At 58.4% G+C, this 56,421-nt stretch carries 58 protein-coding genes (2 of these 58 cut by a window edge); 32 read left to right on the top strand and 26 right to left on the bottom strand.

Going from position 1 to position 56,421, the window contains the following annotated elements; genetic code table 11:
- Both ABIE63_RS06015 and ABIE63_RS06010 read right to left on the bottom strand, forming a co-directional pair.
- Positions 1-778, bottom strand: partial view of a carbon-nitrogen hydrolase family protein gene (locus tag ABIE63_RS06015; RefSeq protein ID WP_183415049.1) — the 5' portion only. It extends 143 nt beyond the left edge of the window; 778 of the gene's 921 nt are visible here — the first part of the coding sequence; its start codon is at positions 776-778; the stop codon falls past the left edge of the window.
- A 143-nt stretch (positions 779-921) separates the two neighbouring features.
- On the bottom strand, positions 922-1,917 hold the full coding sequence (locus tag ABIE63_RS06010) for a MurR/RpiR family transcriptional regulator (protein ID WP_183415048.1): 996 nt from the start codon (positions 1,915-1,917) through the stop codon (positions 922-924).
- 21 nt (positions 1,918-1,938) lie between these two features.
- Here ABIE63_RS06010 and ABIE63_RS06005 point away from each other — a divergent pair, with 21 nt between their 5' ends.
- A complete protein-coding gene (locus tag ABIE63_RS06005; protein WP_354503556.1) occupies positions 1,939-4,398 on the top strand; it encodes an FAD-dependent oxidoreductase in 2,460 nt (819 codons plus the stop codon).
- Between the two features lie 73 nt (positions 4,399-4,471).
- On the opposite strand, the gene ABIE63_RS06000 is transcribed toward ABIE63_RS06005, so the two are convergent.
- From ABIE63_RS06000 to ABIE63_RS05965, 8 genes are all read right to left on the bottom strand, one after another.
- Positions 4,472-5,836, bottom strand: a complete 1,365-nt coding sequence (locus ABIE63_RS06000) for an amidohydrolase family protein (protein WP_354503555.1) — start codon at positions 5,834-5,836, stop codon at positions 4,472-4,474.
- 51 nt (positions 5,837-5,887) lie between these two features.
- Positions 5,888-6,922, bottom strand: coding sequence for an ABC transporter ATP-binding protein (locus ABIE63_RS05995; protein ID WP_354503554.1), 1,035 nt, complete (start codon positions 6,920-6,922; stop codon positions 5,888-5,890).
- The gene (locus tag ABIE63_RS05990; RefSeq protein ID WP_354503553.1) at positions 6,919-7,956 is read right to left on the bottom strand and encodes an ABC transporter ATP-binding protein; all 1,038 of its coding nucleotides are present in this window, start codon (positions 7,954-7,956) and stop codon (positions 6,919-6,921) included. Before ABIE63_RS05990 ends, ABIE63_RS05995 begins: the two co-directional genes overlap by 4 nt.
- Positions 7,957-7,966: 10 nt before the next feature.
- On the bottom strand, positions 7,967-8,911 hold the full coding sequence (locus ABIE63_RS05985; protein ID WP_322091207.1) for an ABC transporter permease: 945 nt from the start codon (positions 8,909-8,911) through the stop codon (positions 7,967-7,969).
- A 12-nt stretch (positions 8,912-8,923) separates the two neighbouring features.
- Entirely contained in the window at positions 8,924-9,910 is a 987-nt protein-coding gene (locus ABIE63_RS05980; protein ID WP_354503552.1) for an ABC transporter permease, read from the bottom strand.
- 125 nt (positions 9,911-10,035) lie between these two features.
- A complete protein-coding gene (locus tag ABIE63_RS05975) occupies positions 10,036-11,628 on the bottom strand; it encodes an ABC transporter substrate-binding protein (RefSeq protein WP_354503551.1) in 1,593 nt (530 codons plus the stop codon).
- Between the two features lie 269 nt (positions 11,629-11,897).
- Complete coding sequence (locus tag ABIE63_RS05970) at positions 11,898-13,289, bottom strand: MmgE/PrpD family protein (protein ID WP_354503550.1); 1,392 nt, start codon at positions 13,287-13,289, stop codon at positions 11,898-11,900.
- The gene (locus tag ABIE63_RS05965) at positions 13,282-14,103 is read right to left on the bottom strand and encodes a nitrilase-related carbon-nitrogen hydrolase (protein WP_221205679.1); all 822 of its coding nucleotides are present in this window, start codon (positions 14,101-14,103) and stop codon (positions 13,282-13,284) included. Before ABIE63_RS05965 ends, ABIE63_RS05970 begins: the two co-directional genes overlap by 8 nt.
- Positions 14,104-14,449: 346 nt before the next feature.
- Between ABIE63_RS05965 and ABIE63_RS05960 the strand changes: the two genes are divergently transcribed.
- Positions 14,450-15,829 (top strand): PLP-dependent aminotransferase family protein, encoded by a 1,380-nt coding sequence (locus ABIE63_RS05960; protein WP_354503549.1) that lies wholly within the window; start codon positions 14,450-14,452, stop codon positions 15,827-15,829.
- Between the two features lie 79 nt (positions 15,830-15,908).
- On the opposite strand, the gene ABIE63_RS05955 is transcribed toward ABIE63_RS05960, so the two are convergent.
- A complete protein-coding gene (locus ABIE63_RS05955; protein WP_354503548.1) occupies positions 15,909-17,069 on the bottom strand; it encodes an NnrS family protein in 1,161 nt (386 codons plus the stop codon).
- A gap of 153 nt (positions 17,070-17,222) precedes the next feature.
- Here ABIE63_RS05955 and ABIE63_RS05950 point away from each other — a divergent pair, with 153 nt between their 5' ends.
- The 11 genes from ABIE63_RS05950 (at position 17,223) to merA (ending at position 26,414) form a co-directional block, all read left to right on the top strand.
- Positions 17,223-17,678, top strand: coding sequence for an Rrf2 family transcriptional regulator (locus ABIE63_RS05950; RefSeq protein WP_354503546.1), 456 nt, complete (start codon positions 17,223-17,225; stop codon positions 17,676-17,678).
- 93 nt (positions 17,679-17,771) lie between these two features.
- A complete protein-coding gene (ccoN, locus tag ABIE63_RS05945) occupies positions 17,772-19,430 on the top strand; it encodes a cytochrome-c oxidase, cbb3-type subunit I (RefSeq protein ID WP_354503545.1) in 1,659 nt (552 codons plus the stop codon).
- A 6-nt stretch (positions 19,431-19,436) separates the two neighbouring features.
- Positions 19,437-20,165, top strand: coding sequence for a cytochrome-c oxidase, cbb3-type subunit II (gene ccoO / locus ABIE63_RS05940; protein WP_183415036.1), 729 nt, complete (start codon positions 19,437-19,439; stop codon positions 20,163-20,165).
- 5 nt (positions 20,166-20,170) lie between these two features.
- Positions 20,171-20,344 (top strand): cbb3-type cytochrome c oxidase subunit 3, encoded by a 174-nt coding sequence (locus tag ABIE63_RS05935; RefSeq protein WP_183415035.1) that lies wholly within the window; start codon positions 20,171-20,173, stop codon positions 20,342-20,344.
- Positions 20,335-21,216 carry a cytochrome-c oxidase, cbb3-type subunit III gene (gene ccoP / locus ABIE63_RS05930; protein WP_354503544.1) on the top strand — a complete coding sequence of 294 codons (882 nt, stop codon included), beginning with the start codon at positions 20,335-20,337 and terminating at the stop codon, positions 21,214-21,216. The genes ABIE63_RS05935 and ccoP overlap by 10 nt, the downstream gene beginning before the upstream one ends.
- Complete coding sequence (locus tag ABIE63_RS05925; protein WP_354503543.1) at positions 21,213-21,437, top strand: hypothetical protein; 225 nt, start codon at positions 21,213-21,215, stop codon at positions 21,435-21,437. Before ccoP ends, ABIE63_RS05925 begins: the two co-directional genes overlap by 4 nt.
- Before the next feature lie 10 nt (positions 21,438-21,447).
- Positions 21,448-22,245, top strand: coding sequence for a DUF2189 domain-containing protein (locus ABIE63_RS05920; protein ID WP_354503542.1), 798 nt, complete (start codon positions 21,448-21,450; stop codon positions 22,243-22,245).
- Positions 22,242-24,518, top strand: a complete 2,277-nt coding sequence (locus ABIE63_RS05915) for a heavy metal translocating P-type ATPase (RefSeq protein WP_354503541.1) — start codon at positions 22,242-22,244, stop codon at positions 24,516-24,518. The genes ABIE63_RS05920 and ABIE63_RS05915 overlap by 4 nt, the downstream gene beginning before the upstream one ends.
- Entirely contained in the window at positions 24,518-24,667 is a 150-nt protein-coding gene (gene ccoS / locus ABIE63_RS05910; protein ID WP_183415189.1) for a cbb3-type cytochrome oxidase assembly protein CcoS, read from the top strand. Before ABIE63_RS05915 ends, ccoS begins: the two co-directional genes overlap by 1 nt.
- A 108-nt stretch (positions 24,668-24,775) precedes the next feature.
- Positions 24,776-25,018 carry a mercury resistance system transport protein MerF gene (gene merF / locus ABIE63_RS05905; RefSeq protein WP_354503540.1) on the top strand — a complete coding sequence of 81 codons (243 nt, stop codon included), beginning with the start codon at positions 24,776-24,778 and terminating at the stop codon, positions 25,016-25,018.
- A 4-nt stretch (positions 25,019-25,022) separates the two neighbouring features.
- Complete coding sequence (gene merA, locus ABIE63_RS05900) at positions 25,023-26,414, top strand: mercury(II) reductase (protein WP_354503539.1); 1,392 nt, start codon at positions 25,023-25,025, stop codon at positions 26,412-26,414.
- A 37-nt stretch (positions 26,415-26,451) separates the two neighbouring features.
- On the opposite strand, the gene ABIE63_RS05895 is transcribed toward merA, so the two are convergent.
- Together ABIE63_RS05895 and ABIE63_RS05890 are read right to left on the bottom strand one after the other, a co-directional pair.
- Positions 26,452-26,637, bottom strand: a complete 186-nt coding sequence (locus ABIE63_RS05895; RefSeq protein ID WP_183415029.1) for a hypothetical protein — start codon at positions 26,635-26,637, stop codon at positions 26,452-26,454.
- Positions 26,638-26,709: 72 nt separating this feature from the next.
- Positions 26,710-27,078: a hypothetical protein gene (locus ABIE63_RS05890; RefSeq protein WP_354503537.1), complete on the bottom strand. Its 369-nt coding sequence runs from the start codon at positions 27,076-27,078 to the stop codon at positions 26,710-26,712.
- A 128-nt stretch (positions 27,079-27,206) separates the two neighbouring features.
- Here ABIE63_RS05890 and panB point away from each other — a divergent pair, with 128 nt between their 5' ends.
- The 11 genes from panB (at position 27,207) to ABIE63_RS05835 (ending at position 35,964) form a co-directional block, all read left to right on the top strand.
- Positions 27,207-28,079 (top strand): 3-methyl-2-oxobutanoate hydroxymethyltransferase, encoded by an 873-nt coding sequence (gene panB / locus ABIE63_RS05885; RefSeq protein ID WP_354503536.1) that lies wholly within the window; start codon positions 27,207-27,209, stop codon positions 28,077-28,079.
- A complete protein-coding gene (locus tag ABIE63_RS05880) occupies positions 28,076-28,804 on the top strand; it encodes a GntR family transcriptional regulator (RefSeq protein ID WP_354503535.1) in 729 nt (242 codons plus the stop codon). Before panB ends, ABIE63_RS05880 begins: the two co-directional genes overlap by 4 nt.
- Before the next feature lie 164 nt (positions 28,805-28,968).
- Positions 28,969-29,256 (top strand): DUF6166 domain-containing protein, encoded by a 288-nt coding sequence (locus ABIE63_RS05875; protein ID WP_183415026.1) that lies wholly within the window; start codon positions 28,969-28,971, stop codon positions 29,254-29,256.
- Positions 29,257-29,325: 69 nt separating this feature from the next.
- Entirely contained in the window at positions 29,326-30,381 is a 1,056-nt protein-coding gene (dctP, locus tag ABIE63_RS05870; protein WP_183415025.1) for a TRAP transporter substrate-binding protein DctP, read from the top strand.
- Positions 30,382-30,473: 92 nt separating this feature from the next.
- Positions 30,474-30,992 carry a TRAP transporter small permease subunit gene (locus ABIE63_RS05865; protein ID WP_183415024.1) on the top strand — a complete coding sequence of 173 codons (519 nt, stop codon included), beginning with the start codon at positions 30,474-30,476 and terminating at the stop codon, positions 30,990-30,992.
- A gap of 3 nt (positions 30,993-30,995) precedes the next feature.
- Complete coding sequence (locus ABIE63_RS05860; protein ID WP_221205677.1) at positions 30,996-32,309, top strand: TRAP transporter large permease subunit; 1,314 nt, start codon at positions 30,996-30,998, stop codon at positions 32,307-32,309.
- 55 nt (positions 32,310-32,364) lie between these two features.
- Positions 32,365-33,264: a phytanoyl-CoA dioxygenase family protein gene (locus tag ABIE63_RS05855; protein ID WP_354503534.1), complete on the top strand. Its 900-nt coding sequence runs from the start codon at positions 32,365-32,367 to the stop codon at positions 33,262-33,264.
- A gap of 6 nt (positions 33,265-33,270) precedes the next feature.
- The gene (locus tag ABIE63_RS05850) at positions 33,271-33,852 is read left to right on the top strand and encodes a cysteine dioxygenase (protein WP_183415022.1); all 582 of its coding nucleotides are present in this window, start codon (positions 33,271-33,273) and stop codon (positions 33,850-33,852) included.
- Positions 33,853-33,961: 109 nt separating this feature from the next.
- A complete protein-coding gene (locus ABIE63_RS05845; protein WP_183415021.1) occupies positions 33,962-34,762 on the top strand; it encodes a sterol desaturase family protein in 801 nt (266 codons plus the stop codon).
- Positions 34,763-34,849: 87 nt separating this feature from the next.
- Complete coding sequence (locus ABIE63_RS05840; protein ID WP_354503532.1) at positions 34,850-35,410, top strand: hemerythrin domain-containing protein; 561 nt, start codon at positions 34,850-34,852, stop codon at positions 35,408-35,410.
- Positions 35,411-35,475: 65 nt separating this feature from the next.
- Positions 35,476-35,964: an N-acetyltransferase gene (locus tag ABIE63_RS05835; RefSeq protein ID WP_354503531.1), complete on the top strand. Its 489-nt coding sequence runs from the start codon at positions 35,476-35,478 to the stop codon at positions 35,962-35,964.
- Positions 35,965-35,966: 2 nt separating this feature from the next.
- Here ABIE63_RS05835 and ABIE63_RS05830 read toward each other — a convergent pair whose 3' ends face one another.
- Entirely contained in the window at positions 35,967-36,974 is a 1,008-nt protein-coding gene (locus ABIE63_RS05830) for a helix-turn-helix domain-containing protein (protein WP_354503530.1), read from the bottom strand.
- A 279-nt stretch (positions 36,975-37,253) separates the two neighbouring features.
- Here ABIE63_RS05830 and ABIE63_RS05825 point away from each other — a divergent pair, with 279 nt between their 5' ends.
- Entirely contained in the window at positions 37,254-37,601 is a 348-nt protein-coding gene (locus tag ABIE63_RS05825) for a DUF488 domain-containing protein (RefSeq protein WP_354503529.1), read from the top strand.
- A gap of 8 nt (positions 37,602-37,609) precedes the next feature.
- Here ABIE63_RS05825 and ABIE63_RS05820 read toward each other — a convergent pair whose 3' ends face one another.
- The 4 genes from ABIE63_RS05820 to ABIE63_RS05805 form a co-directional block, all read right to left on the bottom strand.
- Positions 37,610-38,314 carry an RNA polymerase sigma factor gene (locus ABIE63_RS05820; protein WP_354503528.1) on the bottom strand — a complete coding sequence of 235 codons (705 nt, stop codon included), beginning with the start codon at positions 38,312-38,314 and terminating at the stop codon, positions 37,610-37,612.
- Between the two features lie 88 nt (positions 38,315-38,402).
- Complete coding sequence (gene folE / locus ABIE63_RS05815) at positions 38,403-39,068, bottom strand: GTP cyclohydrolase I FolE (protein WP_354503527.1); 666 nt, start codon at positions 39,066-39,068, stop codon at positions 38,403-38,405.
- 109 nt (positions 39,069-39,177) lie between these two features.
- The gene (locus ABIE63_RS05810; RefSeq protein WP_354503526.1) at positions 39,178-39,921 is read right to left on the bottom strand and encodes an SDR family oxidoreductase; all 744 of its coding nucleotides are present in this window, start codon (positions 39,919-39,921) and stop codon (positions 39,178-39,180) included.
- A 127-nt stretch (positions 39,922-40,048) separates the two neighbouring features.
- A complete protein-coding gene (locus ABIE63_RS05805; RefSeq protein ID WP_354503525.1) occupies positions 40,049-40,966 on the bottom strand; it encodes an NAD(P)-dependent oxidoreductase in 918 nt (305 codons plus the stop codon).
- 112 nt (positions 40,967-41,078) lie between these two features.
- On the opposite strand from ABIE63_RS05805, the gene ABIE63_RS05800 reads away from it, so the two are divergent.
- The 4 genes from ABIE63_RS05800 to ABIE63_RS05785 are packed head-to-tail and all read left to right on the top strand — an operon-like array spanning position 41,079 to position 44,883.
- Positions 41,079-41,828 (top strand): glucose 1-dehydrogenase, encoded by a 750-nt coding sequence (locus ABIE63_RS05800; protein ID WP_354503524.1) that lies wholly within the window; start codon positions 41,079-41,081, stop codon positions 41,826-41,828.
- 58 nt (positions 41,829-41,886) lie between these two features.
- Positions 41,887-42,741, top strand: a complete 855-nt coding sequence (locus ABIE63_RS05795; protein WP_354503523.1) for a transketolase — start codon at positions 41,887-41,889, stop codon at positions 42,739-42,741.
- Between the two features lie 15 nt (positions 42,742-42,756).
- Positions 42,757-43,815: a transketolase C-terminal domain-containing protein gene (locus ABIE63_RS05790; protein ID WP_354503522.1), complete on the top strand. Its 1,059-nt coding sequence runs from the start codon at positions 42,757-42,759 to the stop codon at positions 43,813-43,815.
- Between the two features lie 15 nt (positions 43,816-43,830).
- Positions 43,831-44,883 carry a substrate-binding domain-containing protein gene (locus ABIE63_RS05785; protein ID WP_354503521.1) on the top strand — a complete coding sequence of 351 codons (1,053 nt, stop codon included), beginning with the start codon at positions 43,831-43,833 and terminating at the stop codon, positions 44,881-44,883.
- Between the two features lie 23 nt (positions 44,884-44,906).
- Here ABIE63_RS05785 and ABIE63_RS05780 read toward each other — a convergent pair whose 3' ends face one another.
- From ABIE63_RS05780 to ABIE63_RS05760, 5 genes are all read right to left on the bottom strand, one after another.
- Positions 44,907-45,803, bottom strand: a complete 897-nt coding sequence (locus ABIE63_RS05780; protein ID WP_354503520.1) for an NAD(P)-dependent oxidoreductase — start codon at positions 45,801-45,803, stop codon at positions 44,907-44,909.
- Positions 45,804-45,849: 46 nt separating this feature from the next.
- The gene (locus tag ABIE63_RS05775) at positions 45,850-46,776 is read right to left on the bottom strand and encodes a carbohydrate ABC transporter permease (protein WP_183415007.1); all 927 of its coding nucleotides are present in this window, start codon (positions 46,774-46,776) and stop codon (positions 45,850-45,852) included.
- Positions 46,769-47,752: a sugar ABC transporter permease gene (locus ABIE63_RS05770; RefSeq protein WP_354503518.1), complete on the bottom strand. Its 984-nt coding sequence runs from the start codon at positions 47,750-47,752 to the stop codon at positions 46,769-46,771. Before ABIE63_RS05770 ends, ABIE63_RS05775 begins: the two co-directional genes overlap by 8 nt.
- A gap of 127 nt (positions 47,753-47,879) precedes the next feature.
- Positions 47,880-49,193 (bottom strand): ABC transporter substrate-binding protein, encoded by a 1,314-nt coding sequence (locus ABIE63_RS05765; protein ID WP_183415005.1) that lies wholly within the window; start codon positions 49,191-49,193, stop codon positions 47,880-47,882.
- Positions 49,194-49,276: 83 nt separating this feature from the next.
- Entirely contained in the window at positions 49,277-50,353 is a 1,077-nt protein-coding gene (locus ABIE63_RS05760) for an ABC transporter ATP-binding protein (RefSeq protein ID WP_183415004.1), read from the bottom strand.
- Between the two features lie 194 nt (positions 50,354-50,547).
- On the opposite strand from ABIE63_RS05760, the gene ABIE63_RS05755 reads away from it, so the two are divergent.
- Both ABIE63_RS05755 and ABIE63_RS05750 read left to right on the top strand, forming a co-directional pair.
- On the top strand, positions 50,548-51,486 hold the full coding sequence (locus ABIE63_RS05755; RefSeq protein ID WP_354503517.1) for a 2-hydroxyacid dehydrogenase: 939 nt from the start codon (positions 50,548-50,550) through the stop codon (positions 51,484-51,486).
- Between the two features lie 19 nt (positions 51,487-51,505).
- Positions 51,506-52,420 carry an NAD(P)-dependent oxidoreductase gene (locus tag ABIE63_RS05750; RefSeq protein ID WP_354503515.1) on the top strand — a complete coding sequence of 305 codons (915 nt, stop codon included), beginning with the start codon at positions 51,506-51,508 and terminating at the stop codon, positions 52,418-52,420.
- Here the strand turns inward: ABIE63_RS05750 and denD are convergent.
- The 3 genes from denD to ABIE63_RS05735 all read right to left on the bottom strand — a co-directional run bounded on the left by denD (position 52,417) and on the right by ABIE63_RS05735 (position 56,084).
- Positions 52,417-53,382 carry a D-erythronate dehydrogenase gene (gene denD, locus ABIE63_RS05745; protein WP_354503514.1) on the bottom strand — a complete coding sequence of 322 codons (966 nt, stop codon included), beginning with the start codon at positions 53,380-53,382 and terminating at the stop codon, positions 52,417-52,419. The genes ABIE63_RS05750 and denD overlap by 4 nt on opposite strands.
- Positions 53,383-53,385: 3 nt before the next feature.
- Positions 53,386-54,234, bottom strand: a complete 849-nt coding sequence (locus tag ABIE63_RS05740; RefSeq protein ID WP_354503513.1) for a fumarylacetoacetate hydrolase family protein — start codon at positions 54,232-54,234, stop codon at positions 53,386-53,388.
- A gap of 68 nt (positions 54,235-54,302) precedes the next feature.
- The gene (locus ABIE63_RS05735) at positions 54,303-56,084 is read right to left on the bottom strand and encodes an IlvD/Edd family dehydratase (RefSeq protein WP_354503512.1); all 1,782 of its coding nucleotides are present in this window, start codon (positions 56,082-56,084) and stop codon (positions 54,303-54,305) included.
- Positions 56,085-56,227: 143 nt separating this feature from the next.
- Between ABIE63_RS05735 and ABIE63_RS05730 the strand changes: the two genes are divergently transcribed.
- Positions 56,228-56,421: the 5' end (the start) of an SDR family NAD(P)-dependent oxidoreductase gene (locus ABIE63_RS05730; RefSeq protein ID WP_183414998.1), read on the top strand. 559 nt of this gene lie beyond the right edge of the window; 194 of the gene's 753 nt are visible here — the first part of the coding sequence; it begins with the start codon at positions 56,228-56,230; its stop codon lies off the right edge, out of view.

The following is a 56,421-nucleotide window of genomic DNA, read 5'->3' as shown; positions in this document are numbered from 1 at the left end:
GCCCCTCAGCCAACAATTCGCCCATTGGGCTATAGACAATGCTATGTCCGTAGAAAATGCGCTCGCCCTCGGTTATCTCCGACCCACCCTTGTTCGGAGCCACCACGAAGACGCCATTCTGAACAGCCGTGGTACGCAATTCGAACCCCCAACTGTCGGCGCGATAATTGCCCCAGGCAGCGGTCGGTACGAAGATGATTTCCGCACCATGCAGCGCCAGAACACGCCAGCCCTCGGGGAAGGAGCGCTCGTAACAAATCAACGAGCCGATTCGGCCGTGATCGGTGTCAAAAACCGGCAGACCCGGGCCGCCCTTGAAGTAGTAGCGTTCGTTGAGGCCCGGTGAGTAGCTGTACTGATCGGGGATATGGCACTTACGATAGCACTTGACCTGACGGCCGTCCGGCAAAGTGCCAGGCACGAGCTCGCCGCGCGGATCAATCACTGCAAGGCTGTTGAAGTACTCTCCCTTTACGAATCCCTTTTCATAGAATGTGAAAAGGATGTAGCAGCCGATATCTTTGGCGACTTCGCGCATACGCGTCACACTCGGGCCATCGATCGGCTCGGCGAGGCCAAACCACTTGGGGTCGTTGTAGCCGCAAAAATACTGGGTGTTTGAAAGCTCAGTGAATACGATGAAGTGCGGTTTCCTATCCTTCACTGCTTCGTAAACGAGCTTGATGTTAGCCTCGACATTCTTTTCGGGAACCGGGTCGGCACCGCCGCACTGAACGACAAGTACCTCGACCTCACGCTTCTTATCAGTGGTCACCATTTCTCCTCTCCCGCGGATATCTGCGGCGCCTCAGAACCCCTCGGCGCATAAATCTGTATGAGCTCATCGCTCAAGGAGAGAATGATACAAATGTTTTCTCGAAGTCAAGTTATAGAATTTTTGTTTGTTTTTTGAGCCGTATATCAAGAGTCGAGGAAAGGCTCTTCTCGGTAGGCACCCATATCTTGGCGTCTACGGTGGAATGAATTAATCCTGTCGATAACCTTCGGGTCGCTCTCGCCGATTATGAAAGCCAGTAAGGTTTCCAGCAACGCCGATGGGGCTTGGGTTGAGGGAAAGAATTGCGGCGTGCGCGTTGGCGAAACAAAAACGTAATCAGCTTGAAAAGCGATTGGCGCGGCCTGGCTGTCTGTTATCGCCACGACGGTTGCTCCTTGTCGCTTGGCGAGTTGGACGGACTGAATCACCTCCGTCCGATAGGGATTGAAGGAAATCACTATCAACACATCCTGCTTGCCGATCCGTGCGACGTCATCCACAGGCAAACTTCCATGATTTGGCAACAAGACTAGGTTGTCCAACGCCATACGGCCTACGTACCAGAAGCTGTAGGCCAGCGCATAACAACTTCCGAGGCCGACAATCATGGTATTGCGCGCCTTCACGATCCGTTTCGCAACGGCGCGAAGCTGATCCGTGCTGGTGTTAGAGAACAACTGTTCGATATTTGCCAACGAGGCCGCGGCCATCTGGCTGTACAGCTGGCCGTGACTGTTGAATTTGGCCAGAGCCTGCAACCAGCGGGCGCGGTCGGGGAAGCTATCAACCGCCCCTGTCACAGAATCACGGAAGGGTTGCCTGAACTCCTCGAAGCCGGCAAAGCCGAGAATTCGTGCTAGACGCACCAAGGTATTTGGTTTGATTCCAGCGGCTTCCGATAGTTTGCGGATGGAGCTGACAGCGACGCCATTGGGATTGTCGAGAACGTACTGCGCGGCCCGCCGAAGCTGCGGGCTCATGGCGGGAAATTCAGCAAGGATCTTATTTCGAACCTCTTCTACGGTCATACAACACGCCCTTTCCAAACATCCGCTCAGACGCGGAGTTGACAAAACATTTTTTTCAGTCTCTAAATTTACCGAACAAATGTACCATTTATTTTTATCGATGCCAAACATCTACAATAGGAGCGTTCCCCTGTGACGAAAACCCTACCAAGCCACGCTGAAATTGTCATTGTGGGCGGCGGCATCCTTGGATGCTCCACGGCCTATCATCTGGCGAAGAATGGCTGCAAAGACGTCGTGCTTTTGGAGCGCGCGAAGCTGACCAGCGGCACCACTTGGCACTCCGCAGCTATGGTCAGGCAGTTGCGATCGACGGTGAGCCTCACACAACTTACCAAGTACAGCACGGAGCTATACTCTTCGCTAGCGGAGGAAACGGGGCAGGAAACCGGTTGGATTAAGTGCGGCAGCATTTCCATCGCCAGCACACCCGATCGGATGACCCACAACCGGCGCCAAGGTACCTTGGCGCGGGCATTCAATGTCGAGGCTTGGGAAATCGGGATTGACGAGATAGCCGACTACTGGCCCATTGCAAACCTGGATGACGTTATCGGCGGCATCTATTCACCGAACGATGGTAGGGTCAATCCGAGCGATACCTGCGCGGCCCTCGTAAAGGGCGCAAAGATGCGGGGCGTGAGTTTTTACGAGGACACAGCGGTCACCAACATTCGCGTGACAAACGGCCGTGTCAGCGGCGTCGAAACCGCCGAAGGGACGATCACCTGCGACAAACTGGTGGTCTGCTCCGGTCTGTGGAGTCGCCGTGTTGGCTTGATGATGGGCGCATCCATTCCCCTCAATCCATGCGAACACTATGCAATTATGACCAAAGCCATCGATGGGGTGCGCATCGGCATGCCGATCATCGGCGATCACGACAACCATATGTACATCCGCGACGAGGTTGGCGGCCTGCTGATCGGCTGCTTTGAGCCGAACGCCCGTGCAATTGATCTGGCAGACCTGCCAAACGACTTCTGCTTCGATCTTCTCAAGGAAGACTGGGACCACTTCGAACCGATTATCGAAGGTGCTATCCGCCGCATACCGGCGCTCGAAAGTGCCGAGATCAAAACACTTATCAATGGACCGGAAAGCTTTACCACCGACGGCAACTTCCTGATGGGCGAAGCGCCGGAGTTGGCGGGCCTGTTCGTTGGTTGTGGAATGAACTCCATGGGCATGGCGAGCGGCGGCGGCGTGGGGCGCGCACTGGCTGAATGGGTCATCAACGGCGAACCGACCCTGGATCTCTCTTCAGTCGATATCCGCCGCTTCGGCCGATTCCGCAATAATCTTGCGACACTAAAGGAACGCTCCGCGGAGATGCTTTCCAAGCATTACGCCATCAGCTATCCAGGCCGTGAGCCCGAGACCGCACGCAATGTTCGCCTGACGCCGCTACACAGCGCGCATGAGCGCAACAACGCGCAATTCGGCGAACGGTCCGGATGGGAGCGGCCCAATTTTTTCATCCCCGAAAACACACCGTTCGATCCGACCCTCACCTACGGCAAGCCGGGCTGGTTCGATATCGTGGCTGAGGAACACAAGGCCGCCCGCGAAAAAGTCGCGATCTTCGACCAATCCCCCTTCGGCAAACTGCAGATCGAGGGTCGCGATGTGGTGGCCTACCTGCAAAGAGTTGCCGCCAACAACGTCGACGTTCCGGTTGGCCGGCTTGTTTATACTCCCCTTCTCAACAAGCGCGGCGGTTACGAAAGCGATGCTGTCTTGATGCGTCTGGCCAGCGATCGCTACCTGTTCATCACCGGCACAGCGCAAACCGAACGCGATCTCCATTGGTTAAGCAAGCAACGGCGCGATGACGAATGGGTGACACTGGTAAACGTGACCAGCGCTTATGCAGTTATTTCCGTCATGGGCCCCAATGCCCGCACCCTTCTAAAGCGCGTCAGTAATGCAAGCTTTAGCAACGCCGATTTTCCCTTCATGACACATCAAGAGATAGAGATTGGCAAAACGGTGGCGCGCGCCGCACGCGTGTCCTACGTCGGCGAACTCGGGTGGGAAATCCATATCGCTTCCGATCAAGCACTCCCCGTATACAACGCACTGCTTGATGCCGGGCAGGGTCTCGGCTTGCGGTGCGGTGGGACTGTGGCAATGGGCGGCCTGCGTTTGGAAAAGGGATATTGTTCCTGGGGTCACGACATCGGCACCGACGACACACCGTTGCACGCCGGTATGGGCTTCACTGTGAAGTTCGATAAAGGCTGTGATTTCATTGGACGCGACGCGTTGCTCAAGCAACGTGAGTCTGGAATCAACCGCCGGCGCATTCTGCTCAAAGCCGACGATCCGGAGGTCATGCTACAGGGCAGCGAGACAATCATTGTTGATGGACGAGTCTGTGGACACACAACATCCGCAGCTTACGGTTATACGATCGGCAGCGCGGTTGCCATGGGCTACATGAGCCTCCAGGGGGCCGACGCAGCGGCCTTGGTCAAACAAGGTAAGTTCGAGATCGAGGCCGCAGGGAAGCGCCACGCGGCGACGGCCAGCCTTCAAGCCCTGCACGATCCGAAGGGTGCACGAATGAAGGTCGACGACGGTGCCTGAAAACGCCCCGGATGGAAATTGGAAACGGCGCCGCTTTCGATAGCGGCGCCGTTGTTGCATACGCTGAACCCGGTCAGCGTTTCAGGAAGCTACCGTTACCACGCGCGCCAAGAGCCTTACCATCACGGGCGATAAGATTGCCGCCCAGGAAGGTCATGACCGGCCAGCCCTTAAGCGTCTTACCCTCGTACAACGAAAAATCGGACGCCGAGCCAAGGACGGAAGCGTCCACCACCCGCTCCATTTCGATATCGACAACGGCCAAATCCGCGTCCGCGCCGATCTGGAACGTGCCTTTGCGCGGATAGAGGTTAAAGGTTTTAGCCGCGTTGTAGGAGGTCACCTGGGCAACCCGCTGCAGGGACATCCCACGCTTGTGATAGCCTTCGGTCAACATAACCGGGAAAATGGTTGCCATACCTGGGAAACCGGACGCCGCCTGCCAGATCGTGCCCTGCTTCTGTGCGCGGCAAACCGCGCAGTGATCGGTGCCGACACAGGAAATCTCACCGGAAATCACACCCTCCCAGATACGCTCCAAATCGTCCTGTTTGCGCAGCGGCGGGTTCACTTTTCCCAGCGTGCCAACATCGGAATCTTCGGTCAGGGTCAGGTAGTGGGTGCAGGTTTCCACCGTAATCCGCCCGTAACGTTGTTTTTGGATCAAGGCCTCCTGCAAGCCTTCCTTCGCGCCGATATGAACATAGTAAAGCGAACAACCGGCCTGCTCCGCGAAATAACCGGCGCGACGGACGTGTTCTGCCTCGGCAAAGGCTGGCCGCGCGGCGTTCCAAGCCGCCAACCCATCCATGCCGCTCTCCTTCACGCGCTTGGCGTAACGGCCGATGATGTCGGTGTTCTCGCAATGAACGCAGGCGACTGCATGATCATGCGCCGCGAGCTTCTTGAAGCTGTCGAACATCACGCCATCGTCGATTTCATTGATCATACCAACGGTTTTGCCGTCAGCGCCGCGATAGGCCATGTAGAACTTAAAGGAAGAAACGCCGAGGTCGATGTACTTGTCGAGCTCATCAGCCTGTGACTCGGTCAGGATTCCAAAATGCAGGCCGACATCAACATGGGCCTGGTCTTCCACCATGGACACAAGGTCCGGGTAGTCGTCATAGGGTGTCGGTATGGCGTTCTGGTAGTGTCGATGGAAACTCAACACACTCGTCACGCCACCAAGCGCCGCTGAAACGGTCTCGGTGTTTACGTCCTGCGCGAAAGGATTCGCGTAGCCCAAGTGCGTATGCGGATCGATGCCGCCCGGGAACACATGCTTCCCGTCGACCGACACGATCTCCTTCGCCGCCGCACCGGAACCCGGAACCAAGATGCCTGCGATCAGACCATCCTTGATACCAATATCGCCTCGAAAGGTCCCGTTCACAGGATCAACGACGTTTCCGCCAGTCAACAAAAGATCAAACATCTAGACTCTCCCTCTCTAACACCGACGCCGCCCTCGGCGCTTCAGTTCTGGCTAGCCCCCTGCGCTGCCCGAGCGGCTCCAGGCAGGCAAGCGCCCTTCCTCAGCTGCGTGGCAGGATGCCCAACTCTCTCCATAGGGCTTCAACTGCGGGGCTTCGCTCCGGCAGCGTTCCTGGGCCAGCGGACAGCGCGAACTGAACGAGCACCCTGGTGGCGGATTGATTGGGCTGGGCAATTCGCCCGCTGCGCCGTCTCGATCTCTACGGCGCTTCGAAAGGTCTGGAATGCTGTCGACAAGCATCCGGGTATAGGGATGCCTGGGATGGGCAAACACCTCGTCAGGGGTGCCGATCTCACAGATCCGCCCTAAATACATGACGCCCACTTTGTCCGACATGAAATCAACGACGGCCAGGTTGTGGGAAATGAAGAGCATGGTCAGCTTGTAGCGCTCTTGCAGGTCGCGCATCAGGTTCAGTATCTGCGCTTGCACCGAAACATCGAGGGCCGAAGTCGGCTCATCGCACACCAGCAGCTCTGGCTCGCCTGCCAATGCCCTGGCGATGGAGATTCGTTGGCGTTGACCGCCGGATAGTTCGTGCGGGAACCGACGACCATCGCTTTCCGACAACCCTACGGACTCCAACAACTCGGCAATGCGTCGCGCAATCTCCTTTTCACTCTCGATGAGTCGCCCCTCCCGAATGGGCTCGGCAATGATATCGGCAATGCGCCAGCGCGGATTGAGCGACGAATAGGGATCCTGAAAAATCATCTGGACACGCGGTGCCGTCGATCCCTGCTCGCGGCCACCAGATGGCAAGCCAATCGGCAGCCCATCGACACTGATCGCACCCGCTGACAAGTCGTACAGTCCGACCACCAATCTAGCGACCGTGGATTTTCCGCACCCGGATTCGCCGACCAAACCGAAGGTCTCGCCCTTACGGACATACAGATCGATTCCGTCAACAGCCTTTAGGATTCGCCGTGGTGCCCCGGTCAGAAGACGTTGAATCTTGGGGGCTGACACATCGAAATGCCTGACGGCCCCTGAAATTTCTAGAAAATGCGGCGCATCGGTCATCGTTGGGCTACCTTCCTGGGCCTGTTAGGCGCTTCACCGCTATCAAGCGTCGGCAGATCATTGCGCCAACAAGCCACCAGCCCGGCACCGGCTGCTTCCAGGCGCGGACGCTCCATCGAGCAACGATCCATGGCAACCGGGCAGCGGCTCGAGAAGGGACAGGAGTCCGGTCGCACCTGCCCAAGCCGTGGCATCGCACCGCCAATCTGCGTCAGGCGGTCTTGGCGCGCGCCCAACAGCGGTATCGACCCCATCAGGCCCTTCGTATAGGGATGGTTTGGCGCTTCGAGTAATGTTTCGACCTTACCGATTTCCGCGACCCGCCCGGCGTACATGACAGCGACCCGGTCCGCCATCTCGGCGATCACCCCCATATCGTGGGTAATCAGCATGACGGCTGTACCATTCTCCCTGCAGAGCCGCTTCAAGACGCCCAGAATCTGGGCCTGAACCGACACGTCGAGCGCTGTAGTCGGCTCATCGGCAATAATGAGTGTGGGATTGGCTGCAAGCGCTAGGGCAATCACCACGCGCTGCCGCATACCGCCGGAAAACTGGTGCGGATACTGCTTGATCCGCTGCTCCACGTCAGGGATGCCGACATCGTCTAGCAGCTTGACCGATCGCTTCCGCGCTTCGGCCGGCGTCACATTGAAGTGAGTGCGGATGGTTTCCACAAGTTGATCTTCAACCGTGAACAGAGGGTCGAGACTGGTCATGGGGTCCTGGAAGATCGTCCCGACTTCACGGCCACGAATGGCCCGGATCGCCTGCTCGGAGAGGTTATCGATCCGGCGCCCGTTCACCCAAATTTCACCCGAGGCTATCCGGGCAGGCTGTGGCAGCAAGCCAATCACCGCCGCCCCAGTCATTGACTTGCCAGCGCCCGATTCACCAACGACTCCCAGGACCTCGCCCGGTTGAACCGAAAAGCTGACGTCATCCAGGATCTTGAGGTTGCCTTGGCGTGTCGGAAGTTCGACGTTGAGCTTTTCAATCCGTAGGATCGGCTCTTTCGATGGTGCTGAGGTCATACTGCGGCCCTCAGCGAAGGGTAGGATTGAGGACATCTCGCAGCCAATCCCCCAAAATGTTTATAGACAAGACAAGCAACAACAATGCAGCGCCGGGAAAGATCGTCATCCACCAGTAACCGGAGAAGAGATAGTCATTACCGATGCGGATGAGCGTCCCGAGAGAAGGCGCCGTCGGCGGGAGGCCCACGCCCAGGAACGACAGTGTTGCCTCCATGATGATCGCGATCCCAAACCCGACAGTCGCGATCACGAAAACCGGCTCAACGATGTTGATCAAGATGTGTTTGCGCATGATCCGCATTGGGCTAACGCCAATGATACGGGCTGCCTGCACATACTCGCGTCGGCGTTCGACCATCGTCGCACTGCGCACCGTCCTGGCAAAATGCGCCCAGTTGGCCAGGCCAATGGACAGCACGATGATGTACAGCGCCAGCGCATCGTGCACCTCTGCGGGCAGAAAGCCTCTCGTCACGCCGTCTATCAGCAGAGCAATCAAGATAGCCGGAAAGCTCAACTGCACGTCGGCAAGCCGCATGATGGCCGCATCGATCATACCGCCGGCATAACCGCTGATCAGCCCCAGGATAATGCCCACCACCGATGCAAAGGCCATGGAAAGCAGTCCCGCGAGCAGTGAAATTCTCATCCCGTGCAGGATCAAGGAGAGCATGTCGCGCCCCTGCGCATCGGTGCCGAGCAGATACCCGTCCAAACCTTCATCCGTCCAAGCTGGCGGCAAGCGAGAGGCCAATAGGTCAATTGACGCCAGATCGAAGGGATCATGCGGAGAAATCCAGGGCGAAAGTGCCGCAGCGACACACAGCACAACCGTGATGATCGCCGAGATCAAGGTCACCGGAGACGTTATCAGCGAGAATACAGCGTCGCTGCCGCGCAGGCGCGCAAGAAAGCCTGTCGTTCGCGCTGCCGTTGCACCTTCTGTTGCCACGATCAGCCTCCTCTAAGCTGCTTGCTTTTGCGTGAACTCAGCGCGCAGCCGCGGGTCCACAACGAAGTAGAGCAGGTCGCAGATCAGGTTTATCAAGACGAACATGACCGAAACCAGCAGCAGATAAGCCGCGATCACGGGAATATCACCGAACTGGACCGCCGTAATGAACAAGAGCCCCATACCCGGCCACTGAAACACCGTCTCGGTGATAATCGCAAATGCGATAATAGATCCGATTTGGAGTCCAGTGACCGTGATGATGGGGACGATTGCGTTCTTCAATGCATGGCGGAAATTGACCCGCAGCGGAATCAAGCCCCGTGCATGGGCAAACCGCACATAGTCCGAACGCAAGACCTGCAGCATCTGCGAGCGGACCAGTCGCATGATCAAGGTCATCTGAAACAGTGCCAATGTGATGGACGGTAAAATTAAAGCCTTCCAGCCACTAGCGGTCAGCATTCCCGTCGTCCACCAGCCAAGCCCAATCACTTCTCCGCGGCCAAAAGACGGCAGCCAGGAGAGCATGACCGAGAAAATCATGATCAGCAGAATACCGACTAGGAAGGGCGGCAAGGAGATTCCAAACAACGAAACAAGCATGAATCCACGGCTTGAAAGGCGGCGGGGATAAACCCCGGCAAGAACGCCCATGGGGATTCCAAAAGCCAACGCGAGGAAGCCTGATAGCAGGCTCAACTCCAATGTAGCAGGCAGGCGCTCGGCAAAAAGGTCGGACACCGGACGCCCCATCCGATACGAGATTCCCAGTTCTCCCTGTGCCGCCCCCATCACAAAGCGGCCAAACTGTACATAAACCGGATCGTTGAGGCCCAGGTTTTCGCGCAAGGCTTCGCGTTCCTGCAATGTCGCGTCCTGGCCAACCATGTTGTTCACCGGGTCGCCAACAAAGCGAAACAATGCAAAAGCGATCAACCCGACGGTGAGAACCACCAAAACGGCCTGCGAGAAGCGCTGTAGGATAAAGGCGATCATCTCTTAAATCATGTCTCTCGCTGGCTGGGGGTGGCGACTCGAATGAGGTAACAATTATTTCGCAGGACCGGCAAGAACCCGGGACGGGAAAATCCTCTCCGCCCCGGGAATTCTTGCTCCACGGCTTACTTTATCTTCGTCGTTTTCAACTCGAAGACGTTATCTGCGCGCTGGTTGACTTCGACATTCTCACGAACGCCCCAGGCCAGTGTCTGCTGATGCAGAGGAATCATCGCGATATCATCTGCCGCCAACCTCAAAGCCTCTTTGATCAAAGCCCTGCGTTCGTCGGCATCGACGGTCATCGCAATTTTTTGCTGCAGCGCATCAAGTTTGGGATTGGAGTAGTCACCCATGTTCCACTTGCCCTGTCCTCCCTCTGCCTTGGTGCCAAGGAAGTCGTAGAGCACGTTGTGCGCGTCATAGGTAGGCGGAACCCAACCCATCATGTACATGCTGGTGTCACGGTCCAGAACCTTGCCGAAGTACTTGGTTTTGGTCATTGCGTTAACCCGCGTCTTGATACCGACCCTGGCCAGCATCGTTGCCGTTGCAACGCAAATGTCCTCGTCCTTTACATAGCGATCATTGGGACAATCCAAAGTCACCTCAAAGCCATCGGGATAACCCGCTTCGGTAAGCAGTTGCTTGGCGCGCTTGAGATCATAGGCAGGGCGCTCCTCCATGGAGGGGTCATAGCCTTCGACCTGAGGCGCGATATAGGAGCCCGTCGGCTTAGCGGCACCTTCCATGATCCGGTCGGCAATCGCATTCTCGTCGATGCTCAGATAAACAGCCTCACGGACACGGCGGTCCTTGAAGGGATTTTTGCCCTTTACGTTGGAGTAAAGCAGCTCGTCGCGATTTTGATCGAAACCGAAGAAGATGATCCGCATCTCTTCGCCCTGCAGCATCTTCGTCTGATCGCTGCTATCGACGCGGCCGGCATCTTGCAACGGAACAGGATAGATCATGTCTACCTCACCCGACAACAGAGCGGCAACGCGCGTTGCGTCGGATTTGATCGGCGTGAAAATCGCCTTGTCGACGTTGTGCTCACGTTTATCCCACCAGTTCGGATTGGGTTCGAATACCGTTCGTACGTCAGGTTCACGGCTGACGACCATGAAGGGGCCGGTGCCGTTTGCATTACGGGTTGCGTAGTTTTCGCTTCCCTTACGCACGTCGGCCGCTTCCTCCGCACCGTTCTCGACGCTCCATTCCTGATCCATTATGTACCAGTCGGCGATTTCATTGAGCAGCGTTGGACTTGGGCCGCTGGTGGTTATCTCAACCGTCAGATCATCGACTTTCTTCAGCTCCGCAATAGAGCGAATTTTGGCCTTAACGTCGGACGTTTCGCCTCTGGCACGCTGAAAGGAGAAAATCACATCGTCTGCGTTGAAGGGATTTCCATTATGGAATGTCACACCCGCACGCAACTTGAAGCGCCAAACCGTATCGCCATCCCTCTCCCAGGATTCGGCCAATGCGGGCTCAATGCCAAGGTTGCGGCCACGCCGAACCAAAGATTCGTAGAAATTACCTTGGAACCCCGTCGTATAGATTTCGCTCAAGCCGTATGGATCAAGCGTCTGGGCATCGCCAGAGAAGGCCCACTTAAACTCTTCCGCGCGGGCGTCGTTCATAGTAGCGGCGGCGGACAAGGCGATAGCCAAGCCTCCTGCTCCAACAATTGAAAGTAACCTGTTTTTCATCGAATCAACCCCTCTCCCTGGTTTCACTCGGTTTCCGCTGCTGCGTCTTTGATGGCGCCCTCATGAGCATTCTCAAGGCGGAACTTCGCCGGCTCTCATTTCATCGGCAGTATAAAAGTCTATGGATTGTCCGGGGGTGACGTCAAGCACAATTGGTCCAATAATCGATCAAAATGGATTAATTGTATGGCATACAATTTCCGCATACTGGCACATGAAAGAGGCGGAACTCCAGATCGTCATTTTTATACAAGAGGTTACGGCACTCATCATTTTTGGCCCAGCAGTTCAGAAAGCGGGGACAAATCCCGCGCCGTATCCAGTCCGTCCGTCAATTGGATCAGTTTCTCAACCCGGCTGCCGTAACCACACTCACTCAGCAACGACCTAGTTTTTGTCACCGCTTCCCTGTGGAAGAGATTGCTGTCGATCTTATAGCGGTCGGCCTCGGGGTCGCCGCTCGGGCAGGTGCTTAAGAACTGTCTGACCTCGCGGTCGCGCGTCTTCACACGGAGGACCGTATGATACTCCTCTGGATAGAGCGCACTCAGCGCATCATCTTCGACGACCTTTACCTTGGCCGCCAAAGCGAGGATCTCAGGCCTTTGCACGGCCTCGACGGTAAAGTCCTTCAGCCCTATGTTTCCCTGAAGCAGGCAACAGGCAATATGATAAGGAACGTTGAACTGCGCATCGACCGCATTGATGGGGACCGGATGATATGTAAGCACATCGGTCCGGTACAAGCGGACTTCGACCTCTGCAATGTCTTGAACTGCGATCCCGGCGCGCTGCGCCTCCAAGGCGAGATCAATGGCACCGTGGGCAAAGCGGCAACAGGGATAGGGTTTGATCGCCGTCCCGAGCCCCCGCAAGTCTGTCCCTAAGCCCCGCGTGACGGCCTCGGTGTCCAGTTTCTGATCGTGGCCAAAGGCTGCAAAAAAGCCGCCCGCCCCTTCCAGGATCGTGGCGGGCCCGGTGAAGCCTTCTGCCGCCAGCAGCGCGGCAATTACACCGGACTGAGCGGCCCTACCTGGATGCAAGCGCTTTATCCAGGAGCCGTCTGCACGCCATTCCACCAATCCGGCGGCCTGTGTCCCCGCAATACCAAGCGCGCGCGTTGCAGCGATTCTGTCCAAGCGCAGAACAACCGCACCGGCAGCGGCAGCGCCCAAAGCACCGCAAAGCGCGGTCGGGTGGAAACCGTAGCGAAACAAGCTGCCACGGAAGACCTCTCCCAGCCGACAGGCCACCTCATAGCCAGCGATGAGTCCCAGAAGAAAATCCCGGCCGCTGGCCCCCGACGCCTCTGCAATTGCGAAAGCGGCAGGCACCACAGCCGCGCCGGGATGCAAAACGCCGATCCGATGATCGTCGTCCAACTCCAACGCATGGGCTAACGTTCCGTTCGCCAAAGCGGCCTCGCCGCAACTCAGGCGCAACCCGCTACCGAAGACGGCGGAAGGACCGCCGCTATTGAACCGGGTCAGCCCGGAGACCGTTCGTTTGGAGGATTCCGCCATCGCACCACCAAGTGTTACGGCCAGTGTGTCCAGGGCATAGGTTTTTGCCCTGGACATCGCTGCATCGTCACAACCTTCGGTTATCAGTCGCGTGGTAAATCCAGCCAGCTTTTCGGCCAGCGTTGCGGTTTCAGGCATCGACAATGGCTCCATAAGCTTCCGGCCGACGATCCCGATAGAAAGGCCAAACCTGCCGCACCTCTTCCAACCGTGCGCGGTCGAGGTCGGCGATCAGAATCTCTTCTTCCGTATCGCTCGCCTGCGAGATGATCTGCCCGATAGGATCGACAAAAACGCTCTTGCCGTAATACTCACTCTCGAATTCGGTGCCGACGCGGTTCACGCCAGCCACAAAATAACCATTGGCAATCGCATGGCCGCGCAGTTCTGGCTCCCAGACGCTCTGAGAGAATCCACGTTTGGTGGTGGCGGTTGGAACAAAGACCACCTCTGCACCATTCAACCCTAAGCACCGTGCGCCCTCCGGGAAGTGGCGATCATAGCAAATGAGCACGCCGATCTTTCCGAAAGTGGTGTCAAACACTGGGTACCCCTTGTTCCCAGGGCGAAAATAGAACTTCTCGTTGAAATAGGCGCTCATGGGAATGTGGTGCTTTCGGTAAAGGCCCAGAATCTCGCCCTTCTCATCGACAACCGCGGTCGAATTGTAAAGTTCGCCCGCCATAACCCGCTCGTAGAAGGGCACCACAAGCACCATGCCTAAGGCCTTGGCCGTACGGCGCATCAACGTCATCGTCGGCCCGTCAATCGGCTCTGCCAATTGTTGGTCGTCCGGATTGATCTTCTGCGGAAAAAACCAAGTCGCAAAACACTCGGCAAGGCAGGCGACCTGCGCGCCCTGTTCAGCGGCCTGGCGTAACATTGCCTCCGCACGGGATAGATTCTCGTCACGCTCCATCGACGCCTTCATTTGAATGAGTGCCGTTCGCACTTTAACCCCTCCTCATTTTTCGCCCAGTTTCAAACGCCTGGTCGATATTGTAATACAATTGACCGCAACAATTAGGATTACGTAAGCTTACAATGTCAGTCAATACCTGAATTTTTCGCATAATTGTACTGTTTTTATGGCGATACCCAAGAGATCTGCGCGTCACTACCGGTCGAGATGCACAGCAATTCTCTTTGAAATCTCTTGCTACAACAAGCCCCTGACGAAAATTCGAAGGCTAACCGCAAGACCGGGGTTGCTGCCGGATCGGCTATGGTTAAATACGCCATCTTCGAGAGTGATTTCATGAATTGTCTACACAGACAATATGCTTTATAGAGAACTCATGGTTGAAGAATGGACACCGAATATCGATGATCGCAAGGTCCCTTTGTACCGAGCGATCGCCGATGCTATCGAACGCGATGTCGCGGACCGCGTTCTCCGGCACGGAACCCAAATGCCGACCCACCGCGCCCTGGCAGACAGACTGGGCGTCAATGTGGCAACGGTCACGCGCGCCTATTCGGAAGCACGATTGCGCGGGCTTCTGGTCGGCGAGGTGGGGCGCGGCACCTATGTCAGCAATCCTTCCGCATCAAGCGAGCGAGCCACCACCGAAAGCGGTATCATCGACTTCAGGATCAATCAACCGCCGACATCTGAAGTCGAAAAGGCCCTCTCTCGTGAGCTGGCGGCCTTCTCGGGCCGGGTGCGCACTATGGGGCTGCTCGGGTATCATCAAGCGCCTGGTAAGTTGCAGCACCGCAGTGCCGGGTCGAAGTGGGTCGAGCGGGCCGGCGTTTTTGTAGAACCGGGCCGAGTCGTGTTGACCAACGGCGCGCAGCAGGCCCTTATGGCAACGTTCGCAGTCTTGACGCAACCAGGCGACCTGGTCGTCACCGAAGCCCTCACCTATCCCGGCATTCGCAGTTTGGCGGACCTTTTCCGCGTCCGGCTAAGGGGCTTGCGAATTGATGACCAAGGGCTGGTGCCAGACAGCCTGGAGGAAGTATGCCGGGAAGAGAAGCCGGCGGCACTTTACCTTACGCCAACAATCCACAACCCGACAGCGACGGTCTTACCGTTGGAGCGGCGCCAGGAGATTGCCAGAATCGCCGAGCGCTATCAGGTGCCCATTGTCGAGGACGATATCTATGGTCCCCTCACCGCTGGTAATCCGGCACCGATTTTCACGATGGCGACTGGCGATTGCTACTACGTCTGTGGAACTTCCAAGACCGTAGCGCCGGGATTGCGGATCGGCTATCTGGTCGCGCCGTCGCATATGATCCATTATGTGGCTAACGCCGTCCATGCCACGACGTGGTCGGCCCCACCGCTTACTGCGGAGATTGTCACCTCCTGGATCGAGTCCGGGATTGCCGACCGCGTGCTAGAGTGGCATCGAGCGGAATCGGGTCGTCGGCAAGCCGCCGCTCGACGTATTCTGGGACAGTTCGATATTACGAACCAGCCGTTTGGCTATCACCTGTGGTTGCGCCTGCCCGAAGAATGGCGCAGCGAAGATTTCGTCCAGGCCGCCAGGGCCAACGGCGTTGCAATTGCCCCAAGCAGCCCCTTTGCCGTTGATCCGAGGGATGCCCCAAGAGCTGTGCGCATCAGTCTGGGCTTGCCTGAGAATCAAGCCCTCATGGAAGAAGGGCTGATGCGGATCAACGACACCCTATCGCAATACAACATGCCGAAGAACGTTATTATCTGATAGCTGCTGGATCGCTTGGCACAGACAGGCGGTAGGCTTGCGGTGGTATGCTGGGACTGCTGCGAGCGGCAGGTCTAATTCAGTGACCGGGCTCGCGTTGAGGCAGGCAAAGCAGCCTCACATACCAGAACGCAAACAGCGCAAAGGCCCCGCCCCAAGACATACCAGCCAACATCAGAATTGGCTGTGTGGCTGTGTCGGTCCAACCCATCGCCACACGCAACACGGCGCCGACCACCAATAGCAGATAAATGACCTGGGTCACCTTGTCGGCGGTCAAGGGACGACCGGCGTGCCCAAGGATGGCACGCGTCATGACAGCCAGGGTCATCAGCCCAATGGTTCCGGCGGTAAGACTGTGCAGCGCGGCGGGCACAGAAATCAGATGCGGCCAGAGTGCTGCTCCGCCCAACAGCAGGAGCGAGATCCCCAGCGAGCCATAGGCGACATGGAGCACCAGCAAAAGCGGCTCAGCGATCGTGCGATGGCCCGCCCAGCGGCCTAAGCGCAGCAGCGTGGCGGCACCAGCAATGAAGAGCAGTATGCCGGCAGCCAAGGACTCCGGCGCCGCAACCCACCCAACCAACGCAACCGCCACACAAACCAACGCGACCTTATCGAAAGTGCCGACGGAAGCCGGAAGCCCTTCCCTATCTCCTCGTTTCGCAAGCCAGTTTCGCGTGAAACTCGGTGTAATCCGTCCGCCGATCATAGCGATCAACATCGCAAAAACGCCTAAGGCCGCCCGCTCGAAGCCGCGGGACTCGAAGCCCGAAAGATATGAGATCAACCAACCGGCGTTCGCCAGGGCCAGCAGGGATATGAGGATGCATACCGGTATGTTTTTCTTGTTTCCGGCCGCCAGGATTTCCCGCCAGACCGCAGCCGCCAGAACCAGCAGAAACAAGCTATCGATCGCCGCCGCCAATTGAGGTGCTGAATCGCCAAAGAGCAGCGCCAACCGCCCGGCCAACCACAAGAAGAAGAGGAACGCCAACCGCCGCCCTTTCAGGGGTAGTCGGCCCGTCCAGTTCGGGACCGCCGTCAATAAGAACCCGGCAATTACCGCTGAAAGAAATCCGAAAAGCATTTCATGAATGTGTAGCGCCAGAGGGTCGAGCGCCGATGGCGGCACCCAACCGCCGCTCAGACCGTTTACCCAAATGCCGATCTGCAGAGCAGCCTGCAGGCCGGCAGCTGGAAAAAAGATCGCGAAGGCACGCGCAAACAACCGTTCCATGATTACCTGCCATTCTTTCCAAGCGCCGACTCGATCTTGGCGATTTCCGGGTGGACGCTTTATCAATTAAGTGGCATATTAAATACTACTTTTAACAAAATCCGCAAGGGCCTGAAATTTGGGGCGCCTCATTCAAGGAACTAAGCGATGCGTATGACCCAGCACAGCGACTATGCCCTACGGTTGCTGGTCTTCCTGGCATTGAGGACGGACCGGACCTGCACCGTCAGTGAGATCGCCGAGGCATATGGACTATCCCGCCATCACCTTTTGAAAGTGGCATTGCAACTAAAGAACCTCGGATTAGTCGATAGCCTTCGCGGGCGCAGCGGCGGAATCAATCTCGCGGTCGATCCGGCTGACATCAATATTGGCGCGTTAATGGAATCGCTGGAGACCGATTTTGCTTTGGTGGAATGCATGAAGCCGACCGGCGGCAACTGCGTCATATCACCGGAATGCCGCTTGAAGGGCATGTTCCACGAGGCGCTGGAGGCCTACCTCGACGTATTGCGCGCCTATTCGCTCGCCGATGCGCTGGGGAACGGACCCGCGCTGGCCGCCCTGTTGGAGATTCCCGGTACCGACAACCTGGGCTCGCTCAATTGATCTAGCTCAAAGACAGGTGGCGCGCGGTTTCATAGAAACAGGAAGAACGTTCGCCCCAATCCGGCGACCCTCACGTGAAGAGACAGGTACGACATGATTTCACAATTGACCAGAAGTGAGCGGCTTGGGTCGCTGGCCGTGTTGCTGTTGCTCGCGGTCATCGGACTGGCTTTTGCCGGGGCTGGAAACGGCGCGCCGCTCGGCGTTCACGGGCTTATCATTCTATTTTATGCGATTGGCCTGGCCTTCGTCGTGATGCATGGTTATTTCGAAGCCGAGCCCGACCCCGAACGTCTGTCGAGTTACTATGACGATCCGATCAAGGTCGGCGTCGTCCTCACTATGCTTTGGGCCGTGTTCGGCATGTTCTTCGGGCTGTGGGTTTCGGCCCTTCTGGCCTGGCCGGATCTCACCTTCGACGCTGGGTGGGCGAGCTTCGGCCGTATGCGCCCCGTCCACACCTCCGGGGTCATTTTCGGGTTTGGCGGCAACGCGCTTATCGCTACGTCGTTCCATGTGATGCAGCGGACATCGCGTGCACGTCTGCCCGATCAGTTTTCGCCTTGGTTCGTCCTCCTGGGATACAACCTGTTCTGCATTCTGGCGATCAGCGGTTATTTCATGGGCCTCACCCAATCCAAGGAGTATGCCGAAGCAGAGTGGTATGCAGACATCTGGCTGGTAATCGTCTGGGTTGTCTATTTCCTCCTCTACATCCGCACCCTGGCGCGGCGCAAGGAGCCGCACATCTATGTCGCCAACTGGTATTACCTGGCCTTCATTCTGGTCGTGGCCATGCTTCACATCGTCAACAATTTGGCGATCCCGGTCTCCCTGGGGAACGCCAAGAGTTACTCGCTGTTTTCCGGTGTCCAGGACGCCATGACCCAGTGGTGGTATGGACACAATGCGGTGGCCTTCTTCCTGACCGCCGGCTTCCTTGGCATGATGTACTACTATCTACCCAAGCGCGCCGAACGGCCGATCTTTTCCTATCGCCTCTCGATCATCAGTTTCTGGGGAATCACCTTCCTCTACATGTGGGCCGGGTCCCATCATCTTCATTACACGGCCTTGCCGCAGTGGGTGCAGACATTGGGCATGACGTTCTCCGTCGTGTTGCTGGTTCCCTCCTGGGCCTCGGCGGGCAACGCCCTGGCCACGCTCAATGGCGCCTGGCACCGGGTTCGCGACGACGCAACGCTACGGTTCATGATGGTGGCAGCCGTATTCTACGGTCTCAGCACCTTTGAAGGGTCCTTCATGGCCATCCGGCCGGTGAACTCCCTATCTCACTACACCGACTGGACCGTCGGCCACGTACACGCAGGCGCTCTGGGCTGGGTGGCGATGATCACCTTCGGCTCTATCTACGCATTGGTCCCCTGGATATGGAAGCGCGAGCGCATGTACTCGGCCAGACTGGTGGAAGTGCACTTCTGGTTGGCGCTGTCCGGAACCATCGTCTACGTCTTCGCCATGTGGAACTCGGGCATCATCCAGGGCCTGATGTGGCGCACATACAATGACAGTGGCACGCTGGCCTACTCCTTCATCGATTCCCTGGTGGCGATGCATCCCTACTATATCGCCCGCACCTTTGGCGGCCTGCTGTTCCTGCTGGGCGCCATGGTTGGCACCTACAATGTTCTCAAAACCATCCGCGCGGCCGCCCCGGGAACGGTGCCGACCGCCGATGACAAGGATATCCCGGCGGATGCCGCCAAACCGCTACTCCAGCCGGGTGAGTAAAAGATCATGCCAGATTTTCATCGCAAGCTAGAACGCAACTCCATCGGCTTCGTCATCGCCATCGTCCTGGTGGCCGCTATCGGCGGCATCGTGGAAATTGCTCCGCTCTTCACGATCGACGAAACGGTTGAGGCCGCGCCGGATATGCGCGTCTACACGCCACTGGAGATAGCCGGCCGCAATATTTACATCCGTGAGGGCTGCTATGCCTGTCACTCGCAGATGATTCGCACTCTGCGCGACGAGGTGGAGCGCTATGGGCCCTACTCGCTGGCCGTGGAATCCCAATACGACCATCCTATGCTGTGGGGTTCAAAACGCACCGGGCCGGACCTCGCCCGCCTCGGCGAGAAGTACTCCGATGACTGGCATGTCGCCCACCTGATCAATCCGCGCGACGTCGTGCCTGAATCGGTCATGCCAAAGTATGGGTGGCTGCAGCGCCAACGCCTGAAGGTCGAGGATCTGGATCAACATCTCGCGGCGCTCCGCAAGGTCGGCGTTCCCTACTCGGATGACATGATCCAGAACGCCACCGAGGATGCAAAGGCACAAGCTACACCGGACAGCCGCGGTGTGGAGGGTCTGACTCAGCGCTACGGTGAAGCTACGCACCTGCGCGCCTTTGACGGCGACCCGTCCCGGTTGACTGAGATGGATGCGGTCGTCGCTTACCTTCAAATACTCGGCAAACTGACCGACGCCGCCTATGCGGCGCCTGCGGTCAAGGAGTAGGCAAGATGGAGTTCTTTGATCACCAGACCTTGGTCGGCTTTTCGAAAAGCTGGGGCCTTTTCTATCTCATCGCCCTGGCATTAGGCGTTCTCATCTACACTTTCTGGCCTAGCAACCAATCTCGATTCCAGCAGGCCAAGAAAAGCATTCTCGACAAGGATGACAGGCCGTGGACATAGGCAAGCGCGACCCCATTACCGGACAAACAATAACGGGCCATGAGTGGAATGGCATCGAGGAGCTGAACACGCCGATTCCGCGTGTCGTCCTTTTCTTCCTGGCGGTAACGATCCTGTTCTCGGTCATCTACTGGATCCTAATGCCCGCCTGGCCGATCGGCACGACCTACACCAGAGGTCTGCTTGGGCTGGATCAAAAAGATATCGTTCAGATGCAGGTCGAGCGCGCCCAAGCCGAGCGTGGCGCTTGGACCGACGAAGTGGTGGCACGGAGCTTCGATGCCATAGCCGCGGACCCTGAGTTGATGACTAAGATCGGCGAAACCGGACCCACGCTCTTTGCTGACAACTGCGGCGTTTGTCACGGCGTTGAGGGAACCGGAAATCCCGGCTTTCCTGACCTTTCGGCCAAGTCATGGCTGTGGGGGGGCGATCCGGAAACCCTGGCCGAAACCATTCGCGTGGGTATCAACGCCACGCACCCCGAAACCCGGCAGTCGCAGATGCTGGCCTTTGGCCGCGACGGGATTCTCGCACGGTCGGAGATCAAGGACGTAGCCGCCTACGTGCAATCCCTGAGCGACCCGCAGGCGGTAAGCGGTGAGCCGCCTGAGCGAATTCAATCAGGAAGCGATCTTTTCGCGGATAACTGCGCGGCTTGCCACGGCGAGGACGCACGCGGCATGACCGAGGTCGGTGCCCCCGACCTGTCCGATTCGATCTGGATATATGGCGGTGATCGCCAAGCGATCCTCACCACACTCATGCAAGGGCGCCAGGGCCAGATGCCGGCCTGGGAGAACCGCCTATCGCCCACCGAGATCAAGATTCTGGCTATCTATGTGGGAACACTGGGGAGGACTTCGCAATGAGTAATCTTCCGTTTGGCGGCCCACGCTTGCACAGAAAGAAGCGATCATCCTTCTGGCTACTCACCGTGTTCCTGGGGGCTTTGATTCTCGTCGGTGCAAACGCGCATTTCGTCTATGTGGCGGTAACCTCACAGCCCGATTGCGTACCGCACTTAAAATCTCCCGCCGCGGAAAAGATCGGCGAGGAATCCCCGTTCCGCGCCGCCAAATCGGCTTGCTGAGGACCCGCAGATGAGCAACACAGCGACCCCGAATAGCCCCACCCAAGACAGCACGGTGCCCTTGGCGCAGCAGCGCCAACGCAACCTGCCCGCGACGGCGGCTTTTGACTGGCTGGCCGCCGGCTGGCGCGATCTATGGAACAAACCGCTGCCCAGTCTGGCCTATGGCGTTGCGGTATTCGGCGTATCGCTCGGCATCGTCTGGGGGCTCATTGCGCTCGGCATGGATTACATCCTGTTTCCGGCACTGGCTGGGTTCATGGTTGTCGGGCCCCTGCTGGCAATCGGGCTCTATGCAAAGAGCCACGCGCTCGAAACCGATGCGCCCGTGCGGTTGGGGCGGATGATTATGGTGCGGGCCAAATCCGGGCCGCAGGTACTTTTTACGGGAACCATTCTCTGCCTATTGATACTGGCCTGGATACGGGCTGCCGTGATTGTCTATGCCCTGTTTTTCGGCCTTCGGCCCTTCCCTGGGTTGGATGATGTGGCCGCCATGCTTTTCACCACACCGATTGGTTGGGCAATGCTGATCGTTGGCACCGCTATCGGCGGTTTGTTCGCCGCCTTCTCCTTTGCCATCAGCGTTTTCGCCGTTCCCCGCCTCTATGACGAGCGGACCGATGCCTTCACCGCGATGGGTACCAGCATTTCCATGGTATGGAACAACCTCCCGGTCATGATCGCCTGGGGTGCCATCGTCCTGCTGCTCTTCCTTCTGAGTGTGGCGACTGGACTAGTAGGGCTGATTCTGGTCTTTCCGCTCCTGGGGCACGCGACCTGGCATGGATACCGGGCAATGAAATGAGCTGCTGCCTTCCCAATGCGGCAATGACGCAAGGCGAGGGCGGCCCTCCCTCGTCGGACGAGTTGCGTCTATCCAGCTATGATCTTGGTGGCGGTTTGCTACAGACCGATCTGTCGGTTCCGGGCATTCATTGCGCTGCCTGCATTCGCGCCGTCGAAGGCGGCCTCAAGGCTCTAGAGGGTGTAGAGAACGCGCGCGTCAACCTGTCTACCAAACGAGTCAGCATCAAGTGGCGCGGCAACAATGTACCGCCGTTTATCGAGACCTTGAGACAAACCGGCTATGCGGCGCACCTCTATGAAGACCGAAAGGAGGACGAAGACAAAACACTGACGCACCTGATACGCGCGCTCGCGGTCGCAGGGTTCGGCGCAATGAACATCATGTTGCTGTCGGTGTCGATCTGGTCTGGAGCGGATACTGCCACGCGGCAGTCGTTTCACTGGGTATCCGCCTTCATCGCCTTACCCGTCCTGGCTTACTCCGGCCAAGTGTTTTTCCGTTCTGCCTGGACAGCGCTGAAAGCTCGGCGAACCAATATGGACGTGCCGATCACCATCGGCGTATCCCTGGCGTTCGGCCTTAGTTTCTATGACACCCTGACCGGCGGCAAGCATGCTTACTTCGATGCCTCGGTGACACTTCTCTTCTTCCTTTTGATCGGCCGCACGCTCGATCACATGATGCGGGAGAAAGCACGCGTCGCGGTGCGTGGATTGATGCGTTTGGCGCCGCGCGGGGCAACGGTGCTGCTGAGCGACGGCAGTCAGGAATACCGGCCGATCAGCGAGATTGCTCCCGGCATGCGTCTACGAATCAAGCCCGGCGACCGTGTCGGCCTGGATTCCCGGGTTGTCGAGGGCCGCTCCGATATCGATGCATCCATTGCAACGGGCGAAAGTATGGCCCTGCCGGTCGAGCGCGGCTCGGATCTCAAGGCGGGAATGGTCAACCTGACGGGCGCGCTGACCGTTGAGGTGACGGCGCGCGCCGAAGATTCCTTTCTCGCCGAGATGCTGAGACTCATGGAGGTTGCCGAAGGTGGGGCCGCACGCTATCGGCGCATTGCCGATCGTGCCGCGGCAGCTTACTCCCCTCTTGTTCATTCCGCGGCCTTGTTGACTTTCCTCGGCTGGATGCTGGCCAGCGGAGACTGGCACAACGCCGTCAGCGTCGCGATTTCCGTCCTCATCATCACCTGCCCCTGTGCGCTTGGATTGGCGGTGCCCATCGTCCAGGTCGTGGCGGCGAGACGGCTGTTCGATGGTGGCGTTCTGGCAAAGGACGGTACCGCCCTGGAGCGTTTGGCCGGAATTGATACCGTGATCTTCGACAAGACCGGAACTCTCACATTGGGCCGTCCCGCACTTTTGACGCCGGAGGCCTATCGCCCGGAGGTTCTCGGCAAAGCCGGGGCCATTGCCGAGCGCTCCAGTCATCCCTTGGCAAAGGCTATTGCCGCGGCCACCGGCCCTGCACAACGTTTCGGTTACGCGCCCCAGAACGTGACGGAGACACCGGGCCTGGGTATGGAAGCCAGTCTGCTGGGCCACACCTACCGGCTTGGCCGGGCCGAATGGGCCCTAGCAGAATGCACGGATGCGACCCTGTTCGGGCGCACGGTCCTGAGCGAAGACGGGCGGCTCATTGCCACCTTCGCCTTTCAGGATCGCCTACGTCCCGGCGCGAAGGACGCCGTGATGCGGCTACAACGCGAAGGGCTTGCGCTGGGCATACTCTCCGGCGATCACGAAGAGTCGGTCCGCGCGATCGCGGAGGCACTGGGCATTCCCGCCTACGAATCCGGCATGCTTCCCAAGGCCAAGCTGGCGCATATCGTGGCGCTCACGGAGGCCGGACACAAGGTCGCGATGATCGGCGATGGGTTGAACGACGCCCCTGCTCTGGTCGCCGCCGAGGTGTCGATGGCGCCGGCTTCCGCCGCCGACATTGGTCGAAACGCCGCAGGTTTCGTGTTCCTGCATGACAGCCTGGAAGCGGTTCCCGCCGCATTGGAGACAGCGCGGCGCGCGCGGCAATTGATCCGGCAGAATTTCCTGCTCGCAATTCTATACAATGCGTTGGCGCTTCCCGTCGCAGTCGCTGGCTACGTCACGCCGTTGGTCGCTGCCTTAGCGATGTCGGTCTCCTCCCTCCTCGTTATCGTGAATGCCCTTCGATTGGGAGCCTCCAATACTACCGCCAGGAAGAAGGGCGAGCCGCAGTTGGTCGGGCCGCGCCACGACCTTCACGCCGTGCGGAGCACCGGATGATGAGCAGCCTGACTTTTCTCATTCCCATCGCGTTGCTTCTAGGACTGGTTGCCCTTTGCGCGTTCCTCTGGTCATTGCGCAGCGGTCAGTATGAAGATCTAGATGGCGCGGCTGCGCGCATCCTTCTGGACGAGGACACGCCCGGATAGTGCCGTCCAACTCCTTTACCAATTCGTGATAATTTAGCGCTTGAGCCTGTAGTTGATACAGGCGTTATGGTTCTTCCATCCGCCATCATATGGAGAGCCCTGAGTCTTATGAAATCCGACGAAAAACTGTTCCGCACGGGTGCGATTGGATCGATCATTGTCGCCCTTTGCTGCTTCACCCCCTTGTTAGTCGTGTTTTTCGGCCTGGTTGGCCTATCTGCTTGGCTCGGATGGATCGACTATATTCTGTTCCCGGCACTGGGCTTCTTCTTGCTGTTGACCGCCTATGCCCTCTACCGTCGGAAGTTCCACCCGGACTCTGTCTGCGCCGACAAGCCGGAGGGCCGCTAAAGCCATGACCGATCTTATTGTCGTCGGAGCCGGTTCAGCAGGCTTCTCTGCAGCCATCACCGCAGCGGAACTGGGCGCGGAAGTTACACTGGTCGGCCAGGGGACCATCGGTGGCACCTGCGTCAATGTCGGCTGTGTGCCGTCCAAAGCTCTCATCCGCGCCATGGAAGCGCTGCATCATGCAAACGAGGCCTCACGTTTCTTAGGAATCGAAGCGACCGCCCGCCTCCAAAACTGGCAAACTCTGGTGGCGCAGAAGGACACCCTTGTCGAGCAGCTTCGCCAAGCCAAGTACGCCGACCTTTTACCCGCCTACGATAAGCTCATCTATCGGGAAGGGAGGGCGACGTTTGACCAAGAAGGTGTCCTGGTAAACGGTCGGCGAGCGCCTGCGGACAAGGTCATCATCGCCACCGGAGCGTCGGCCGCCATTCCCGCCATTCCGGGAATCGACGGTGTTTCCTATCTGACCAGCACCACCGCGCTCGAACTTCAAAACCTGCCCGAATCCCTAATTGTGATTGGTGGTGGGTACATCGGTTGCGAACTGGCCCAGATGTTTGCCCGTGCCGGTGTAGGTGTCACCCTCTTTACGCGGCGGCGGCTTGTGCCTGACACGGAACCGGAGATAGCCGATGCCATCACCGGATACCTGCGCGAGGAAGGAATTGCGGTACACGCCGGACTTTCCTATGAGAGCATCGCTCAGGATAACGGCGGCGTTGTCTTGACGACCGTCAGCGACGGTGAAACCACAACACACCATGCCCAGCAGGTTCTTGTCGCCACGGGGCGACGGCCAAATAGCGAAGGACTCGGCCTTGAGGTTTCCGGCATCGACACAGAAGCCGACGGGCGTATTGTGGTCGACTCCTGCATGCGCACTCGCCGCCGGAACGTCTATGCCGCAGGCGACGTGACCGGCCAGGATCAATTCGTCTACATGGCCGCGCATGGCGCCAAGATAGCGGCGGAAAACGCCTTGAACGGAGATGGCCGGCGGTACGATGACAGCGCGGTACCCGCCGTGGTCTTCACGGACCCGCAGATTGCAAGTGTCGGTCTTACGGAAGCAGAGGGGCGGCAACGCGGCCACGCCGTCAAGTCATCCGTCCTACCCTTGTCCTACCTGCCGCGCGCACTCGCAGCACGCGACACACGCGGCTTGATCAAGTTGGTAGCCGATCGAACGACAGACCGCTTGCTGGGGGCGCATATTCTCGCTCCCGAAGGCTGCGACAGCATTCAAACCGCGGCGCTAGCGATCCGCCAAGGCATGACCGTGCGAAATCTTGCGGACATGGTCTTCCCGTACCTAACGACCGTAGAAGGACTGAAGCTCGCGGCGCAGACTTTCGATAAGGACGTCTCCAAACTTTCCTGCTGCGCCGGCTAAGTGCAAAACGGCTGTCCGGCGCTAGAAAAAGGGCGCGTTACTGCTTTTTGACCTTGTCCTTGCCGGCTTCGGGGAAAACCCACATGGCAACAATCATGAAGGCTCCCAGGGCCAGGATGATCCAAGGGGCGGGGCCTTCGGGCGATTGACCCTCCAACCAATAGGCAACCAACGCCACGACTCCCACCAGAACCGACAGCATGGCTTTTAGATGTGCTGGCATCTCTCGTCTCCCAATGTTCTCATCATGTAGAGCCCCCTTCCACCGATGGTGGAAGCGTGGTTCGAAGTTGTTTCAAATCGTCGTGGCGACAGTCACCATCAGTACTACCAAGCCGATCCCCATGAAAGCCACCAAGCCGACGGGGCGATTGCGTAACGCCGCGGGCAATTGCTGGAACCCAGGAGGCCCCGCAAGCAAAGCGAGCCCGCCAGCAATCACGGCGGTCGCCCAGTCAAGTTCCTGAATCGCGAACAGCAATAGTCCGCCGACCAACAGCACGATCAGGATACCGTTGCCGGTGACAAGAAATGAGCGCGACGGTGTCCACCAGCCCTCCGGCATAGCCGACACCGGCAAAAAGCCGGCCACCAGGACAATACCCACCGTCGTCGCAAAAACGCCAAGGGTGAAGATCGCAATCGGCAGAACTCCAAATACCATGTATCAAGCCCTAAGCATTATTCGACTGAGTTCTCGCTCACGAACCAAACACAAGCTGTTCGCTTGACCGGTCATTGACCATACCATATGCATATCACTAGTATATCACAAGTCCAGGGGAGACCAAGATGTCCCAAGAGTCCGAGAAAAAGAAGCGGACGATTACCGAGATCCGCGACTCTAAACATACCGGCGAAAAGATGGTTTACACATCGGTTCCCGACTATACCTCCGCGCGTTGGGCCGAGATGGCCGGTGCGGACGTCTGCGTTGTCGGTGACAGTCTGGCGATGGTGGCCCATGGCCACAAGAGTACGATCCCGGCAACCATGGACATGATGGTCATGCATGCGGGTGCCGTACGTCGTGGAGCGCCCAACACCTTCGTCCTGGGGTGCATGCCTTATCAAAGCTACAACACGGTAGATCGCGCACTGACCAACGCCAGCAGGTTCATGCAGGACGCGGATTGCGATGCCGTGAAGCCTCAGGGCGGCAAGAGCCAGGCTCATATCCTGAAAGCCTTGGTCGATGCCGGTATCCCAACGGCCTCGCATATCGGGCTGACGCCCCACACCATCGCCATGTTCGGCGGCTTCAAGATTCAGGGCCGAACGGCTGACGCGGCCATGAAGATTCTAGAAGACGCATTTGCCATCCAGGATGCAGGATGTTTCATGCTCGAGTTCGAAGCCGTTCCCGCCAAGATAGCGACGATCGTTTCCAAGCAATTGGAGATCCCGACTATAGGCATTGGCGCGGGCGCAGGCACTGATGGCCAGATTCTGTTGAGCTACGATCTTCTTGGAGTTTTCACGGATTTCAAACCCAAGTTCACAAAACGGTATGCCAACCTGACCGAGGTAGCGGTTGACGGCCTGCGGCGCTATGTTGAAGAGGTCAAAGCGGGCCAGTTCCCCGATGAAGAACACAGTTACGGCGTGAATGACGAGGAGTGCGAGAAATTCCTGAGCATGGTCGAGAAGCGCAAGCAGATTTGAGCGGCAGCGACGCGCCGGTCAGCGCTCGGAGCGCTGGCCAACGCGTGCTCGATGATCTGGAAAGAATGGGGGCTCCAAACGATAGCCTGACGCAAAAGGCCTATCGCCTCCTGGAAGAACAGATCGTCATGCTGCGATTGGAGCCCGGCGCGGTTCTTTCCGAGTCTGCATTGGCCAAGCAGTTTTCCATCGGACGCACACCCATCCGGGAGGCCCTTCAAAGGCTGGCGCGGGAAGGCTTGGTCCTGATTTTGCCGCGCCGCGGCATCCTGGTCAGCGAACTGAATGTTCGCCGGCAGCTTCGTTTGCAGGAGTTGCGCCGCGAGGTCGAGCGCCTGATGGCGCGAAAAGCGGCCAGGCGCGCCACTTCCGAGGAGAAGCAGGCTTTTGAGATGATCGCCGAAGGGATGCACGAAGCGGCCCGCATCAATGATGACATCATGTTCATGCGATATGACCGGCAACTCAATCTTCTGCTTTGTCACGCCGCGCGCAATGAGTTCATCAACAGCGCAATGTCGCTCACGCACGGCATGTCCCGGAGATTTTGGTATTCGCATTATCGCGAGGTGGCCGATCTGCCCCTATGTGCCAGGCTTCATGCCGACGTGGCGACGAAAGTCGGTGAAGGTGACAGCGCCGGCGCAGCTCAGGCAACCGACGCCTTGATGGACTATGTCGAGCAGTTTACGCGCGCAACTTTGGATTTCGGGACCGGGAACTGACTTACACAATCTAAGATTGCTAGTTGCGAGAGAGAATCCCGCGCCCCGGGCCCTATACCTGAGAATAACATTCATTTCCTCCGAAAGACCCTCTTTCCAACCCAGGTATTGCCTTGTACCATACGCCAGATATATCAGTCGTCGATGACCTGTCGGAGAGAAGTATGAAAGTCTATAGGGGGGACCGGACGATCGATGGCGTGCAGGTCACGGTGGATGGAAAGCCACTGAAGGAGCGCGTCGATCTCAAGCAAATATCCAAAAATGGATTCGAATGGAGTTACGAGGGACCGGAACCTGCACAATTGGCGCTGGCGATCCTGGCGGACTGTGCGGGCGACGCCACAGCACTAAAGCACTACGACACCTTCATGCAGGAGGTTGTCGCTAATTTCCAGAATGACTGGGAAATGACCGAGGCCGACGTGATGTCGGCGCTCGAACCGGAGTAATCCGCCTGCCCTTACCTCATGGGAGCAGATGCGGACTACAATGATACTTAATATTGAGGGAGGAGAACCATGTTGAAACATTTTGCACCACGCGTGCTTGCCGGCGCGGCACTGGCCGTGACCCTTGCGGTCACGGGTCTGGCCAACGCCCAAGAGCACAAGTTTAAAATGGCCACCGCTTGGAGCGGCGGACCACTAACCGACATTGGCGCTCAGGCCTTCGCCGACCGGGTTAAGGAAACCTCCGGTGGACGCATTGAGATCGAAGTCTTTCCGTCAGGCACCTTGGGCCCGGGCCTGAAAGTCTCCGAGACCGTGAAGAACGGCGTTGCCGATATGGGCCATACCTGGGTCGGTTACGACTGGGGCGCGGACACGACGGCAGTGTTGTTTGGCGGGTACGCCGGCAGCTTCGACAGCGAGCGGATGCTGCACTGGCTCTATCGTGCAGGCGGCGCCGAACTGCACGCCCAGTGGCGCGATGAACAGTTCGGCCTGGTCGCCATGCCGCTCTTCATTCGCACCTCCGAAGTGTTCTTGCATTCCCGCAAGCCCGTTCGCACGCTTGAGGACCTGCAAGGTCTGAAGCTTCGTACCGCTGGCGCATGGTTGGATATCTCCCAGTCCATGGGCGCCGCACCGGTCACCATGCCGGGCGGTGACGTGTATCCGGCTCTTGAGCGCGGCACCATCGATGCGACCGAATGGGGCACGCTCTGGGAGAACCTTTCTCCTGGATTCTACCGGGTGACAAAATACGTGATCATCCCGGGTGTGCACCAACCGACTGCGCCGTTCGAGCTGGTGGTCAACAAGGACTCCTGGGCCAAACTGTCGGAAGCTGATCAGAAACTTATCAGTGACGCGGCCTTCTATACGACGATGAACAGCTGGCTGACCATCGGCCAGGAAGATGCCAAGGCCCTGGAGGTTTATCGCCAGGAAGGCAACGAGATCGTCGAGCTCGATGCCGAAGTGCAAATCGCTGCACACAATGCCGGTATCGCCTGGGCCGAGAAGCAGGCAGAGGGAAACGAATGGTTCCGCAAGGTTCTAGACCATCAGAAGGCTTTTGCCGATCTGTGGAAAGACGCCAATCGGTACCGCAACGTGAAGACCGAGTAGGATCACGTTCAGCCGTTTGAACTCGGGGCGCCCGCCGGCAAACAACAGCCGCGCGGGCGTCACTTCCCATAAGCCCTAACGTTCGGTTTCCCATGAAACGCATTGTCACCGCGCTCGAAAAGTTGACGGTAGGAATCGGCTACGCCGCGTCGGTCCTCATTGTCCCACTGATACTGGCAACCTGCTACGAAGTCTTTGCTCGCTATGCCTTCGGCTCACCAACGATCTGGGCGTTCGAGCTTGGTTACTCCGTGATGGGAGTTCACTTCCTACTGGGCGCGGCACTGACGCTGCAGCGGGGCGGGCACATTCGCATTGATGTGCTCTATGGAAACTTTAAACCCAAGACAAAGGCGACGATCGATCTTTTCTTCTACGTGATTTTTCTGCTGCCGTTTTTAACGATCGTGTCCTATTGGATGCTCAGCTATGCCTTTGATTCCTTCGTGAGCGGCGAGCGCACCGGCCAGTCGGCCTGGAACCCCGTGATCTGGCCGTTCCGCATCATGATCTCCAGCGCCATCGCGCTACTTACCGTCCAAACTATTGCAGAGATTTTGAAGTGCGTGATGACACTCCGCCACGCCGATGATCAGGCGGAGGAGGCCTAAGACATGGAAGCCTTGTTGATGTTCCCGGCGCTCTTCCTGCTGATTTTCCTGGGGTTCCCGGTCGCCTTCGCGCTCATGTCAGTGGCCTTCGTCTTTGGTTACTATACCTTCGGCGACGCGGCTTTCTTTCAGTTCATGCAGAAGATCGAGGATGTAGCCAGCAACTTCATCCTCGCGGCGGTCCCCTTGTTCGTCTTCATGGGCGCCATGCTGGAGCGCTCCGGCATTGCCGAGAAGCTGTTCCACGCGGTGCACCTTTGGACCCGCCGGCTGCCGGGCGGCGTCGCTGTCGGTACGGTGATCATGTGCATCATTTTTGCCGCCTCGACCGGTGTTATCGGTGCGACGGAGACCGTAGTCGGACTCCTTGCCATCCCTTCAATGATGCGCCTCAACTACAGCAAATCCCTCATTAGCGGCACGATCTGCGCGGGTGGATCACTGGGCACGATTATTCCGCCGTCAGTGGTCGTGGTCGTATTGGGACCGATTGCCAACGTTTCGATCGGCGATCTCATGGTCGGCATGATCTTTCCAGGCTTGATCCTGTCGGGACTCTATATCGTGTACATCATCCTGCTTTGCACCTTCAGTCCAACGGCGGCGCCTCGTGTCGATGATGACGAGCCGCTGATGCCTTTAGGTGAGAAGCTGGTGGTTACGGTCAAGGCGCTGGTCCCACCGCTCTTCATGATCTTCGCCGTGCTGGGGTCGATCATGCTCGGTTGGGCAGCCCCAACCGAAGCGGCAGCGCTGGGCGCTGCTGGCGCCATCGTCCTGACGATTGCCTATGGCAAGTTCACGCTGCAGACTTTCAGCGAAGCCTTGGTCAAGACGCTGACCGTCACCTCGATGATCATGCTGATCCTCCTGGGCGGCAGTATCTTCACCGGTGTTTATGCTGGCAGCGGCGGGATGTCGATCATGCGCGATCTGCTCGACGCGATCAGTTTGGGCCCATGGGGTCTGCTGATTATCTTCCTGCTGCTGGTCTTCGTTGCCGGGTTCTTCCTGGAATGGATATCGATCCTGTTGATCTTCGTGCCGCTGTTCATGCCCTTCATCCGCGACGCAGGGTTCGATCCGGTCTGGTTCTGCATGCTCATTCTGATCATGATCCAAACCAGCTACCTGACACCACCGATGGCGCCGGCCATTTTCTACCTGCGCGGTATAGCACCACCGGAGATGACCTTGCGGCATATGTACGTGGGCGTGGTCCCCTTCCTGGCGATCCAGATGGTGGCTCTGCTGATTGTAATGATGTTCCCGGAAACGGCCTTGTGGCTGCCGGAGCAGGTACTTGGCTTCCGTTGAGTTGGGCGCCCGTCGGCAGCAACCGGCGGGCAGCCGAGAAGAAGGAGTATGAACCATGACGCCGGATGAGATCCTTTCCCAATCCCCACGCGTTTTGAGCCAGAACCAGCGCGAGTTCTACTTTGAACAGGGGTATCTGCTGGTTGAGGAATTCGTGGACAGAAATTGGCTGAAGAAGCTGCGCGATGCCATCGACCGCCAGGTTGAACTGAGCCGCAAGGTAACGCAATCGGACAGCGTCTTTGATCTTGAGCCCAATCACAGAAGCGACGATCCGCGATTGCGCCGGGTGTCCTCACCCTGCGACCAGGATCCTGTATTCTGGCAGTTCCTGGTAGAATCCCGGATTGGCGATCTGCTGGCTGACCTGCTGGGCCCGGATGTAAAGTTCTATCAGTCAAAGCTCAACTTCAAATGGGCCAAAGGCGGTTCAGAGGTCAAATGGCACCAGGATGTGCCTTTCTTTCCGCACACGAATAATGCCGTCTTGACCTGCGGTACCTATATATCCGACTGCGGCATGGAACAGGGCCCGCTGGGTGTCATTCCCGGAAGTCACAAGAATCCGATCTACGACCATTACAACACCAAGGGCGTTTGGACCGGCGACATTCAGCCGGAAGACCTGCCCTCGGTGCCGGTCGGTACTGCGCAGTATCTTTGCGGCCCTGCCGGATCGATAACGCTACACAACTACCGCACCGTCCATGGCTCAAAGGCAAATCAGTCGGACATTGGACGACCCCTTCTGCTCAATGTCATGTCCGCCGCCGATGCTGTTCCCTACACGCACAATCCCCTGCACTCGAAGTATGAACAGCAGCTGATTCGTGGCGTACCCGCGAAATGGGCGCACCATGAAGAGGGTCGCTTCCTTATTCCGCCCGACTGGAGCGGCGGCTACACATCGATTTTCGATTTACAGCAGAAAGCCGGAATGCCCGCAGCGGAGTAGAGTAAGATGGCGCCTCAGAATCTTGGCAGACTGCGGTCCTTCATTATCGGGATGACGGGAGCCGTCGATCGGCTTGCGGATGACGAGGAAGCATTGATCGACGCCGCCCGTGGCCACCTGGCCGCTCTGATTTCGGAGGATGACTGGTTGGGTGACGCCTTCGCCAAGCCTCACCCGAAATATTACCAGCAATATCTGCTGCACTGCGATCCGTTGGAGCGGTTCTCCCTCGTAAGTTTTGTTTGGGGGCCCGGACAGCGTACGCCGATACATGACCACGGCGTCTGGGGGTTGGTAGGCATGCTGCGCGGGGCCGAGTTCTCCCAGGCCTATAGTCAACGCGGTCAAGCATTGGAGAAAGGCGAGCGCCGCCGCCTGGAACCCGGCGATATCGAAATACTCCGTCCCAGCCTCGGCGACATTCATGCGGTTTCGAATGCGTATGAGGACCGGGTTTCGATCTCGATTCACCTCTACGGCGCAAACATCGGCGCCGTCCGCCGCCGCGTCTTCGATCCCCAGACCGGGGCTGAGAAACCATTTGTTTCCGGGTACGCTTCGAACGTGGTTCCCAATCTTTGGGGTTGACCGCAAGTAAGCGCCTCAAGCATTCACCAACCCCTTTTCAACTGCCGTTTTCTTTGGTAATGTGCATCTGATATATCAGTTACCGATGGCCTAGTGAGGAGATTTTGTCATGGAACTCAGCCAAAGCCCGATGGACGAGCGTCAGCGCAACTACCGTTCGGAGTATCGCCGTCGGATCGCCGGCTGGTACAATGGCTGGCTGCACGTGGTGATCATCTATGTGATCGGCCTCACCGCCATCTATCTCTATACTGCCCACATCGGAAATGTGCAGTGGTGGGAGTGGCTTACAATCCCCGTGGTCTTTATGATCACCAATATCTTCGAATGGTTCCTGCACCGCTATGTGATGCACCGGCCGCTGCGCTGGAAAGGTCTCAGAGCGATCTACAATCGCCACACTCTGCAGCACCATCAGTTCTTTACTGAGTCCGAGATGCGGTTTGCCGACCAGAAGGACTGGCGTGTCACCTTTTTCCCGCCTTTTGCTTTGGCGGTCTTCATCCTGATGTCGATTCCGCCTTCCGCCGTCATGGGATATCTGGTTTCGGCAAACGTCGGCTGGCTGATCATGTGCACGACGACTGGCATGTACCTGACCTATGAGTTCATGCATTTCTGCTGCCATGTCGAGGAGAGCTGGTTTGTCCGCTACTGTCCCTTTGTGAACACGCTCCGGCGCCATCATACCGCCCATCACAACCAAGCCATCATGATGGAGCGGAATATGAACCTGACCTTCCCGATCTCAGACTGGTTGTTCGGCACCTCTGATCTGAACCGAGGCTTGCTTGGCCATATCTTCAACGGCTACAGCACCAAGCACCTGCGGACCGATCTGCGGAAGGTTTCACGGACCCCGAAACCGGCTAGGGCCAAGAAGCAATCAACTGCGGGAGCCACTGCCTGAGGAAAATCGGCGGCTTCTGGACCGAGGGATCGCCGACGATCTTTCATCATTGGAGGCTACGCCTTCGGTAGAACGGGAGGCCAGAGCATGCGCGCGCCACGTGTCGTCGACCAAATTCGCCATGAACACAAGAACATGGGTCGGGTGCTGGCTGAATTGCGGGACCGAGTGACAAGTACAACGCCGGACGCACTTACGGCCCGGCATCTCGACCTGCTCTACCGCATGCTTTTCTATATCCGAGTGTTCCCGAACAAGATGCACCACCCGAAGGAAGAGGATTACCTGTTCCCGGCGCTTTTGAAACGCGCGCCTGCACTGAAAGCCGAGGTCGCCGCATTGCGGCAGCAGCACATGGAGGGCGACAGAGCGCTTGAAGAACTGGAAGCGAGCTACAAGTCACTTCAAGATAACCCTGCGCTTGAGACACTGCTTGCCTTCCAAGCGCAGGTTTCGAGCTATGTCGATGCCGAGTTTGCTCACATGCGCCACGAGGAAGACGTCATATTGCCTGCTGCGCTCGAGGCTCTGACGGAGGCCGATTGGCAAGCCATCGAACGTGCCTTCATCACCAATAGAGACCCTTTGTTCAGTGACGAAGTGGAACTGGGATTCGAGGTTCTCGCCCGCACATTAAGCGCTGACTGACGCACCGGTCTTTATTATAGCATGGGGGTTCTCCGCCGGATCGGCATATTCACTTTAGGTGTGACGTGGTCATTGTTCCCGAAGCGCCAAATCATCGCGCCCGCATCCGAGCCCTGTTGCTAGGGGCTTTCCCTAGCGCCGCTGAGGCCGACCTCGTGGAGCGTTTGCACGCCGATAGTGATGCAGTGATTAGTTTGATCGCCTTGCGGGATGAGCAGGTCATTGGCCAGGTGATGTTTTCCAGGATGATAGCGCCCTTCAAGGCCTTGGCACTGGCGCCGGTAGCGGTTGCTTTACCCTGGCGTCGACAGCGCGTCGCTTCGCGCCTGATTGAAAACGGCCTTCAGCGAGCGCGGGATTCCGGCTGGGAGGGCGTTTTCGTTCTTGGCGATCCGGCGTTTTACCATTGCTTTGGCTTTCGAGCCGGGCTGGCTCGCCCCTTCTCATCTCCTTATGCCGGACCCCACCTTATGGCGCTGGCCCTCAAGGGAGGCGCACTGCCAATCCTATCCGGCCAGATACGTCATGCTGCCGCCTTTTCGGCCATGGGATAGCGTCAGACCAGGGCTATCAGAGCCCGAGGGTCTTCGCGCGTGCTGATGGTACGGCGGAGTTGCGACGGAGAGGACCCAAAAGCCTCTTTGTAGACTCTCGAAAAATGCCCGGCCGACTGAAAACCGGTCGCCAGGGCAACCTCCATGACCGAAAGCGGGGTATGCAGCAGCAATTGATGCGCTTTCTTCAGGCGCAGATGCCGGTAGAAGACCTTCGGCGGCATGCCCACATGCTGATGGAACAAACGTTCGAGCTGACGCAGCGAAATCTTCGATGCCTTGGCCAGCGCCGCCTTTGAGAGCGGCGTTTCCACGTTCCTTTCCATCAACTCGATGCAAGCGGTCAAAGCCGGATGGGTCAATCCCAAGCGTTGAGCCACCTCAGGAGCCGCACCAGGCAAGGCAAAGTCCTCGACCGTTAAGCCAAGGTCCTTCGCCGCCAGGGCGGCTAACAGATCGCCATGGCGTCGCCGCAACCACGCCAGCATCATATCCGTGGCGCCACTTGAACCGGCCGCGGTAATGATACCCTTGCCGCTGCAACTGCTCTGAGCTGCTTCAAGGGTCACGCTGAAGGTCTCACGAAAGCTTTCGCGGCTATCCGGCGGCACTGTAACAGGGCCATCGTCCAGCACGCCGCTTTGCGCAAGCAGCCATGTCCCGTAGCCAACACCGCCCAGTTCCGATCCAAATCGCTGAGCACGCCGCAACCACTCAGGCAAGGCGCCGGTCTCAGCGCTTATGGCGTTGCGTTCGCCAAGCACGAGGATCAACCGGTAATCGATCCCCTCACCGACCCGCGCCTTGACCGAGATCTTGGTGCCGCATCTTGCCTTTACGGGACTCCAGGCCGAACCGATTGGAATACATTCATAGAAATCGTCGACCAGGCGGGCATTCAAGACTGCCAGGCATTCCGCCAGATTGGCATAGCCACGAAGGTCGAAACCATCGAACAGTACAAGACCAACCCGATGGTGCCTCACCGACCTAGCCGCTGCGTCGTTCATCAACCTTGTCTCCAGCGTTGGTCGCCGCACAACCTCATGGTGTCCACCGAAATCAGACAGCCCAAGGCGTGAAACTCAAACCTAATCCATGGTATCGGCTATCGGGGAGGGGAAGGCAACAGTCCTGTGCCCTTTGGGTGTAAACCTGAATAGGGTTTCCACGGGCTCGCCGCTGACTGCGGACAACACTTCGTCACGGCGGTGCGACCTCACCACCTGTTGACAGCCTGCCCTACCCTTGATGCTGTAACTTGGCACCGAACCGCACAGATGGACCCAATGAACGCCGTTCAAATCAAGCGTATCTATGAACCCGTTGCTGCCGAAGACGGTTATCGCGTACTCGTCGACAGACTATGGCCGCGCGGGATTTCGAAGGACGCCGCCGCCCTGGACGATTGGCCCAAGAACATAGCGCCTTCTCACGAACTGCGAAGATGGTATGGCCACGACCCGAAGCGCTGGGAAGAGTTTCGGCGGCGCTACAAGGACGAACTAGCGGCGCAGACAGACGCCCTTGAGCGGCTCCGTGAACGGGCCAGGAAGGGTGCTATCACCCTGCTCTTCTCAGCAAAGGACGAGGTCCACAATCAGGCGGTGGTTCTGAAAGAGGTTCTGGAGAAATAGGTTGCGATCTACCAGCCGCCTGCACGCAAACGCTGTACCACCTTGTCGGCGACATGGGCACAACGGGCGCCGTCGAAGGGGAATAGCTCAGAAAGGCGCGGCGCCAGTGACTCCTCCAACGTCGCCCGCATCAGGCGTCGAGCGCGATGCAATCGGGTCTTTACCGTTTCCGGACGGATATCCAAGCGACGTGCGGTATCATCGGTACTTAGTCCCTGGACATCACGCAAAATGAACACCAGTCGAAAGGCCTCCGGCAGGGCATCCACCGCCCATTCGAGCATACGCCGTACTTGTGCCCGGCTGGCTTCCGATTCCGGACTGGCCGGAAAAAGCGATGACGAGACCATGATCAAACGCCCTCCGTCGGGCTCAGTGCTACTGTCGAGTTCAGAAAGCTCTACGGTCGGTCGTCGTCGCCGAATCCGACCCAAGGCTTCGTTCAAGGCGATCCGGGTCAGCCAGGTAGAGAAGGACGACTTTCCTTCAAAGCTCTCCAGTTTCGTAAAAGCGCGAACATAGGTTTCCTGGACGATATCCTCGGCTTCCGCATCGTCACGAACAACGCCGCGCGCGACCCGGAAAAGCTGTTGATTGTGACGGCGTACAAGCGCTCGCACGGCGGCCTCGTCCTTGTTCCGAGCCAGTGGAACCAGGTCCTCGTCCGCAATACCGTCAAACTGTTGCGCAACATGAGCCCGGGCTGGTTGCATCGGGTTCCCTCCCTCCGAACGGACCATAGGCGACATTGCCGTCCCCTATTAGATGATCATCCGGCGGAAAAGTTCCCGAGAAAATTTGTCACATTCCGATGGAGCCAAGAAACTCCCGACGCAAGGCCGCGTCATCACGATAAGCCCCCAGCAGCCGTCGCGTCACCATGCGGACGCCGTGGGCCCGCACACCGCGCGTCGTCATACAGGCATGCTCCGCGACCAGGACCACCGCAACACCACCGGGTTTCAGGCCTTTGGCTATCGCATGGGCAATCTCGTCAGTCAGGCGTTCTTGCACCTGGAGACGTCGCGCACAAGCCTCCACAACCCGGGCCAGCTTGGAAATGCCAACGACCCGCTCGACCGGCAGATACGACACATGGGCGACGCCGCGAATTGCCGCCATGTGATGCTCACACACTGAATGGAAGGGAATATCGCTCAGCGTCACCGCATCATTGTAGTCGCCGACCTCACCAAAGGTCCGGTTCAAAAACGCCACCGGATCCTGCCGATAACCGCTAAACCATTCCTCATAGGCGCGTACAACCCGTCCTGGGGTCTCAAGCAACCCTGGGCGGTAAGGATCGTCGCCGGCCCAGCGCAGCAGCGTTTCTACCGCCGCCTCGGCCTCAGACCGGCTCGGTCGCCGCCTCACATCACCCGCCGCGCCACGTTCTCGCTTAGAGAAATCCGGCTTGTCCAACAGGGTCGCTTTATGATCGAGCTCCGAACCCGGAAGCGCATTCATGAATCATCTCCAATCTGCATTCGCCAATGCCTATTGGATGTCGAAACGCGCCGATGGTTCCCTGGCGGCACCCCTGGATGCCGGCGATCGATGAGCGAGAACCGCCCGCCTAGAGTGTCCAACCCCCGTCGATGACCATGGTTGTACCGGTTACGAAGGCGCTTTCATCGGAAGCCAAATAGACTGCCAGCGCAGCAATTTCCTCTGTGGTGCCAAGCCTGCCCATCGGTTGACGGGCAACGAAGGCAGCGCGGTTTTCCTCGACACTCCCTGGCAGTGCTTCGATCCGCTCGTTCAAGCTGGGAGACTGTATGGTGCCTGGACAGATCGCGTTACAACGGATGCCCTGCTTGATGAAATCCGCAGCCACCGATTTCGTCAAGCCAATGACAGCGGCTTTGGTTGTGCCGTAGACGAAGCGATTCGGCGCGCCTTTGATGGAAGACGCCCCCGAGGACATATTGATGATGGACCCGCCGCCATTCTCAAGCATCAGGGGAAGGAAACCGCGCAGCAACCGCCACATCGACTTCACATTGAGATCAAAGCTGAAGTCCCAGGTTTTCTCATCGCAGTCGAGAAGCGACCCCTGATGCACGTAGCCCGCACAGTTGAACAATATCTCGACCGGTCCGACCGAGCTTGCGACCGCTGCCACCGCATCATTGTCCAGAACATCCAGCACCAGCGTCTCGATAGTCGGTGCTTCGGACTTCAGGCTTTCCAGCAGCGATCCGGAGATATCGCTCGCCACGACCGTTGCGCCCTCCCTCGCCATGGCCAAAGCCGTTGCCTTGCCGATTCCCTGCCCAGCCGCCGTCAGAAATGCCTTTTTACCCGCAAGACGCCCCATTGTTTCATCTCTCCCTTGCTTTCATACTTTACCCGCCAGGCCTGTTCCAGCCGGGCTAAATCGATTGAATGGACTCTGCCTCTCCCCAAGGCCCCGTGCAAGCCGCGCCAAGTGACAGATCGGCCGTTCAGGCCTTTGTATCCGGGGATGGTCCCAGATCGCTCAAAGCGGCGAACACATCCACAAGTTCTGGCATGAATCTGTCCCCGTATCCCAGATTGAGACTGAGTTTCATGGCTTGCAAGGCGCCATCGGACATCAAGGTGGCAGCGTTGTTCCTTGTCGCCAGACGATTGTAATAGGTGATGTCCTTCAAGCAGTTTCGCAGGGTGAATTTGTGAGCGTTTGGATCGCCCTCGCAGATGTACTTCGAATAGCTCTGGAAGTTACCGCAGTTCATGCCTGAATTGGTCAAAATTTCCCTAAAAACCTGGGGCTTCAGGCCGACCTTGCGGACCATCGTGTAACACTCCGCCCAAATGGATGCGAAACCGATTGCAACAACATTGTTGATGAGTTTTGCCGCATGGGCCGAACCGACCGGACCGCCGGTTGGAATGATCGCCGTCGCCCACGTGGACAGCAGGGGCCGCAGGCGCTCAATGGTTGCCTCATCGCCGCCGACGTAGGTGGTCAACTCACCGTCCCAAGCGTGCGCCGGTGTCCGGGACAACGGCGCATCGACAAGCGCGATTCCACGGGCCGCAAGCTCTTTGTGAAGCCTTTCGGTTTGGTCCGGCTCGGAGGTCGAGGTGTCAACGATGGTCAAACCCTCGCGCGCGCCCTCCAGAATCCCACTTTCGCCCTCTAGAACCTGCATGACCTGAGGCGCACCCGTGACGCAAAGTACGATCACGTCGCACTGCTCGGCCATTTCCTTGGGATTGGCGACTTCAACTGCGCCGCGTCCCACCAGATCGTCGATGGCTTCCCGCTTCCGGTGGGCCATGACCCGGAGGTCAAACCCCTTCTCCACCACGTTCTTGGCCATCCCCCAACCCATCAAACCGGCGCCGATGAAACCTACAACGAGATTGGCTGTCATTTTTCTATCCTCCACTTCTTTTAAATCGATTTAAATTCGGATAATCTGGGATCATAAAGAGGGAAGCGCACTCTGTCGCGCCGGAATTTCGGGGGAGGAGGAACGAAGCTACATGTTGCTACTCGGCAAGGTGGCCATCGTGACCGGCGGCGGCTCCAAGCGGGGCTTGGGTCAGGCGACCGCGCGGCTTTTTGCCGAGCAGGGCGCGGCCGTCGCCATCCTCGACCGCGACGGCGACGCGGCGGAAGCGCAGGCGAAGGCCTTGGGCGACGGCCACCTGGGCATCACCTGCGACGTGACCGACAAGCAAGCCTGCATGGCGGCGGTCGCAGCCGTCGAACAGCGACTGGGACCCATCACCACATTGGTCAACAACGCCGGCATCACCCAACCGCTGAAGGTCATGGAGGTTTCGGGCGACCACTATGACCAAGTGCTGGACGTGAACCTGCGGGGCACGCTTTACATGAGCCAAGCCGTGATTCCTCTTTTTACGCAACGCCGGAGCGGCGCGATCATTAACATTTCCTCGGTATCCGCTCAGCGCGGCGGCGGTATTTTTGGCGGCCCGCATTATTCGGCTGCCAAAGCCGGTATTCTGGGCCTGACGAAAGCGATGGCCCGCGAGCTCGCCCCTGCGGGCATCCGGGTTAATGCTGTCTGCCCCGGCTTCATCGACACCGATATTACCGGCGGCAAGCTGACGCCAGAGATGCTTGAGCAGATCGTTGCCGGCATACCGATGGGTCGCGCCGGACGGGCCGAAGACGTGGCCGGTTGCTGCCTTTTTCTCGCTTCCGATCTTTCGGCCTACTGCACGGGCAGCGAGGTGGATGTCAATGGTGGCAGTCACATTCACTAGATCGGGGCACTAGATCGGGTCACTGAATCGGGGCGCTGAACGCGAGAGGAGAAAAGCGATGGCGGCACGCCAGGTCACAAACACCTCCAAGCAGGATCTGCGAGAAAAGGCGCGCATGATTCGACGGGAAGTTCTGCGCCTCACTGACATCTGCGGATCGGGTCACTATGGTTCCGCCTTTTCCATCGCCGAATTGCTAGCGGTTCTCTATTACCAGCTCCTCAATGTCCGGCCGGACGAGCCTCAGTGGGCCGACCGCGATCGCTTCACCATGGGCAAGGGCCACGCTGCCATCGGCCTCTATCCTGTACTTGCCGATCTTGGCTTTTTCCCTGCCAGCGATCTAGACAGCTACACCCGTCTTGGATCTCCTCTGGGCGACCACCCGGATATGAAAAAGGTAAAGGGCGCAGATTTCTCCTCTGGTTCCATCGGGCACAACCTGTCCGTCTCCGTCGGCATGGCTTTGGGGCTCAAGTGCCAAGGGTCGCCTGGCCGGGTCGTCTGCATGATGGGTGACGGTGAGCAGACGGAGGGCCAAGTTTGGGAAGCGGCCATCTCTGCTGCTCACTGGAACCTGTCCAATCTCGTCGGCCTCGTCGACATCAACGGTGCGGGCTCCGACGGCATCGCCCAGGAAACCATGCGCACCGAGCCATTGAAAGCAAAGTGGGAGGCCTTCGGTTGGGATGTCATCTTGCTTGAGGACGGCCACGACCTGGATCAAGTCTTCGACGCACTCAATCGGGCCCTGAACGCACCACGGGAAAAGCCGTGCTGTGTCCTAGCTTACACCGTTGCGGGTAAAGGCGTGTCCTTCATGGAAGGAACCTGGCAATGGCACCTCGGTTTCCTTGGGCCTTTAGATCTCGACCGCGCCTACCAGGAAATCAACAGCGGCACAATTGGCTGAGGGAATGGTATCGCCATGACACAATCCTCCAAAAGCGCCTCGCCTTTGATGACCCGCGAGATCAAAGCCGGACTGGACCTGCGTGAATCGACCGTCACAGACGCCTTCGATGCGGCCACGTGGGATATGGTGGTTTCACTCGGGCTGTCTCAGCAACTGACGACCGGCAAGGTCTTGACGGACCTCGCTGAGGCGGGACGGGATGATATCGTTGTCTGTACCGCCGATCTTGGTCGGCCAACGCAGGTCGTCGACTTTGGGCGCCGTTTCCCGGACCGCTACTTCAACTTCGGCATTGCCGAGCGCAACATGATCGGTGCAGCCGCCGGGCTGGCGACTACGGGGATGTTGCCGGTCATCTCGAACTACTCTTTCTTCCTAGCGCTGATGGGGCTTGAGAACATCCGTAACGACATCTGCTACACCAATCTGAACGTGCGGATGATCGGCACCCATTCCGGGATCGCCATGGGCTTTTACGGCACATCGCACCATTGTTGCGAGGACATCGGGGCACTGAGAACGCTTGCCAATTTGACCTTGATGGCGCCTTGCGACGGCAACGCGATCCGCGCCGCCTTGACCACCACGATCGATCACCAAGGTCCGATCTACTTCCGAACCGGCCGCGGACGCGAAGCACAGGTCTACGACAGCCCGCCCGATTGGCGTATCGGCGGGTCAAATCTCCTGCGCGAGGGAAAGCACGCAACGGTCTTTGCGATCGGCAATCTCGTAAAGGCATCATTGGATGCGGCGGCTATACTCGCGAAAGAAGGTGTGGACTTAGAAGTGGTCGATCTGTACTCAATCCGACCCATAGACCGCGACGCGGTTCGCCGCGCCGCAAAGATGCATGGGATAATTCTCAGTGCAGAGGAACATAACGTTACAGGGGGACTAGGGGCTGCCATCGCTGAGGTAATCGCCGGAGAGGGTTTGGCTGCACGCCTGACCTCAATCGGTATGCCTGATGAATATTCCCTGCTTGGCCCGCCGACGCACCTGTATCGGCACTACGGTTTGGATGGTGAGGGTGTGGCAGCAAAGGTCCGAAGCGCCCTTTCCGTGTGAAGGAAGAGAAAGTCTATGAGTGCAGGCAAGGGCAGAAAAGGCAGCGGCACAAAGCGTCCGATGACGCAAAAGCAGCTTGCGGACAAACTGGGGCTCTCGACGGCTACGGTGTCACTCGCCCTACGTGACAGCCCAATGATTGCCGAGGAAACGCGCAAGCTCGTGCGTGATGCGATGCAGAAAAGCGGCTACGTCTACAATGTTGCCGCCGCGTCCCTGCGAACCGGAAAGACCCGCATCGTCGGCGTGAGTTTCCACGATATCGTCCACCCGTTTTTCGCCGAGATGTTAGCGTCAATCGAGGACAGCCTGTCGGAAAGCGGTAAGGCGATCTTCATCAACAATCATGGCGACGACCCGGAACGCCTCAGGCGCTTCGTTGAAGGCCTGCGCGAGCACGGTGCAGACGGTTTGATCGTTTCACCAGCGTTGGGAACCGACCCGGAGATGCTGCAATTGCTGCGCCGAGCCGGCGCTGCCATCGTGTTCATCTCTCGTTACCTACCCGGATTCGACGCCGACTTCGCAGGCAACGCCGACGTACTTGGCATGGGGATCGCCACCAGGCACCTTTTGAGTCTGGGTCACAAGGAGATCGTTATGTTGGGCGGTCTTCCCGGCACCACAACCGGTGACAATCGCCTGGCAGGCTTTCGCCGGGCCGTGATCGCGGAGGGGCTGACCTGGCGTGATGAATTGCACCTTCCAGGTGCCGCAAAACGTATTGTCGGGGTCGAGCTAGCGCGTCAGGCCTTGTCGCGAACCCCACGACCCACTGCCTTTGCCTGCTTCAATGATTTGGTCGCCTTCGGCGCTATGAACGGCATCCGCGCCGCCGGTCTGGTCCCCGGCAAGGACATCGCCGTCGTCGGCATCGACGATTCACAAGAAGCGCAGGCCTGCTTCCCCCCCTTGACGACTGTTTCCAATCACCCCGGTCGCATCGGCGCCGTGGCTGCCAATCTCCTGTTGGAGCGGCTTGCCGACCCGGCAGCACCCTTCCAGCACATCGCGATTGAGCCCGTCCTAACGGTTCGAGAATCCTGCGGCAGTTCGGGCGAAAACTAAGGCTTTCGATCCTACGCCGCTGATCAGCCCGATTGGCCGTCCACGGGCTTGCCGCCAAGGCATTCGTAATACTTCACTGCCTGACTATCGTCGGCCTTTCCGTAACCCGCCGAAGCCGCACCCAGGAATACCTGTAGCGCAGCGGTGGCCAAAGGCAAGGGAAAGCGCTCCTCGCGCGCGGCATCCAGAACGATGCCCAAATCCTTGACGAAAATATCAACTGCCGACTTGGCGCTGTCGGGTGTCGTGATCATGCGCGGCCCGCGATCACCGATCATCCAGCTTGAACCCGCCGAATTCATGAGAACTTCGTGCAGCAACGCGGGCTCAAGCCCCTGATCGGTGCCAAAGGCCATGACTTCGGCCGCCACCGCCAAGTTTGCGCCTGCCGCAAGTTGATGAACCATCTTCATGGTCGAGCCCGCGCCGGGCTTGTCACTCAAGCGATAGATGTTGCGCCCCATCGCGTCGAGCAGCGGTCCGGCCGCTTCGAAAGCGGCATCCTCACCGGCGGTCATGAAGGTCAAGGTGCCTGCCTCAGCCCCCACCGTCCCGCCGGAAACAGGTGCGTCCAGATAGTGCCAGCCCGCATCGCTGGCGGCCTGTCCGATAGCGGCTGCATCTCCTGCGGGCATGGTCACAGAGCACAGAACAAGTGCGCCGGCTCCCAGCGCGCCGCGAGCGCCGTCCTCCCCGAACAGCACCGTGCGGGCTTGGTTCGCATTCACCACCATGATCACCAACGCATCAGCGCCCATACAGGCTTGCGCCACAGTTGTCGCCCTGCGGCCGCCGTTTTCCTCCAGCCAGGACAAGGCGGCATCGCTAAGATCGAACCCTGTGACATCGTGCCCGGCCTGCAACAGCATTCCGGCCATTCCACGACCCATTGCGCCCAAACCTGCAAAGGCAATCTTCATAGCTTATGTCTCCAAGAATGTTCGAGGTTAGGCGATAGCGGGAGGGCTACTCCTTAACCGCACCGGTCATCGACGATACGTAGTAATCGACGAAGAAGCTGTAGAGAATAGCCACCGGCAAGGATCCCAGCAACGCACCGGCCATCAGTGAACCCCAGTGATAGACGTCACCGTCCACCAACTCCGATAGGACGGCGACAGGCACGGTCTTGTTGCTGCTGGTTGAGATGAAGGTCAACGCATAGATGAACTCGTTCCAACAGAGCGTGAAGGCGAAGATACCCGCCGAGATCAAACCTGGAACCGACAGTGGGATGATAATCTTCACCAAGATCTGAAAGCGGCTTGCACCATCCATTAACGCGCATTCCTCGAGTTCATAGGGGATCGACTTGAAGTACCCCATCAACAACCAGGTGCAGAATGGAATGAGGATTGTCGGATAGCTGAGGATCAAGGCCATCGGGCTATCGAACAAACCGTACTGGAAGATAATCGTCGCCAAGGGAATGAACAGAATGGAGGGCGGTACCAGGTAGGCGAGGAAGATTAACCCGCCCACCGTCCGCGATCCGCGGAAACGAATGCGCTGGATCGCATAAGCCGCCATGACCGCCGCGACCAGCGAGAGCACCGTGGCACAAACGGCAACCAACATTGTGTTCCACATCCACCAGGGATAGTCCGTCTCGAATATCAGCTTGTAGAAGTGATCCAACGTCGGTGAGTGCACGAGCAGGGGGTTGCTATTCTGGATATCGAGTAGTTCCTCGTTCGGCTTTAGGGCTGTTGTGGTCATCCAGTAAAATGGAAACAGCAGCACGAATGAAATGATCGACAAAGGCAGATAAACCGTCACCCAACGCGAACTGCGGGTGACAAGAAAGTCCATGCCTTGCGGCTCGTCCTTTTCCTTGCGCTCGGTACCAAAGATGGTCTTGCGTTTGATCTGTTGCGCTTGAGGCTCAGTCATCGCCTTCTCCTTGCTGCCACTTGCGGCGCTGCAGGCCAAACCAGGAAAACAATATCGCCGAGAGCAGGAAGGGGATCATGGCCGTCGAAATAGCAGCCCCTTCGCCTAGATTTCCGCCCAGGATCGCGCGCTGGAAGCTGAGTGTCGCCATCAAGTGCGTGGCGTTCACCGGCCCACCGCGCGTCAGAGCGTAGATCAACTGGAAATCGGTGAAGGTAAACAGCACCGAGAAGGTCATGACCACGGCAATGATCGGCGTCAGCATCGGATAGGTGACATAGCGGAACAACTGCCAACGATTTGCGCCATCAATCGTCGCCGCCTCGTATAGCGAGGGCGACACCGTTTGCAGTCCGGCCAGCAGAGTAATCGCGACAAAGGGCACGCCGCGCCAAATGTTGGCGAAGATCGTTGCCCAACGCGCGTTCCAGGGGTCACCGAGAAAATTGATGTTCTCGTCGATCAATCCCATACCGGAAAGCGCCCAGGAAATTACCGAGAACTGCGCATCGTAGATCCACCAAAAGGCTATGGCCGAAAGCACGGTGGGTACGATCCAGGGTAGGAGTACGATTGCCCTGATAAATGCCTTGAAGGGAATGTGCTTGTTCAACAGCAATGCCAGGTACAGGCCGATGGCGAACTTAAAGACGCTGGCCACGACCGTGTAAAGCATCGTGTTGAAGACGGAAAGCCAGAACACGTCGTCGTCCATCAACCAGACGAAATTCTCAATGCCGATAAAGACACCAGACCGGCCGATGGACGCGTCGGTCAACGAAAGCCAGATGCCAAGACCCAAGGGATAGGTGAGAAAGGCAACCAAAAACGCGGCCGCGGGCAGCATGAACCAGAACCCCAGCCAGCCCTTGTTGTTGGCAAGCCTGGCACCCAAGGAAAGATACATCGCATCGCCCGATTGACCTGGTTGTGGGCCCTTCGATTGCGCGGCGGCTTTCGTGTCGGTCACGGCCATCCCTGGCACAACTCCCTTCTAAGAAAAATCAACGCCGACACCGGACCCGACGGAGCGGTGCATGGCCGGCAACCCGGGCGGGACCCGGCAGTCAATCGACCGCCGTTTCCCGCCCTCGTAAGTACCTTCAGCGGCTGTAGATACGTTCAGCCTTGCGGGCTGCCTGTTTGACCGCATCGGCCGGGCTCGATTGCCCGGTCGCGACCGAGGCGAACATGTCGAGCACGATGAACTCCGCCAAGGCGGCGGCGGCCTTCTCTCCGACCGAACCCTGATAACCCGCCGTGAGCGTGCGCTTGGCCGCCTCACGGAAAATCGTCCGCTTGGGATCGTCGGTCCAAACCGGCGCATTGTCGAAGGCGTTGAGTGAGTGCGTCAGATACCCGACGGCCCCATCCAGCCACTTGTCATAAGTCGGGCTGGACATCATGAATGCCATGAAGGCCTTACAGGCGTTGGGGAACTTCGTGTAGTTGAAGGCCATGATCGGATAGGCGATGTGGAACTCCGTCGGCTTGCCGACCGGACCGGTCGGCCAGACCGCATGGTCGATATCCGCCGCCATCTCCATCCCATCCACCACAGCCTTCGTGTAAATCGAAATGCCGTTGTTCGTGAGGCCCACTTCGCCCGACAGGAAGGCTTTGTTGTTGTTGCCGTCGTTCCAAGAAGCCGTGCCCGGGATGAAGGTGTCGTAAAGCTCCTTCACATACTCACAGGCCGCAAGGGATTCAGGGCTGTCGATGATAACCTTGTCATTCTCGTCCACCATCGCACCGCCATGGCTCCACAAGGCCCAGTGCACCCAGGCATTACCATCACCCGATGCATGACCCAGCGCCATGCCCGCCGGCATCCCGGTACCCTTAAGCGCTTTGCAGAGCTCCAGGAACCCGGCGTTGTCATCGGGGAAAGTCTTGAAGCCGGCTTTCTCAATCGCCGACTGGCGGTAGTTGATGTAGTTGCCGTTAAAGCACATCGGCAATCCGATCCACTTGCCGCCATTGACGCCGTACGCCTTCGCTGAATCAACCCAGCCGCCGTACTCACCGCCCAGGTGGTCGGCCACATCGGTTAGATCCAACAGCTTATTGGGGAACAGGTGCGGTGTGGAATAGAGACCCCAGACAAGGTCCGGGCCCGAACCGACGTTGGCGGCCACGGACGCCTTGGGTTGGATATCGTCCATGAACTCATTCTCGACAGTCACGGCGACTCCCGTTGCCTCGGTGAAGGCAGCCACGGCGGCATTGAAAGCATCCTCTTCAGACTGGATGAAACGCTTCCAGCGCAGCAAGCGGAGTTCTGCGCCCGCTTCGGGCTTGAAGGGGTTCATGGCAGCCCATGCTTTGGCAACATCAAGGAGACCGGACCTCTCCGCGGCAAGTAGGGCCGCGGCGGCGGCCGATCCCTTCATAAAGGAACGGCGATTGAATGACATACTATCCTCCCATTCTTTGTTCATTGGGGATTGATCCCCGTCTTTGGACGCAAGCGCGGCACCGGCCGCCCCACGCCAGCGGGTCAGGCGACCAGCGTCCGCCCCGTTTCCGCGTCGAACACATGCGCCCGCTCTACATCAGGTCGCATGTGAATTCCCTCACCCGGCTTGAAGGCATGCCTCTCACGAAACAGCGCATTGACTTCATGGTCTCCGAGCTTGCTGACAATCTGCACTTCGGACCCGGTCGGCTCTGTCACGATCACCTCCGAGCGAAAGCCTTGGCCCTCCCCGCAAAGCACCAAGTGCTCCGGTCTGAATCCGAAGACAATCGGCTTGCCTTCTTCCAGGCCGCCGACCCGTTGAATATCGATACGGGTTCCCCCGTTGATCTCGATTTGCGCCCGCTCGCCCTCCAGCCGCGCCACACCCTCCACGAAATTCATGGCGGGGGAGCCTATAAACCCAGCGACGAAAAGGTTGTTCGGGTGGTCGTAAAGCTCGAGCGGCGCGCCGATCTGCTCGACGTTGCCGCCCTGCATGACCACGATCTTGTCGGCCATGGTCATGGCTTCGATCTGATCGTGGGTCACGTAAATCGTGGTCGCGCCCAAGCGCTGGTGCAGCGCCTTGATCTCGGTACGCATCTGCACGCGCAACTTTGCATCGAGGTTCGATAGCGGCTCATCGAAGAGAAAGACCTGTGGGTCGCGAACGATGGCCCGGCCCATGGCAACCCGTTGACGCTGCCCCCCCGACAACTGCCGGGGAAAGCGATCCAGATAAGGGACCAACCCCAGGATATCGGCGGCATGCTGCACCCGCCTGTCGATCTCCGCCTGGTCCGTCTTCCGGAGCTTCAAGCTGAAGGCCATGTTGTCATAGACCTTCATGTGCGGATAAAGCGCATAGTTCTGGAACACCATGGCGGTGTCGCGCTCCTTGGGCGGCACCATATTGACGACCCGGTCGTCGATCAGAACCTCGCCGGCTGTAATCGACTCAAGGCCTGCCAGCATCCGCAGCAGGGTGGATTTGCCGCAACCCGAGGGGCCGACCAGAACGGCGAACTCACCGTCTTCAATGTCAATGAAAACGCCGTGGACAACTTCCACGGAACCAAAAGACTTGCGCACATCACGGATCGTCACAGACGCCATGCAGAAATCAAACCTCCCTAGCGCAGTTTCATTATCGGGTGATTTTTTGTCCCCACCGCTACGCAACGGCAAAACAATGATTGAACCGTTGAGCGCGTTGGTCAATGCTTTTTTAAATCGATTTAGATGGCTATCAGTATACAAATGCTGCCTAACGGGCTCCAATCCCATGAAAATTGCCGGAAGGGGATTCCATGAAACCAAAAATTTTGATGATAGGCCCGTTGATGGCGTTGGTTCAGGAGGCTCTGGCTCAGGACTTTGACCTTCTGCGGTACTGGGAGGCCGATGATAAGGACGCTCTTCTGGCTGCCGAAGGCGCAAAGATCAAAGGAATTGCGACGGATGGACATCTGGGCGCCAGTCGCGCGTTGATGGACCGCCTCCCCAACCTTGAGATCATTGTGTGCCAGGGTGTCGGATATGACGCCATTGATCTGGAGGCGGCCCGGGCCCACGGTATTGCCGTAACCAACACGCCAGAGGTGCTAAGTAATGCCGTTGCCGAGTTGACTCTCGGCATGATGATCGGCCTCTGCCGCCGGATTCCCCAATGCGATCAGTATGTTCGTAAAGGTCATTGGTTGAAGGCCCACTATCCCCTGACAGCCGAACTAACCGGGGCCCAGGTGGGGATCCTGGGTCTCGGGCGAATTGGCAAGGAGATTGCTGCGAGATGTAGCGCCTTCAAAATGCAAATCAGCTACCATGGCCGAACGCAGCAAGCCGACCAACCCTATCGCTATTATTCTGACCTGGTCGCCATGGCGCGCGATGTGGACTGGCTGGTGGTCATTGCGCCCGGATCTGCAGAAACCCAAGGGCTGGTGAGTCGCGAAGTCCTGGAGGCGCTGGGGCCCAAAGGATGCCTTGTGAACGTCGCGCGCGGTTCATTGGTAGACGAGACGGCTCTTGTCGCGCTATTGACCAGTGGAAAGCTGGGTGGCGCCGCGCTGGATGTCTTTGCCCAGGAACCTAAAGTGCCTGAAGCATTGTTCGGGCTCGACAATGTCTTGTTGCTGCCACATGTCGGCAGTGCGACTGTCCAAACGCGCCGCGCCATGGGTCAGTTGGTGATCGATAATCTGGCGGCGCATTTCGCGGGACGCCCTCTTTTAACGCCCGTCGCCTAAAGTTTAGGAGTCATGATCTATGTCCATCCGAAAAGTCGCCGTCCTGGGAACCGGAATCATGGGTGCCCCCATGGCGCGCAACATCGCCAACGCCGGATTCGCCGTAACCGTCTGGAATCGTACGACCTCCAAAGCGGAGCGTTTGAGTGACGTGACGACGGTCGCCGCAACGCCCGCAGAAGCCGCGGCTCAGGCCGATGCGGTTGTCACAATGCTGGAGAACTCCAGTGTCGTGACGCAGTTGCTTTTCGGAGACGGCGACGCGGCGGCGGCGGCGCCGGAGGGCTGCCTCTTTATCGATATGTCATCGATCCAACCTTCCGTCGCCCGCGACCATGCCGCTATGCTGGAGAAGATCAGAAAACGCCATCTAGACGCCCCTGTGTCCGGTGGCGAAAAAGGAGCCATCGAGGCCACGCTCGCCATCATGGCTGGTGGCGGCAAAGATGATCTTGCCGACGCGGAGACCTTATTGAAATCAATGGGTAACGTGACCCATGTCGGCGATCACGGCGCAGGTCAGGTGGCCAAACTTGCCAACCAGGCCATCGTGGCCGTCACCATCGGCGCGGTCGCTGAAGCCTTGCTTCTGGCTCAGGAAGGCGGTTGCGACCCGGTCGCCGTCCGATCAGCCATCATGGGCGGCTTTGCGACCTCGCGCATACTCGATCTACACGGCCAGCGAATGCTGGAGCGCAACTGGATGCCTGGCGGCCCGATACGCATGCAACTCAAGGACCTGAACAATGTGATCGAGGTCGCGCGCGAGGCCGGCCTGACGTTGCCGCTGACGGAAAAGGCACAACGCGCCTATTCCGACCTCAACGATGCGATGTCAGCCGGGAACCAGGATCACAGCGCCTATCTTCTATGGCTTGAGGCGCTGAATGGCGGCAAACGCCTGGGCCAGGGTGCCGACCAGCGTGCGGGCTAATCCCGTCGGATATCGTCTTCTAGAAAGCCGCGGACATTGTCTTCGAAGGAATGGTCGGCGATGAAGCCCAACTTCGTGGCCTTCTCGGGCCTCAGGTCGGCGAGCCACCCGTCCACAATCTTCTGAATAACGGGATCCGGCTCCCAGCGAATGCGCGAAACCGGTTCATCGCCCGCGACGCGCCGCATTGCCTCGACCATCTCGCCAATGGTCGCCAGCAACCCAGGGAGCGCAATGCAGCGGTTCTCGCCCCACACCTTTGCCTCCAGCTCCGCAGCGTGCAGCAGATTGGCAATCACCGCGCGCGGCGAGCAGACCCACATCTGCGACTCCGGTTTAACCGGACAGATGGCTTCGTCGCCCTGCAAAGGCTCGCGAAAGATGGACGAGGCGAAAGAGGAAGCCGCGCGATTGGGCTTGCCTGGCCTGACGGTAACCGTCGGTAGCCGCAACCCCCTCCCGTCAATGAAGCCCTTGCGGGAGTAATCGTTGATCAGTAACTCGCCTATCGCCTTTTGGGTTCCGTAGGAAGTTTGCGGGTTCAGCAAGTACCAGTCTTCTATGGGCTGTGGGATTTCACCTCCGTAAACCGCCACGGAGCTGGAAAAAACGACAACCGGCGCTGTCTCCAGCGCACGACAACGCTCCAACACGTTGAGCGTTCCCATCAAGTTCGCCTGGAGCCCGGATTCGAACTCAGCCTCTGCCTGTCCTGACACCACGGCCGCCAGATGGAAAACTGCGTCCGTGCCATTTGGGATCGCCTGCGAAATCGACGCTGCGTCACTAATATCAGCCGCCCTGGTCGTGATGACGAAGTCCGCAGCCACGGCAGGTGGCGCACTCAAGTCCACGAGGTGGAGTGCGCGAATTTCCCGCCCTCTCAGGACACCGCGGGCGGCCAACGCCGCGGCCAGCTTTTGACCAAGAAATCCGCCGGCGCCCAGAATTGTGACCTGCATGGGTTAGCTTCCCCACGCCACGGCGGTTTGATGCTGCTCACCCAAACCCTCGACGCCGAGACGGACCTCGTCTCCGGCTTTCAGGAAACGCGGCGGCTTCAACCCCATGCCCACACCGTGCGGCGTGCCCGTCGCAATCAAATCACCGGGCTGCAGCAGCATATGACGGCTCATGTAGGAAATGATCTCGGCAACGCTGAAGATCATGTCCGAGGTATCGCCTTCTTGCATACGCTCGCCATTCACGTCGAGCCAAACCTGCAGGGCCTGAGGGTCGGGAACCGCATCGGCGGATACCAGATGAGGGCCGGTCGGTCCGAAGGTGGGCGCCGATTTTCCCTTGATCCACTGGCCGGTGCTTTCCAACTGGAAAGCCCGCTCGGAAACATCGTTCACGACGCAGTACCCGGCCACACAGGAAAGCGCCTCGGCCTCGCTGACGTAAGACGCTTCCCGCCCGATAACCACGCCAAGCTCAACTTCCCAATCGGTCTTTTCAGAACCCTTGGGAATGACGATGGGGTCATAGGGCCCCGACAGCGCGGAACTGGCCTTGGAGAAAAGCACCGGCTCGGCCGGTGGCGGCATGCCGCTTTCGGCGGCGTGCTTGGCGTAGTTGAGACCGATACAATAGAAGTTCGTTACGAACGGCAGACAGGCCCCGATACGTGGGCTTCCCTCAACCAACGGCAGCGCTTCCGGGTCGATGGCCCGCAGGCTGTCCATGCCCTGTTCAGTCAAACTATGCGGGCCAAAATCCTCGATAAGGTGCGACAAATCCCTAATGCGCCCCTTTGAATCCAAAAGACCTGGCAGCTCTTCGCCCGCTTCACCCCAACGCAGTAATTTCAAGGTCCCTCTCCTTCTTTCTTATCTTGGTCACTGACAGCAGACCAAACGGACGCCGCAATACCATGGTTCTAGTGGTTGTCGCGTGGCAGCACACGCGCGACACGCTGATAGGCTGTTGCAAACTCCAGGCAACCGCCGCCGGAAAGCTGTCCGACATGCTGGCGGTATAGCTCCTGCCAGGGTGTTTGATGCGTCAATTCCGGTGGCTTGTAAGCCGCGCGCCGCGCCGTCATTTCCGCATCATCGATCAACATCTCCAAACGGCGTTCTTGCAGATCCAGGCGCACTCTATCGCCGGTTCTAAGCAGAGCCAAGCCGCCGCCGACGGCGGCCTCCGGCGAGGCGTTGAGAATGGAGGGACTTTCGGAGGTGCCGCTCTGGCGGCCATCCCCAACGGTGGGCAAATGCTCGATACCCTGTCGAATCATCGCATCGGGCGGCTGCATGTTCACAACCTCCGCCGAGCCTGGATAACCAACCGGACCGACGTTACGAATGAAGAGCATGCAGGTTTCATCAATCTCAAGCGTCGGGTCATTGATACGTTGATGATAGTCCTCGGGGCCTTCGAAGACGATGGCCCGTGCATCGACGATGCCCTCGGATCCGGGCCGCTCAAAGAAGCGCTTGCGGAATTCGGGCGATATCACCGAAGTCTTGAGCAAGGCGCTATCAAAGAGGTTTCCCGACAGCACCATGAAACCGGCATCTTCGCGCAAGGGATTTTCTACAGAGCGTATGACATCTTGGTCCTGACTACATTGGCCTTCCAGATTATCCGTGACGCTGCGCCCGGTGACGGTCAAGCACGTCCCATCGAGCTTCCCCGCATTCAGCATCTCCGCCATGACCGCCGGCACACCGCCGGCACGTTGGAAGGATTCGCCCAGATACTTGCCCGACGGCTGCATGTTCACCAACAACGGCAAGGCGTAGCCATGCTCCTCCCAGTCCTCGATCGACAGCGCCACACCGGCATGGCGCGCGATGGCCTGTATATGCGGCGGCGCGTTGGTCGAGCCCCCGATCGCGGTGTTCACCCGAATGGCGTTGAGGAAGGCTTCACGGGTCAAGATCTGCGATGGCCGCAGATCGTCCCAAACCATCTCGACGATCCGGCGTCCGGTCGCATAAGCCATCTGCCCTCGCTCCCGGTAGGGCGCGGGAATGGCGGCGCAGCCGGGCAGACTCATGCCCAACGCCTCCGCCAGGGCATTCATCGTGGAGGCCGTTCCCATCGTGTTGCAGTGACCCATCGAAGGAGCCGAAGCGCAGACCCTGGACATAAACTCCTCGTAGTCGATCTCACCACTACCAAGCAGGCGGCGACTCTCCCAAACGACCGTTCCCGAACCCGCCAGCTTACCGCGCCACCAACCATCCAGCATTGGCCCGCCGGACAAGACGATCGCAGGCAGATCGACGGTCGCAGCGCCCATCAGCATCGCTGGCGTGGTTTTATCGCACCCCGTCGTCAGAACCACCCCGTCTAGCGGATAGCCGAACAACACCTCGACCAGCCCGAGATAGGCGAGGTTACGGTCCAGCGCCGCCGTTGGGCGTTTCCCGGTTTCTTGAATTGGATGCACCGGAAACTCGATGGGAATGCCGCCTGCGTCTCGTATTCCTGCGCGCAGGCGCTCAGCAAGATCGATATGAATTCGGTTGCAGGGCGACAGGTCCGAGCCGGTTTGCGCAATGCCAATGATCGGCCTTCCCGATTGCAGTTCGCCGCGTGTCAGCCCGTAGTTCAGATAGCGCTCGATATAAAGCGCGGTCATCGCCGGATTGTCGGGATTGTCGAACCACTCCTGGCTGCGTAATCGCCTCTGGTCCTTACTGGATGGCATTGAATTCCTCCCGACGATCTTGGTGAGTCGCGTTTTCATTCAGTTTTTTACCGCTCCGGGCTTGGCAAGCGTGCTGGAGTGGAATTTAATCGATTTAAGGCGAGAGCCGCGCGGCGGTCAAGCCACAGTGGGAGGAAGCAGCTATGAATCTGATCGACCTAAAAGGCCGCTGCGCTGTCGTTACCGGCGGCGGGCAGGGCATTGGGCGGGCCGTAGCCGAGCGGTTTTTGGCGTCCGGCGCCTCGGTCGCGATATGGGACAACGACATGGAAACGGCGCAAGCAACCGCTGACGAGCTTAAAAAGCTCGGGCCCGCGATCTTCTACCAAGTCGACAT

Origin of the sequence: Limibacillus sp. MBR-115, assembly GCF_040549425.1 — a bacterium.
GTDB classification, from domain to species: domain Bacteria; phylum Pseudomonadota; class Alphaproteobacteria; order Kiloniellales; family CECT-8803; genus Limibacillus; species Limibacillus halophilus.
The sequence above is the reverse complement of the archived record's forward strand: the minus strand, read 5'-3'. Positions and strand labels throughout refer to the sequence as shown.

Excerpts from the sequence above, each read along its gene's own strand:
- ABIE63_RS05970 (WP_354503550.1), bottom strand. The coding sequence starts at position 13,289 with ATGCCTGAAACCGCAACGCTGGCCGAAAAGCTGGCTGGATTTACCACG.
- ABIE63_RS05990 (WP_354503553.1), bottom strand. The coding sequence starts at position 7,956 with ATGACCTCAGCACCATCGAAAGAGCCGATCCTACGGATTGAAAAGCTC.
- ABIE63_RS05825 (WP_354503529.1), top strand. The coding sequence starts at position 37,254 with ATGAACGCCGTTCAAATCAAGCGTATCTATGAACCCGTTGCTGCCGAA.
- ABIE63_RS05875 (WP_183415026.1), top strand. The coding sequence starts at position 28,969 with ATGAAAGTCTATAGGGGGGACCGGACGATCGATGGCGTGCAGGTCACG.
- ABIE63_RS05795 (WP_354503523.1), top strand. The coding sequence starts at position 41,887 with ATGGCGGCACGCCAGGTCACAAACACCTCCAAGCAGGATCTGCGAGAA.
- ccoS (WP_183415189.1), top strand. The coding sequence starts at position 24,518 with ATGAGCAGCCTGACTTTTCTCATTCCCATCGCGTTGCTTCTAGGACTG.
- ABIE63_RS05925 (WP_354503543.1), top strand. The coding sequence starts at position 21,213 with ATGAGTAATCTTCCGTTTGGCGGCCCACGCTTGCACAGAAAGAAGCGA.
- ABIE63_RS05760 (WP_183415004.1), bottom strand. The coding sequence starts at position 50,353 with ATGGCGTCTGTGACGATCCGTGATGTGCGCAAGTCTTTTGGTTCCGTG.
- ABIE63_RS05750 (WP_354503515.1), top strand. The coding sequence starts at position 51,506 with ATGTCCATCCGAAAAGTCGCCGTCCTGGGAACCGGAATCATGGGTGCC.
- ABIE63_RS05800 (WP_354503524.1), top strand. The coding sequence starts at position 41,079 with ATGTTGCTACTCGGCAAGGTGGCCATCGTGACCGGCGGCGGCTCCAAG.
- ABIE63_RS05735 (WP_354503512.1), bottom strand. The coding sequence starts at position 56,084 with ATGCCATCCAGTAAGGACCAGAGGCGATTACGCAGCCAGGAGTGGTTC.
- ccoN (WP_354503545.1), top strand. The coding sequence starts at position 17,772 with ATGATTTCACAATTGACCAGAAGTGAGCGGCTTGGGTCGCTGGCCGTG.
- ABIE63_RS05850 (WP_183415022.1), top strand. The coding sequence starts at position 33,271 with ATGGCGCCTCAGAATCTTGGCAGACTGCGGTCCTTCATTATCGGGATG.
- ABIE63_RS05975 (WP_354503551.1), bottom strand. The coding sequence starts at position 11,628 with ATGAAAAACAGGTTACTTTCAATTGTTGGAGCAGGAGGCTTGGCTATC.
- dctP (WP_183415025.1), top strand. The coding sequence starts at position 29,326 with ATGTTGAAACATTTTGCACCACGCGTGCTTGCCGGCGCGGCACTGGCC.
- ABIE63_RS05780 (WP_354503520.1), bottom strand. The coding sequence starts at position 45,803 with ATGAAGATTGCCTTTGCAGGTTTGGGCGCAATGGGTCGTGGAATGGCC.
- ABIE63_RS05890 (WP_354503537.1), bottom strand. The coding sequence starts at position 27,078 with ATGGTATTTGGAGTTCTGCCGATTGCGATCTTCACCCTTGGCGTTTTT.
- merF (WP_354503540.1), top strand. The coding sequence starts at position 24,776 with ATGAAATCCGACGAAAAACTGTTCCGCACGGGTGCGATTGGATCGATC.
- ABIE63_RS05785 (WP_354503521.1), top strand. The coding sequence starts at position 43,831 with ATGAGTGCAGGCAAGGGCAGAAAAGGCAGCGGCACAAAGCGTCCGATG.
- ABIE63_RS05830 (WP_354503530.1), bottom strand. The coding sequence starts at position 36,974 with ATGAACGACGCAGCGGCTAGGTCGGTGAGGCACCATCGGGTTGGTCTT.
- ABIE63_RS05920 (WP_354503542.1), top strand. The coding sequence starts at position 21,448 with ATGAGCAACACAGCGACCCCGAATAGCCCCACCCAAGACAGCACGGTG.
- ABIE63_RS05955 (WP_354503548.1), bottom strand. The coding sequence starts at position 17,069 with ATGGAACGGTTGTTTGCGCGTGCCTTCGCGATCTTTTTTCCAGCTGCC.
- merA (WP_354503539.1), top strand. The coding sequence starts at position 25,023 with ATGACCGATCTTATTGTCGTCGGAGCCGGTTCAGCAGGCTTCTCTGCA.
- ABIE63_RS06010 (WP_183415048.1), bottom strand. The coding sequence starts at position 1,917 with ATGTTTGGCATCGATAAAAATAAATGGTACATTTGTTCGGTAAATTTA.
- ABIE63_RS05755 (WP_354503517.1), top strand. The coding sequence starts at position 50,548 with ATGAAACCAAAAATTTTGATGATAGGCCCGTTGATGGCGTTGGTTCAG.
- ABIE63_RS05980 (WP_354503552.1), bottom strand. The coding sequence starts at position 9,910 with ATGATCGCCTTTATCCTACAGCGCTTCTCGCAGGCCGTTTTGGTGGTT.
- ABIE63_RS05915 (WP_354503541.1), top strand. The coding sequence starts at position 22,242 with ATGAGCTGCTGCCTTCCCAATGCGGCAATGACGCAAGGCGAGGGCGGC.
- ABIE63_RS05950 (WP_354503546.1), top strand. The coding sequence starts at position 17,223 with ATGACCCAGCACAGCGACTATGCCCTACGGTTGCTGGTCTTCCTGGCA.
- ABIE63_RS05805 (WP_354503525.1), bottom strand. The coding sequence starts at position 40,966 with ATGACAGCCAATCTCGTTGTAGGTTTCATCGGCGCCGGTTTGATGGGT.
- ABIE63_RS05895 (WP_183415029.1), bottom strand. The coding sequence starts at position 26,637 with ATGCCAGCACATCTAAAAGCCATGCTGTCGGTTCTGGTGGGAGTCGTG.
- ABIE63_RS05855 (WP_354503534.1), top strand. The coding sequence starts at position 32,365 with ATGACGCCGGATGAGATCCTTTCCCAATCCCCACGCGTTTTGAGCCAG.
- ABIE63_RS05860 (WP_221205677.1), top strand. The coding sequence starts at position 30,996 with ATGGAAGCCTTGTTGATGTTCCCGGCGCTCTTCCTGCTGATTTTCCTG.
- ABIE63_RS05865 (WP_183415024.1), top strand. The coding sequence starts at position 30,474 with ATGAAACGCATTGTCACCGCGCTCGAAAAGTTGACGGTAGGAATCGGC.
- denD (WP_354503514.1), bottom strand. The coding sequence starts at position 53,382 with ATGCAGGTCACAATTCTGGGCGCCGGCGGATTTCTTGGTCAAAAGCTG.
- ABIE63_RS05810 (WP_354503526.1), bottom strand. The coding sequence starts at position 39,921 with ATGGGGCGTCTTGCGGGTAAAAAGGCATTTCTGACGGCGGCTGGGCAG.
- ABIE63_RS06000 (WP_354503555.1), bottom strand. The coding sequence starts at position 5,836 with ATGTTTGATCTTTTGTTGACTGGCGGAAACGTCGTTGATCCTGTGAAC.
- ABIE63_RS05820 (WP_354503528.1), bottom strand. The coding sequence starts at position 38,314 with ATGCAACCAGCCCGGGCTCATGTTGCGCAACAGTTTGACGGTATTGCG.
- ABIE63_RS05995 (WP_354503554.1), bottom strand. The coding sequence starts at position 6,922 with ATGACCGATGCGCCGCATTTTCTAGAAATTTCAGGGGCCGTCAGGCAT.
- ABIE63_RS05790 (WP_354503522.1), top strand. The coding sequence starts at position 42,757 with ATGACACAATCCTCCAAAAGCGCCTCGCCTTTGATGACCCGCGAGATC.
- panB (WP_354503536.1), top strand. The coding sequence starts at position 27,207 with ATGTCCCAAGAGTCCGAGAAAAAGAAGCGGACGATTACCGAGATCCGC.
- ABIE63_RS05840 (WP_354503532.1), top strand. The coding sequence starts at position 34,850 with ATGCGCGCGCCACGTGTCGTCGACCAAATTCGCCATGAACACAAGAAC.
- ABIE63_RS05845 (WP_183415021.1), top strand. The coding sequence starts at position 33,962 with ATGGAACTCAGCCAAAGCCCGATGGACGAGCGTCAGCGCAACTACCGT.
- ABIE63_RS05960 (WP_354503549.1), top strand. The coding sequence starts at position 14,450 with ATGGTTGAAGAATGGACACCGAATATCGATGATCGCAAGGTCCCTTTG.
- ABIE63_RS05935 (WP_183415035.1), top strand. The coding sequence starts at position 20,171 with ATGGAGTTCTTTGATCACCAGACCTTGGTCGGCTTTTCGAAAAGCTGG.
- ABIE63_RS05775 (WP_183415007.1), bottom strand. The coding sequence starts at position 46,776 with ATGACTGAGCCTCAAGCGCAACAGATCAAACGCAAGACCATCTTTGGT.
- ABIE63_RS05765 (WP_183415005.1), bottom strand. The coding sequence starts at position 49,193 with ATGTCATTCAATCGCCGTTCCTTTATGAAGGGATCGGCCGCCGCCGCG.
- folE (WP_354503527.1), bottom strand. The coding sequence starts at position 39,068 with ATGAATGCGCTTCCGGGTTCGGAGCTCGATCATAAAGCGACCCTGTTG.
- ABIE63_RS05770 (WP_354503518.1), bottom strand. The coding sequence starts at position 47,752 with ATGGCCGTGACCGACACGAAAGCCGCCGCGCAATCGAAGGGCCCACAA.
- ccoO (WP_183415036.1), top strand. The coding sequence starts at position 19,437 with ATGCCAGATTTTCATCGCAAGCTAGAACGCAACTCCATCGGCTTCGTC.